Source organism: Gemmobacter caeni (assembly GCF_003054195.1).
Taxonomy (GTDB): Bacteria; Pseudomonadota; Alphaproteobacteria; order Rhodobacterales; family Rhodobacteraceae; genus Gemmobacter; species Gemmobacter caeni.
In genome coordinates, this window is the sequence record NZ_QBKP01000017.1 from 1 (window position 1) to 55,838 (window position 55,838).

53 protein-coding genes, 1 tRNA gene and 3 pseudogenes (1 of these 57 running past the window's edge) are annotated in these 55,838 nt (G+C 64.9%); 33 read left to right on the plus strand and 24 right to left on the minus strand.

The window, feature by feature from the left end; translation table 11 throughout:
- Positions 1 to 51 precede the first annotated feature (51 nt).
- Positions 52 to 1,128: a hypothetical protein gene (locus C8N34_RS20055; RefSeq protein WP_145693655.1), complete on the plus strand. Its 1,077-nt coding sequence runs from the start codon at positions 52 to 54 to the stop codon at positions 1,126 to 1,128.
- A gap of 331 nt (positions 1,129 to 1,459) precedes the next feature.
- Positions 1,460 to 1,549 (plus strand) — tRNA-Ser (locus C8N34_RS20060).
- 124 nt (positions 1,550 to 1,673) lie between these two features.
- On the opposite strand, the gene C8N34_RS20065 is transcribed toward C8N34_RS20060, so the two are convergent.
- From C8N34_RS20065 to C8N34_RS20075, 3 genes are read right to left on the minus strand one after another with little or no spacing between them, the layout of a single operon-like run.
- The gene (locus C8N34_RS20065; RefSeq protein WP_108130258.1) at positions 1,674 to 1,916 is read right to left on the minus strand and encodes a hypothetical protein; all 243 of its coding nucleotides are present in this window, start codon (positions 1,914 to 1,916) and stop codon (positions 1,674 to 1,676) included.
- Positions 1,913 to 2,179: a hypothetical protein gene (locus tag C8N34_RS20070; protein WP_108130259.1), complete on the minus strand. Its 267-nt coding sequence runs from the start codon at positions 2,177 to 2,179 to the stop codon at positions 1,913 to 1,915. The genes C8N34_RS20065 and C8N34_RS20070 overlap by 4 nt, the downstream gene beginning before the upstream one ends.
- Positions 2,176 to 2,439: a hypothetical protein gene (locus C8N34_RS20075; RefSeq protein ID WP_108130260.1), complete on the minus strand. Its 264-nt coding sequence runs from the start codon at positions 2,437 to 2,439 to the stop codon at positions 2,176 to 2,178. The genes C8N34_RS20070 and C8N34_RS20075 overlap by 4 nt, the downstream gene beginning before the upstream one ends.
- An 88-nt stretch (positions 2,440 to 2,527) precedes the next feature.
- On the opposite strand from C8N34_RS20075, the gene C8N34_RS20080 reads away from it, so the two are divergent.
- The 3 genes from C8N34_RS20080 (at position 2,528) to C8N34_RS26460 (ending at position 3,517) form a co-directional block, all read left to right on the plus strand.
- A complete protein-coding gene (locus C8N34_RS20080; protein WP_199750717.1) occupies positions 2,528 to 2,761 on the plus strand; it encodes a helix-turn-helix domain-containing protein in 234 nt (77 codons plus the stop codon).
- On the plus strand, positions 2,762 to 3,028 hold the full coding sequence (locus tag C8N34_RS20085; RefSeq protein ID WP_108130262.1) for a hypothetical protein: 267 nt from the start codon (positions 2,762 to 2,764) through the stop codon (positions 3,026 to 3,028).
- A 339-nt stretch (positions 3,029 to 3,367) separates the two neighbouring features.
- Positions 3,368 to 3,517, plus strand: coding sequence for a hypothetical protein (locus C8N34_RS26460; protein WP_158640748.1), 150 nt, complete (start codon positions 3,368 to 3,370; stop codon positions 3,515 to 3,517).
- 653 nt (positions 3,518 to 4,170) lie between these two features.
- Here C8N34_RS26460 and C8N34_RS20090 read toward each other — a convergent pair.
- The 3 genes and pseudogenes from C8N34_RS20090 to C8N34_RS20100 form a co-directional block, all read right to left on the minus strand.
- Positions 4,171 to 4,515 (minus strand): helix-turn-helix transcriptional regulator, encoded by a 345-nt coding sequence (locus tag C8N34_RS20090; protein ID WP_054303207.1) that lies wholly within the window; start codon positions 4,513 to 4,515, stop codon positions 4,171 to 4,173.
- An 11-nt stretch (positions 4,516 to 4,526) separates the two neighbouring features.
- Entirely contained in the window at positions 4,527 to 4,778 is a 252-nt protein-coding gene (locus C8N34_RS20095) for a type II toxin-antitoxin system RelE family toxin (RefSeq protein ID WP_108130263.1), read from the minus strand.
- A gap of 90 nt (positions 4,779 to 4,868) precedes the next feature.
- Positions 4,869 to 5,099 (minus strand): annotated as a pseudogene (locus C8N34_RS20100) (tyrosine-type recombinase/integrase); the annotation flags it as partial.
- Positions 5,100 to 5,198: 99 nt separating this feature from the next.
- Here C8N34_RS20100 and C8N34_RS26960 point away from each other — a divergent pair.
- Positions 5,199 to 5,702, plus strand: a pseudogene (locus tag C8N34_RS26960) (DUF2793 domain-containing protein); the annotation flags it as partial.
- Here C8N34_RS26960 and drmC read toward each other — a convergent pair.
- The 5 genes and pseudogenes from drmC to fabD all read right to left on the minus strand — a co-directional run bounded on the left by drmC (position 5,647) and on the right by fabD (position 8,976).
- Positions 5,647 to 6,246 (minus strand): DISARM system phospholipase D-like protein DrmC, encoded by a 600-nt coding sequence (drmC, locus tag C8N34_RS20110; RefSeq protein ID WP_108130264.1) that lies wholly within the window; start codon positions 6,244 to 6,246, stop codon positions 5,647 to 5,649. The pseudogene C8N34_RS26960 and the gene drmC sit on opposite strands and share 56 nt — an antisense overlap.
- 56 nt (positions 6,247 to 6,302) lie before the next feature.
- Positions 6,303 to 6,527: pseudogene (locus C8N34_RS20115) on the minus strand (IS3 family transposase); the annotation flags it as partial.
- Between the two features lie 196 nt (positions 6,528 to 6,723).
- Positions 6,724 to 6,957 carry an acyl carrier protein gene (locus C8N34_RS20125; RefSeq protein WP_054303210.1) on the minus strand — a complete coding sequence of 78 codons (234 nt, stop codon included), beginning with the start codon at positions 6,955 to 6,957 and terminating at the stop codon, positions 6,724 to 6,726.
- A 190-nt stretch (positions 6,958 to 7,147) separates the two neighbouring features.
- On the minus strand, positions 7,148 to 7,885 hold the full coding sequence (fabG, locus tag C8N34_RS20130; protein WP_054303211.1) for a 3-oxoacyl-ACP reductase FabG: 738 nt from the start codon (positions 7,883 to 7,885) through the stop codon (positions 7,148 to 7,150).
- Between the two features lie 161 nt (positions 7,886 to 8,046).
- A complete protein-coding gene (gene fabD / locus C8N34_RS20135; RefSeq protein WP_108130265.1) occupies positions 8,047 to 8,976 on the minus strand; it encodes an ACP S-malonyltransferase in 930 nt (309 codons plus the stop codon).
- A gap of 169 nt (positions 8,977 to 9,145) precedes the next feature.
- Between fabD and C8N34_RS20140 the strand changes: the two genes are divergently transcribed.
- Positions 9,146 to 10,336 carry a cytochrome b/b6 domain-containing protein gene (locus tag C8N34_RS20140; protein WP_108130266.1) on the plus strand — a complete coding sequence of 397 codons (1,191 nt, stop codon included), beginning with the start codon at positions 9,146 to 9,148 and terminating at the stop codon, positions 10,334 to 10,336.
- A gap of 155 nt (positions 10,337 to 10,491) precedes the next feature.
- Here the strand turns inward: C8N34_RS20140 and C8N34_RS20145 are convergent, their stop codons facing one another.
- The 3 genes from C8N34_RS20145 to C8N34_RS20155 form a co-directional block, all read right to left on the minus strand.
- Positions 10,492 to 10,911: a bleomycin resistance protein gene (locus C8N34_RS20145; RefSeq protein ID WP_108130267.1), complete on the minus strand. Its 420-nt coding sequence runs from the start codon at positions 10,909 to 10,911 to the stop codon at positions 10,492 to 10,494.
- A gap of 1 nt (position 10,912) precedes the next feature.
- On the minus strand, positions 10,913 to 12,169 hold the full coding sequence (locus C8N34_RS20150; protein ID WP_108130268.1) for a vWA domain-containing protein: 1,257 nt from the start codon (positions 12,167 to 12,169) through the stop codon (positions 10,913 to 10,915).
- A 75-nt stretch (positions 12,170 to 12,244) separates the two neighbouring features.
- A complete protein-coding gene (locus C8N34_RS20155) occupies positions 12,245 to 13,117 on the minus strand; it encodes an AAA family ATPase (protein WP_235451287.1) in 873 nt (290 codons plus the stop codon).
- A 143-nt stretch (positions 13,118 to 13,260) separates the two neighbouring features.
- Here C8N34_RS20155 and C8N34_RS20160 point away from each other — a divergent pair, with 143 nt between their 5' ends.
- Positions 13,261 to 14,295 carry an AbrB family transcriptional regulator gene (locus C8N34_RS20160; RefSeq protein ID WP_054303216.1) on the plus strand — a complete coding sequence of 345 codons (1,035 nt, stop codon included), beginning with the start codon at positions 13,261 to 13,263 and terminating at the stop codon, positions 14,293 to 14,295.
- Here C8N34_RS20160 and C8N34_RS20165 read toward each other — a convergent pair.
- Positions 14,292 to 16,523, minus strand: coding sequence for a glycosyltransferase family 32 protein (locus C8N34_RS20165; RefSeq protein WP_108130269.1), 2,232 nt, complete (start codon positions 16,521 to 16,523; stop codon positions 14,292 to 14,294). The two genes, C8N34_RS20160 and C8N34_RS20165, sit on opposite strands and share 4 nt — an antisense overlap.
- Positions 16,524 to 16,763: 240 nt before the next feature.
- Between C8N34_RS20165 and C8N34_RS20170 the strand changes: the two genes are divergently transcribed.
- From C8N34_RS20170 to C8N34_RS20185, 4 genes are all read left to right on the plus strand, one after another.
- Positions 16,764 to 19,091 carry a glycosyltransferase family 2 protein gene (locus tag C8N34_RS20170; protein WP_108130270.1) on the plus strand — a complete coding sequence of 776 codons (2,328 nt, stop codon included), beginning with the start codon at positions 16,764 to 16,766 and terminating at the stop codon, positions 19,089 to 19,091.
- Positions 19,092 to 19,102: 11 nt separating this feature from the next.
- Positions 19,103 to 20,164, plus strand: coding sequence for a glycosyltransferase family 2 protein (locus C8N34_RS20175; protein ID WP_054303218.1), 1,062 nt, complete (start codon positions 19,103 to 19,105; stop codon positions 20,162 to 20,164).
- Positions 20,164 to 21,228, plus strand: coding sequence for a glycosyltransferase family 2 protein (locus tag C8N34_RS20180; protein WP_108130271.1), 1,065 nt, complete (start codon positions 20,164 to 20,166; stop codon positions 21,226 to 21,228). Before C8N34_RS20175 ends, C8N34_RS20180 begins: the two co-directional genes overlap by 1 nt.
- Before the next feature lie 98 nt (positions 21,229 to 21,326).
- Positions 21,327 to 22,277 carry a phosphoadenosine phosphosulfate reductase gene (locus tag C8N34_RS20185; protein WP_242013857.1) on the plus strand — a complete coding sequence of 317 codons (951 nt, stop codon included), beginning with the start codon at positions 21,327 to 21,329 and terminating at the stop codon, positions 22,275 to 22,277.
- A gap of 15 nt (positions 22,278 to 22,292) precedes the next feature.
- Here C8N34_RS20185 and C8N34_RS20190 read toward each other — a convergent pair whose 3' ends face one another.
- Positions 22,293 to 22,685 (minus strand): lysozyme inhibitor LprI family protein, encoded by a 393-nt coding sequence (locus C8N34_RS20190; RefSeq protein WP_054303220.1) that lies wholly within the window; start codon positions 22,683 to 22,685, stop codon positions 22,293 to 22,295.
- Positions 22,682 to 23,035 (minus strand): GFA family protein, encoded by a 354-nt coding sequence (locus C8N34_RS20195; RefSeq protein ID WP_054303221.1) that lies wholly within the window; start codon positions 23,033 to 23,035, stop codon positions 22,682 to 22,684. Before C8N34_RS20195 ends, C8N34_RS20190 begins: the two co-directional genes overlap by 4 nt.
- Positions 23,036 to 23,128: 93 nt before the next feature.
- Here C8N34_RS20195 and pyrC point away from each other — a divergent pair, with 93 nt between their 5' ends.
- The 13 genes from pyrC (at position 23,129) to C8N34_RS20260 (ending at position 36,193) form a co-directional block, all read left to right on the plus strand.
- Positions 23,129 to 24,169: a dihydroorotase gene (gene pyrC / locus C8N34_RS20200; protein WP_108130273.1), complete on the plus strand. Its 1,041-nt coding sequence runs from the start codon at positions 23,129 to 23,131 to the stop codon at positions 24,167 to 24,169.
- Between the two features lie 133 nt (positions 24,170 to 24,302).
- The gene (locus C8N34_RS20205) at positions 24,303 to 24,980 is read left to right on the plus strand and encodes an orotate phosphoribosyltransferase (protein WP_108130274.1); all 678 of its coding nucleotides are present in this window, start codon (positions 24,303 to 24,305) and stop codon (positions 24,978 to 24,980) included.
- Between the two features lie 300 nt (positions 24,981 to 25,280).
- Positions 25,281 to 26,768, plus strand: a complete 1,488-nt coding sequence (locus C8N34_RS20210; RefSeq protein ID WP_108130275.1) for a replicative DNA helicase — start codon at positions 25,281 to 25,283, stop codon at positions 26,766 to 26,768.
- A gap of 132 nt (positions 26,769 to 26,900) precedes the next feature.
- Entirely contained in the window at positions 26,901 to 27,962 is a 1,062-nt protein-coding gene (gene alr / locus C8N34_RS20215; RefSeq protein WP_054303225.1) for an alanine racemase, read from the plus strand.
- Between the two features lie 5 nt (positions 27,963 to 27,967).
- Positions 27,968 to 28,738 (plus strand): MlaE family ABC transporter permease, encoded by a 771-nt coding sequence (locus tag C8N34_RS20220; protein WP_407645595.1) that lies wholly within the window; start codon positions 27,968 to 27,970, stop codon positions 28,736 to 28,738.
- A complete protein-coding gene (locus C8N34_RS20225; RefSeq protein ID WP_054303227.1) occupies positions 28,735 to 29,481 on the plus strand; it encodes an ABC transporter ATP-binding protein in 747 nt (248 codons plus the stop codon). Before C8N34_RS20220 ends, C8N34_RS20225 begins: the two co-directional genes overlap by 4 nt.
- 174 nt (positions 29,482 to 29,655) lie before the next feature.
- The gene (locus C8N34_RS20230) at positions 29,656 to 30,450 is read left to right on the plus strand and encodes a hypothetical protein (protein WP_054303228.1); all 795 of its coding nucleotides are present in this window, start codon (positions 29,656 to 29,658) and stop codon (positions 30,448 to 30,450) included.
- A 43-nt stretch (positions 30,451 to 30,493) separates the two neighbouring features.
- A complete protein-coding gene (locus C8N34_RS20235) occupies positions 30,494 to 30,910 on the plus strand; it encodes a paraquat-inducible protein A (RefSeq protein ID WP_054303266.1) in 417 nt (138 codons plus the stop codon).
- A complete protein-coding gene (locus tag C8N34_RS20240) occupies positions 30,907 to 31,884 on the plus strand; it encodes an LLM class flavin-dependent oxidoreductase (protein WP_108130277.1) in 978 nt (325 codons plus the stop codon). Before C8N34_RS20235 ends, C8N34_RS20240 begins: the two co-directional genes overlap by 4 nt.
- Positions 31,884 to 33,239, plus strand: coding sequence for a DNA repair protein RadA (radA, locus tag C8N34_RS20245; protein WP_054303230.1), 1,356 nt, complete (start codon positions 31,884 to 31,886; stop codon positions 33,237 to 33,239). The genes C8N34_RS20240 and radA overlap by 1 nt, the downstream gene beginning before the upstream one ends.
- A gap of 19 nt (positions 33,240 to 33,258) precedes the next feature.
- Positions 33,259 to 33,855 (plus strand): CvpA family protein, encoded by a 597-nt coding sequence (locus tag C8N34_RS20250; protein ID WP_054303231.1) that lies wholly within the window; start codon positions 33,259 to 33,261, stop codon positions 33,853 to 33,855.
- Positions 33,856 to 33,933: 78 nt separating this feature from the next.
- Positions 33,934 to 35,409 carry an amidophosphoribosyltransferase gene (gene purF / locus C8N34_RS20255; RefSeq protein WP_054303232.1) on the plus strand — a complete coding sequence of 492 codons (1,476 nt, stop codon included), beginning with the start codon at positions 33,934 to 33,936 and terminating at the stop codon, positions 35,407 to 35,409.
- 124 nt (positions 35,410 to 35,533) lie between these two features.
- Positions 35,534 to 36,193: an SDR family NAD(P)-dependent oxidoreductase gene (locus tag C8N34_RS20260; RefSeq protein WP_054303233.1), complete on the plus strand. Its 660-nt coding sequence runs from the start codon at positions 35,534 to 35,536 to the stop codon at positions 36,191 to 36,193.
- A gap of 90 nt (positions 36,194 to 36,283) precedes the next feature.
- Here C8N34_RS20260 and C8N34_RS20265 read toward each other — a convergent pair whose 3' ends face one another.
- The 5 genes from C8N34_RS20265 to C8N34_RS20285 all read right to left on the minus strand — a co-directional run bounded on the left by C8N34_RS20265 (position 36,284) and on the right by C8N34_RS20285 (position 45,270).
- Positions 36,284 to 37,183: an NAD(P)-dependent oxidoreductase gene (locus C8N34_RS20265; RefSeq protein WP_108130278.1), complete on the minus strand. Its 900-nt coding sequence runs from the start codon at positions 37,181 to 37,183 to the stop codon at positions 36,284 to 36,286.
- Entirely contained in the window at positions 37,183 to 38,616 is a 1,434-nt protein-coding gene (locus C8N34_RS20270; RefSeq protein ID WP_108130279.1) for an aldehyde dehydrogenase family protein, read from the minus strand. Before C8N34_RS20270 ends, C8N34_RS20265 begins: the two co-directional genes overlap by 1 nt.
- 4 nt (positions 38,617 to 38,620) lie before the next feature.
- Positions 38,621 to 40,174 (minus strand): trimethylamine methyltransferase family protein, encoded by a 1,554-nt coding sequence (locus tag C8N34_RS20275; RefSeq protein WP_108130280.1) that lies wholly within the window; start codon positions 40,172 to 40,174, stop codon positions 38,621 to 38,623.
- A 125-nt stretch (positions 40,175 to 40,299) separates the two neighbouring features.
- Positions 40,300 to 42,750 carry a GcvT family protein gene (locus tag C8N34_RS20280; protein ID WP_108130281.1) on the minus strand — a complete coding sequence of 817 codons (2,451 nt, stop codon included), beginning with the start codon at positions 42,748 to 42,750 and terminating at the stop codon, positions 40,300 to 40,302.
- A gap of 78 nt (positions 42,751 to 42,828) precedes the next feature.
- Complete coding sequence (locus C8N34_RS20285; RefSeq protein WP_054303238.1) at positions 42,829 to 45,270, minus strand: GcvT family protein; 2,442 nt, start codon at positions 45,268 to 45,270, stop codon at positions 42,829 to 42,831.
- A 70-nt stretch (positions 45,271 to 45,340) separates the two neighbouring features.
- On the opposite strand from C8N34_RS20285, the gene C8N34_RS20290 reads away from it, so the two are divergent.
- A complete protein-coding gene (locus C8N34_RS20290; protein ID WP_242013858.1) occupies positions 45,341 to 46,258 on the plus strand; it encodes a LysR family transcriptional regulator in 918 nt (305 codons plus the stop codon).
- Positions 46,259 to 46,289: 31 nt separating this feature from the next.
- Positions 46,290 to 46,598, plus strand: a complete 309-nt coding sequence (locus C8N34_RS20295) for a monooxygenase (protein WP_108130282.1) — start codon at positions 46,290 to 46,292, stop codon at positions 46,596 to 46,598.
- A gap of 140 nt (positions 46,599 to 46,738) precedes the next feature.
- Here C8N34_RS20295 and C8N34_RS20300 read toward each other — a convergent pair whose 3' ends face one another.
- Positions 46,739 to 48,088, minus strand: a complete 1,350-nt coding sequence (locus tag C8N34_RS20300) for a formimidoylglutamate deiminase (RefSeq protein WP_108130283.1) — start codon at positions 48,086 to 48,088, stop codon at positions 46,739 to 46,741.
- Between the two features lie 75 nt (positions 48,089 to 48,163).
- Between C8N34_RS20300 and hutI the strand changes: the two genes are divergently transcribed.
- From hutI to C8N34_RS20330, 6 genes are all read left to right on the plus strand, one after another.
- A complete protein-coding gene (gene hutI, locus C8N34_RS20305) occupies positions 48,164 to 49,351 on the plus strand; it encodes an imidazolonepropionase (RefSeq protein WP_242013859.1) in 1,188 nt (395 codons plus the stop codon).
- The gene (gene hutH / locus C8N34_RS20310) at positions 49,341 to 50,873 is read left to right on the plus strand and encodes a histidine ammonia-lyase (RefSeq protein WP_108130285.1); all 1,533 of its coding nucleotides are present in this window, start codon (positions 49,341 to 49,343) and stop codon (positions 50,871 to 50,873) included. The genes hutI and hutH overlap by 11 nt, the downstream gene beginning before the upstream one ends.
- Positions 50,870 to 52,009 (plus strand): CaiB/BaiF CoA transferase family protein, encoded by a 1,140-nt coding sequence (locus C8N34_RS20315; protein WP_108130286.1) that lies wholly within the window; start codon positions 50,870 to 50,872, stop codon positions 52,007 to 52,009. Before hutH ends, C8N34_RS20315 begins: the two co-directional genes overlap by 4 nt.
- On the plus strand, positions 52,002 to 53,141 hold the full coding sequence (locus C8N34_RS20320) for an acyl-CoA dehydrogenase family protein (protein WP_108130320.1): 1,140 nt from the start codon (positions 52,002 to 52,004) through the stop codon (positions 53,139 to 53,141). Before C8N34_RS20315 ends, C8N34_RS20320 begins: the two co-directional genes overlap by 8 nt.
- Positions 53,142 to 53,152: 11 nt before the next feature.
- Positions 53,153 to 54,835: a urocanate hydratase gene (gene hutU, locus C8N34_RS20325; RefSeq protein WP_108130287.1), complete on the plus strand. Its 1,683-nt coding sequence runs from the start codon at positions 53,153 to 53,155 to the stop codon at positions 54,833 to 54,835.
- Positions 54,836 to 54,930: 95 nt separating this feature from the next.
- Positions 54,931 to 55,584 carry a flavin reductase family protein gene (locus C8N34_RS20330; RefSeq protein ID WP_054303246.1) on the plus strand — a complete coding sequence of 218 codons (654 nt, stop codon included), beginning with the start codon at positions 54,931 to 54,933 and terminating at the stop codon, positions 55,582 to 55,584.
- Here the strand turns inward: C8N34_RS20330 and C8N34_RS20335 are convergent, their stop codons facing one another.
- Positions 55,585 to 55,838, minus strand: the 3' end of a protein-coding gene (locus tag C8N34_RS20335) for a gamma carbonic anhydrase family protein (RefSeq protein WP_108130288.1). Its footprint extends 271 nt past the window's final position; the window shows 254 of its 525 coding nt (coding positions 272-525); its start codon lies off the right edge, out of view; its stop codon occupies positions 55,585 to 55,587.

The following is a 55,838-nucleotide window of genomic DNA, read 5'->3' on the forward strand; positions in this document are numbered from 1 at the left end:
TGAAACGCGCCCCTCGCAGCCTTCAACACCATGTTTTATATAGGAAATATAATGGTCAGGACAGCGAAATCAGCGCCTTACTTGGGAAATGTGGGACTAGATGAATGTGCGGAACATTCGAAGCTGCAGAATGTTCTGGTGGGCCTGCATCCACGTGATGACTTCACGGAGGCCGATCTAAATAGATGTGCGGCGCTGCTTGACGAAGAAGGCACACAACCTCGGATGTTCGGACCTATCCTCTGGCAGGACAACTATGCACACCTACCGTCCGAACGATTGTTGGAGCTTGCGAGAAAACTACTAACCAAGGCAAACGGCAGCGACACGCTGCTCGAAGCCTTGAGTATGAAATTGCACGGGAAAGATCCCTTGGAAGATGCTTTGGGACCAGAATTAAGAAAACTTGGTTTGAAAGCGGCGGCTAAATTACTGTTGGGGGATCACGAAGATCCCGGGGGCAGCAAAGACTACAGTATGGAATGTGTAATAAAGTCCGCACTTAGTTTCGATGGCAATGACGCTGAAAAGACTGAGTGGGTGGATGCTATTTTCTCTCACATAGACGAGAAATACGGCTTCATTCATTCATTCGAGGAAGCCATTGAGACGACAGCGGGGCTTATGCCGGAAGCCTTCTTAAATCGTGTCTTTCAGGGGACGGATGATCAGCATCACCGACGCATCTATTTTATTAAAAAAGGAGGAATACGGCGCAGCCCACTCGCTAAGATCAGTGTGGCCAACCTAATTGCGTGGTGCCAGCAGCGAGATCCTCCTGCTATCTGGGGACTGGTTTCTTCTGGCATCGAACTTTGGGAGAAATTTGATGGGAACAGGGGCGGCACATCCATGAGTACGGTCGCTGTTGAGTTTCTTGAAGCAGCGCCTGAGCCTGAGGTCGTCCTTCACGCCTATGCGGATCGTGTTAGCCCGTCTTCGTGGTCCGGGAGTCGTGCAGATGTCATGCAGCCGAGAGCAGATGCCATCGCAGAACTGACCCAGCACAAGCGGGAAGAGATAGCCCGAGCTGCTCGGACAGTATCAGATCGACTGACAAAGGAAATCGAAAGTGAACGGGCGCGTGAGAGACAAGAAGACGAGGAATGGGAACAGCGGTTTGAGTGACTTCCCGCAACGACCCCGGCAGATTTTATGTAAAGCGCGGACTTGAGAGGTTACAATTGGTTCACCTTCATCGAATGGCAGAAATCCACACTGCAGCTGCAGAGTCCGGGCAGCATATCGAGAGACCGTCGATAGGCCATCTTCAACGCCGCGCATAACCTGAGAAAGGGGGCGAATTGAGTGTCGAGATATGCACTTGGAGCATAGCTCTACCTTCAGCTGCTGGCCCCTTAATTTTGTCGTTTTGGCCACTTATTTTTGTCGCGCTACACCTGCAACACCCCGCCAATCACCCTTGGCAAACCCACCACAACCCGCTAGGAAAACACCCGGAACAGTGGCCGAGTGGTCTAAGGCAACCGACTTGAAATCGGTCGGGCCAGAGATGGCCCCGTGGGTTCGAATCCCACCTGTTCCGCCAATTTTCACCCACTAAGCGCATGAAATAAAAGAGAAATTCGGCACATCACGCTGTCTTTTTCCACCATTCCTTCCCCCATTTGGGGCCGGATTGAAACGGAAGATAGCGGAATCAAGCGGCAGGGTCAGCCCTGCGCCGATGCCGCTCTGGGGTCGGGCCAGTCCTGCACCAGCAGGGCTTCAAGCGCATCGCCTATTGCAATGATGGCCTGCCTCTTCTGACTTGCCGCCGTGTTGTCGAGACGTTCGCCAGCGAAGTCAAAGAGAACGGTTTGCAGCGCCAGAACCAGACCTTCGGCCTGTGACAGCTTGTGTTCAAGGCTGATGCGTTCGGCCCAGATTTCTTCGCGTGTGCGCGGCGTAATCATGCTGCATCTCCCTTCCCGTTCAAAGCATCCTCCAGCGCCTCGATGGCAGCGGCGAGGCTGTGGCTTTCGTCGCACAGGTAAGCCAGAAGGCAGGTCAGGCTGTTAGAGGTGCGCGACGGCGGGCGCTCCAAATCGTCAAACAGCACGTCGGCGGCTTCGATCATGCCGTTCAGCATGACGGCGCGGTGCTGGATCTGTGCCGCCTGCTTGGCAAACTGCTGGGCAATGGCGCGGCGCGCACTGGTTTCCTGAAAGACGTTCATTGCACACCCCCTTTCAGGGCCGCGTGGTGGTAGGACATGACAAGGCCGCGCTCACTGCCAAGCCAGAACCAGTCAAGGTTCAGACCGTAGCGGCGGGCATAGGTCAGCAGGTCGCGGGAAAAGGTCACATCCTCGCCCTTGCCCTCGGTGATGCGCTCGGGCGGCGTGGTGCGGGTCCATTCCGAGAACAGCGCGAGGCGTTCAAGCGCACCGCCAGGCACGCCGGTATCGTTCCCCGAAGCGGGGTTGATGGTGGTCATTGCGTTCTCCATTGATCTAAAATCGGAACAAGGTTACGATATGGCAACGCCACCCGATGCGTCAACAGAAATCATAACAGGGTTACGAATGAACTCCACACAATGCCGAATGGCCCGTGCCGCCACAGGTCTGGGCGTCCGCGATCTGGCAAAAGCCGCTGGAGTATCGCCCGACACAGTGGCCCGGCTGGAACGCGGCGAGGATCTGAAGGAAGCAACTGTCGCGGCCATCCGCACGGCGCTGGAAGCTGCCGGGGTGGTGTTCCTGCCCGAGAACGGCAACGGGCCGGGCGTGGCTATGCGGAAGGAAAAGGGAGAATAGATGAAGCCGAATAACTATTCCGGCAGAGGCACCGTGTCATTCTCAAACGGTGAAAGCTACGAAGTTGATGTCCACCTCAGCTTTCATAGTTCAGGTGGATTTGTCAGTGGAGATGGGCGGCTTGAAAGTGATCAGGCGTTCAGCATCGGCATGAATGATAGCGGCGCGACGCTGATCTATGGCGGGCAGAAGATCAAGATCGTGGTCAATAAGACCCATATTGATGAATGCCACTTCTTGACCTCTGGCCCTCCAAGCGCGGCATAGTTTCACCTCCACAGCGCATCGAACCGGCGTGCAGTCAGGCGCCGGGGTCTGCGATATCGTCCGACAGGTAGCTTGCCAGCCGCATAGGCCGCGCGACCAGCGCAAGAGAGACTGCAATACTTGTCGCGGTGGCTTCGGTGCCGGAACACGGTGCCACAGCACTCGCAGGGCTTCATTGCAGCCTCGCGGGCGGCCGCGTTCTTGCAGTCCCGACAACAATGCACCTGTGTTGCCCGTAGCGCCCGGAAAGCAGATCCACAGTGCGGGCAGATTTTGCGCATCGGGCTTTCGTCCAGCGGGCGGCGCAGGTGCCTGAACGCCGTTGGCGGGATGATCACGGTGAACACCATCAACGTTGATCCCTACGGTTCGGAATCCTACGCATTTGCCGTCATGGTCGGGCCAGAACAGGGCGCAACGGCCGACCGCGTCGTGGTCTGCGCCTATGACAAGCGCAAGCAGACCGCCGAAGTCAGCGGCCTTTTCTGAGTGTTAAGGACTGGGCGCTCCCGGCATGCCGACGACAGGCGCGCGTCGTGCCGGGGACGTTTCACGTCAAGGTGATGTTCTATCTCGACGCGCCGAGACTGGCGATGGCTGGCCTTTTGCAATCGGGGGAAGGTATGCCGCAGGCCCACTGATCCAGCGCTGCCATTGCGGTGTCCGGACTGGCACATGCCGATCAATGGAGCCATCAAGCAGGGTCCCGTCTTGCGGCTTTGCAGCACCTTGGTGGCTGTCTATTCCAAGGTCAGAGTCTGTTAGCGCGTCAGGAGACTGCATTCGCGCGCATGTCAACACATCCGCCAGCCAGACCTCAGAATCGGCATTGTTCATCTTCGCTGGGACCAACAGGGAAGATGTCTGAGTTGAGCCAAGAATATCAGTGCCTTCTCGACGAAATGGCATCTTCGTCAAGGGCTCCAGTGGACGATCAGCAGATGGCCTGATGCACCGCACGTGCCACGCATACCTCGTTGCAGTTCCGTATTTGAAAGCAGATCAGCTCACCCCGAATGTCGAGTTTGTTCAAATCAAAACAATGTCGGTCTCATGTTTTGCTGCAGCACATCTCGAAAGGCGGCTTTGGTGAGTGGCGCATTGCAACATCTCGGTCAGCAGAGTGGCAGCTATGGCCGACGTTACTCTGTCAGATCATCCAGACTCACGCCAAGCGCATCGGCCAAGGCGCGCAATGTTGCGACCGAGCCCTGCTTTCGGCCGGTCTCGATCTCGGCCACGGTGACCCGCTTCACGCCCGATTTTTCGGCCAGCGCCGCTTGGGTCAGGCCGCGCAGATCACGGTAGACGCGCAGGGCGCTTTCGCCATTCAGAAGGCGGTTCGCATACTCTGCCGGAATCAATTCGTCCTCTCCCGCCGCGAGACGCGCCCTGGCGCGGTCATAGCTTTGCAGGTCGGCCAGATCCTCCGCAGCGGCCCGCAGGCGGTCATATTCTTCGCGCGGGATCGTCACCATCTCGTTCATGTCAAACCCTTTCAGTCGTAGACGCCGCCCCGCGGCCCGATATCGAGAACGGCCAGAACATTGCCCTGATCATCCATGATCACCCGCCAATCCCCTACCCTCAGCCGGATACCCTCACGGCCTTTCAAGGGCTTCACGTTATTGGCCTGCGCGCTTGGGTCCTGCGCATAGGCTTCGATCTTGGCGCGGATCAGCGCAGCGGTATTCGAGGGCATCCGCCGCAAGGCCTTGATCGCGGCTTTGGTGTAGCTGATCTGCTTCATGATGTAGCTTTAGGCGACATTTCGGCGAAAGTCAAGTGCAATGTCGCCCTGCGCGACATGCCTGGCCGGCAGACGCCGGCCAGGCAAAGGTCAAAGATCAATCCCCTCCGATAGCGTCAGCGCATCCTCCAGATCGACACCCAGATACCGTACCGTGCTGTCCATCTTTGTGTGGCCCAAGAGCAGCTGCACGGCGCGCAGATTTCCGGTCTTCTTGTAGATCTGCGCAACCTTCGTTCGCCGCATCGAATGCGTACCATGGGCACTGGGCTCGAGCCCGATCGAAGGAACCAAGTCGCGCATGATCCGGGCATACACCCGAGCCCCGTACAAACACCAATGAACGCGGGCCTTCCGACCGGACACCGCGGTAGCCGCTAGACCCCGCTTGGAGTCCGGCCCAGCATCCGGAGTCCGGAAACCACCGGCATCACCACCGAAGGCATGCCGATCACCTCGGTCGGCACAGTCTCACACACGACGCTCGCCGCTACGAATCTGGCGGCCTCAATGCGGCGCTGGCGTCTGACGTCGGCCGCAGTGGTGGACTCGGTGGCCGACCAGCGCTCCGCAGGCTGGGCCTGCTGGCGCGGCAATGCGGTGGGCCTCGGCGGCTGGACCTTCGTCACGCGGATTTCGATGACGACATTACAGGCAACCGTAATGGGCTTCTTCGGCCTGTACGGATCGACGGCCGCGCTGGCCACCACCCTGACGCTCGCCGCAGCCATTAACTGCATTGGCATCGGCTTCCAGCGCGGGACATACACCCGTTGGCAACTGGTCGCAAACGACGGCACCGGGACGCCGCCCCTGACCGACATGGGGATGAGTTTCGCCATAGCGACGGGCGGCGTGCTGACCTTGTTCATCGCCGCACCGCCGAACGGATCATCCGTCTGGGTGCGCGTGGTGGACGAGGTTTGGCGCTGATCAAAAAGGCCGAACTGCCGTCGGCAACGGCCACTTTCGCGTGAACCCGTCCTTCGGCGAAGGGTGCCGGCCGGTCGGTCCAGACATACAGCGCTGCCGAGGGAACACAGCGCCGCATCATAGCAATAGGATCGACGGACAGACTCCCGCCGTGGCTCGTAGAGGTTTCCAACAGAATTCGGATGTCGATGCCGCGACTGCATGCAGCATTCAATGCATCGACCACCGAGGAGACGTCGTATGCAACGAAGCTGACGAGAAAGAGGTCGCTTTGCGCGTGACCGATGAGATCCAAGAGTACCTGCTCCGTGCGGCGAGTGGCGACGAATGGTGTCGTCGGGCCCGTCCAAACGAGCTCGACACGGTTTTCGCGCTGCGCTTGTTGGTGGGCGAAGGCTGCACCGACCAAGATCCCGGCCAGCACATCGCCTGATATTTCCGTCTGCTTCCAGGCGGTGATCAAGAGATCGAGCACTGTGCGAGCAGCCGGCGTGTTCACGAGCTGATGCAGGCTTCCTTCTCGTTCGATTGGCATCGAACCGCGAACACGATCTGCGAGTGCTTCGATCCTCGACGGTGACAACAGCGCCACGACCAGCGCGGGTCTGGCCGCAGCAGGACCGGCATTGGCGTTCGGCTGCCTCGCGCCCGCTTGCGACCACGACGGCGGCGCACAGACAGGCCCTCTTCCCGATAGATGCGGTGGAGCTTCTTTTCGTTCATGATCATGCCCTAGCGCCCCAGCGTGCAACCCACGCGCCGGTAGCTGAAGCGACGGCGCTTCTCGGCGATCCTGTGCATCTCCTCACGAACTTCGCTGCTGCCCGCTGCCGCCTTGCGCGGCAAGATCCTGCCGGAACCTGTGCCGGCAGCCGGGTTGCTGATCTTGTGCGACGGCGAACACGGCGAGCCAGAGGCAACCCTTTCGCTACACCGCCCGACCAAATGCAAAAGGGCCCCCGAAGGGAGCCCTTTCGAAAAACCGAGGCCATGGCCTCTGGCAACGCCTGCCTCAGACAGCGCCAGAGATGAACTTCACGGCATCGCCGAAAGTCTGAATCGTTTCGGCGGCGTCATCCGGAATCTCGATGCCGAAGGCCTCTTCGAAGGCCATGACCAGCTCGACGGTGTCGAGGCTGTCCGCGCCCAGATCGTCGATGAACGAGGCGTTCTCGGTCACCTTGTCCTCTTCGACGCCGAGATGCTCGACGACGATCTTCTTCACGCGATCGGCGATATCGCTCATGTCACTTCCTCATCGTTGCGGGGTGGCCCCCGGTCTGGTGTCCCTGCCGCGGGCCAGGCCCTTGGCTGTTTTCCCCGCGTCAGGCAGGGCACCAGAGCCTTCCGGCGCTGGTGGTTCCGTTCGCGGCTATAGCAAGCGCACCGGCACTTGGCAAACGCTTTCCCGCGCGCCCGTGCCGCCGCGCCCCGCGTCAGATCATCGCCATGCCGCCGTTGACATGCAAGGTGGTTCCGGTGACGTAACCCGCTTCCGGGCTCGCCAGATAAAGCACGGCAGCGGCAATCTCGCCCGCTTCGCCCATGCGCCCGGCGGGAACCTGCGTCAGGATGCGCGCCTTCTGCTCATCATTCAGCTTTTCGGTCATCGCGGTGGTGATGAAACCCGGCGCCACACAATTGACGGTGATTCCCCGGCTCGCCACTTCGGCCGCCAGCGATTTGGACATGCCGACCATCCCGGCCTTGGAAGCGGCATAATTGCCCTGCCCCGGATTGCCGGTGGCGCCAACGACCGAACTGATATTCACGATCCGCCCCCAGCGCGCCTTCATCATGCCGCGCAGTACACCCCGGCACAGCCGGAAGGTCGAGGTCAGGTTCACATCCAGCACCGACTGCCATTCGTCATCCGACATCCGCATGAACAGATTGTCACGGGTAATCCCGGCATTGTTCACCAGCACATCGACAGAGCCCATCTTCGCGGCAGCGGCCTTCGGCAGCGCCTCGACACTGGCCGCATCCGAAAGATCACAGGTCTCGACAAAGACCCGCTCCCCCAGTTCCGCCGCCAGCGCCTCCAGCGGCGCGAGGCGCGTCCCCGACAGCGTGACAGTCGCCCCCGCCGCATGCAGTGCGCGGGCAATCTCGCCGCCGATGCCCCCGGAAGCCCCGGTCACCAGCGCATTCTTGCCACCCAGATCGAACATTGTTTCCATCCTTTTCCCGGCCCGGCTTTTACCCTGGGCCAAATATCTTCGGGGGAAGGCCGAAGGCCGCGGGGGCAGACAGCCCCCGTCCACAGCCCCCGCCCCACGAAAACCGCGCCGGTCAGCGCCCAAAATTCTTGTTCAAGAATTTTGGTCCCGGCTCAGCCCTTCGCCGCCAGCACATCCTCGGGCGCACCCACGGCACGGGTTTCCGCGCCCTTGACGATGCGCTTGATCATGCCCGACAGCGCCTTGCCCGCGCCGATTTCCCAGTATTCGGTCACCCCCGCAGCTTCCATCCACAGCACGCTTTCGCGCCAGCGGACAGAGCCCGTCACCTGCGCCACCAGCAGGTCGCGGATGCGGTCGGCCTCCATTACCGCCTCGGCGCGGACGTTCACCACCACCGGCACCACCGGATTGTCTACCACTACGGCTGCCAGCGCCTCGGCCATCACATGTGCAGCGGGCTGCATCAGCGCGCAGTGAAAAGGCGCGCTGACCGGCAGCATCAGCGCCCGCCTGGCACCCCTGGCCTTGGCGATCTCCAGCGCGCGTTCCACCGCCGCCTTGTGGCCCGAAACCACCACCTGCGCCGGATCATTGTCATTGGCGGCCTGACAGATCTCGCCCTGCGCGGCCTCCGCCGCAACCTCGGTCGCCGCCTCGAAATCAAGACCCAGCAGCGCGGCCATCGCGCCCACGCCCACCGGCACCGCCTCCTGCATCGCCTGCCCCCGGATGCGCAGCAGCCGCGCGGTATCCGACAGCGCCAGCGATTTCGCCGCGCAGAGCGCCGAATATTCGCCAAGGCTGTGGCCCGCCACGAAATCCGCCGTCTCGATCCCGATGCCTTCGGTTTCCAGCGCGCGCAGGGCGGCGATCGACGTTGCCATTAGCGCGGGCTGGGCGTTCTGCGTCAGCGTCAGTTCGGCGATATCGCCTTCCCAGATCAGCGTGGACAGCTTTTCGCCCAAAGCCTCGTCCACCTCGTCAAAGACGGCTTTCGCGGCGGGGTAAGCTTCGGCCAAGGCACGGCCCATTCCGATGGTCTGCGCCCCCTGACCGGGGAATACGAATGCGCGGGACATGGTTCCTCCAAGCGTTTTTACCGGCTTACCGCGTGCGGGCGGGCCATGCAATCGCTGCTGCGCACAGCCGCGCAACCCTTCGCGGATGCACAGAGCCTGTGCCCGCCCTCGCATTTCCGCACTGCAGCATGCGTGCTAGACCACAAAAAACCGAAAGACCGGAGAGAGCATGAGCACCCGCAACACCCCGCAAAGCTATGGCAGCGCCGCCCGCCTGCTGCACTGGCTGACCGCCGCGCTGATCCTGACCGCCATCGGCCTTGGCCTTTACGCCGAGGACATGCCCGCCGACACCTCTGCCGCCGTCGCAGCCAAGGCGCTGGTCTATTCGCTGCACAAGACGCTGGGCGTGGCTGCGTTCTTCACCGCGCTGGCCCGCATCCTCTGGGCACTGACCCAGCCGCATCCGGCACCGCTGCACCCCGAGCGGCGGCTGGAAACATGGATCGCCACCCTGATCCACTGGTCGCTTTACGTCGCCATGATCGCCATGCCGCTCAGCGGCTGGGTGCATCACGCGGCGCTGGACGGCTTCGCCCCGATCTTCTGGCCCTTCGGCCAGGGCCTGCCCTTCGTGCCGAAATCGCAGGGCGTGGCCGAGGCGGCGGGGGCGCTGCACGGGCTGTTCTCCAAGCTGCTGATCGGTTCGGTGCTGCTGCATGTTGCAGGCGCGCTGAAACACGCGCTGATCGACCGCGACCATACCCTGTCCCGGATGTTGCGGGGCACGTCGGCAGGCAAGGGAAGCGCCCCGCGCGCGCCCGCATTCGCCGCCGGGCTGGTCTATGCGGCCGTCGGCACGCTTGCCCTGATCTTCGCCACCGGCGGCGATGAACCGGCGCGCGCCGCCATCGCTACCACCCCCGCTGCAACCGCAGGGAACTGGCAGGTCCAAAGCGGGAGCCTTGGCTTCACGGTGCGCCAGATGGGAGCAGAGGTCAGCGGCCAGTTGCCGGACTGGCATGCCACGATCACCTTCGACGAAACCCCGGTCAATGGCGTGAACGGACATGTCACAGTCGCCATAGACCTGACCAAGCTGACGCTCGGTTCGGTCACCGATCAGGCGAAAGGGCCGGAGTTCTTCGATACCGCAACCCACCCGACCGCGACCTTCGACGCCGATATTCTGCCCGCCGATACAGGCTATGAGGCGAAAGGCACCCTGACCCTGCGCGGCGCCACCGTGCCGGTCACCCTGCCCTTCACGCTGACCACAGCGGACAATACCGCCACGATGACCGGCGCCACCACGCTCGACCGCCGCGCCTTTGGCATGGGGGCGAGCTATAGCGACGAGGCCACCGTCGGCTTCGCCGTCGAGGTTACCGCGACCCTCACCGCGCGGCGTCCCGAATAAATCGGCGCAGGGGGCTTTCCGCCCCCTCTTGCCTTCGGCAATTCACCCCCGGAGGATATTTGGACCAAGATGAAACCCCGCACCTTCATCTTGGTAAAAAATATCCTCGGGGGTGAGCCCCGCAGGGGCGAGGGGGCAGACAGCCCCCTGATCCGTCAGCACCGCTTGCGGACACCCAGATCTTCGTGAAACCGCAACAGATAGCCGTCGGGGTCGGCCACAACGAATTGCCGGTTGCCGAGTTCCTCGTCATCCCGGCGATACCAGCGGTCTTCGGGCGGCAGGATCAGCGGGTGGCCCGCCCCTGCCAGCGCATGCAGCAAGGGGGCGATGGCGCTGACCTCGACTTGCAGGTTGACGCCACGGCCCAGCGGGCGCGGGGCTTCACCAAGACCGGGGTCGAAATCACGGCCCAGCCCGATCTGGTCAAGCATGAGCTCCGCCCCCTCGCGCCCGAGGTAGCAAAAACCCTCTTCAGGCCGCTCGTAAAGGACCGAGAAGCCCAGCAACCCGGTATAGAAGGCGCGGGAAGCACGCCAGTCGGTGACCGAAAGCTCGGGGACGATCACCGCCATCTCAGCGCGCCAGCGCGCGCATCAGCCGCGCCTTCTCGCCGGTATCGGCCCTGTCCGATATGGCGGCGGCCAGCGCCTCCAGCGAGGCAATGGAATGCCCGGCGCGGAAGGCATCGACATGGGGCAGCATCGCGCGAATGCCGGTGGCGCGCGGGGCGAAGCCCTCCCAGCGCAGCAGGGGGTTGAGCCAGATCAGCCGCCGCGCGGACAGATGCAGCCGCTGCGTTTCGCGCGCAAGCTGGCCGCTGTCGTCGCGATCCAGCCCGTCGGTGATCAGAAGCACCACCGCCCCCTGCCCCAGAACCCGGCGCGACCAGTCGCGGTTGAAGGTATGGAGACAGGCACCGATGCGGGTGCCCCCTGACCAGTCCTGCGCCTCGCGCCCTGCCGCAGCCAGCGCCGCATCGACATCGCGGGTCGCCAGATGCCGGGTAATATTGGTCAGCCGCGTGCCGAAGGTGAAGCCATGCACCCGCGCCCAGCCCTGACCCTTGCGATTGGCCACCGCATGCAGAAAATGCAGCACCATCCGGCTATATTGCGACATGGAGCCGGAAATGTCGCACAGCACCACCAGATTGGGCCAGCGCAGCGCCGGGTCGCGGCGGGCCAGCCGCGTGATCTCGCCGCCCCGGCGCATCGCCAGCCGCAATGTGGCGCGCGGGTCGATGGCCTGCCCCAGCGGGGCCGCAGTCTGACGACGCGAGGGCAAGGGCTGCACCGGCAGGCTGAGGCGGGCAAGCATGCGCTTTGCCTCGGCAATCTCGGCCACCGACATCTGTTCGAAGTCCAGAGTCTTCAGCCGTTCTTCGCGCGCCATGGTGGCGGAGGCGTCAATTTCCACCTGTTCCTCGCCCTGAGGGCTTTCCGCCTCGGGCAGATCGCGGTTGGCACCGTCCAGCAGCGCCTCGGCCGCACGTTTCTCGGCAGCCTGTGCCAGCCTCTCCTCCTGCACGCCGCGAATGGCGGGCAGCATGAGGGACATCATCTGTTCCATGTAACGCGGGTCGCGCCAGTAGAGCCGGAACACCTGATCGAAGACCGCACGATGTTCGGGGCGGTTGACGAAACAGGCATGCAGCGTCCAGTAGAAATCGCGCCGTTCGGTGAAACCCACGGCCTCGACCGCGCGGATCGCGTCGATCACCCGGCCCGAGCCGATGGGCAGCCCGGCCTTGCGCAGGGCGCGGGCGAACCACAGGATGTTGCGGCTGATCTTGCCGTCTTCCGGCAGGGTGAGTTCAGCGTAGCTGGCCATGCGATGCGCCGGGGGCGCTGCCCCCGGACCCCCGGGATATTTTTGCCAAGATGAAAGCGGGAAATGAGCGGGCCGTCATGCGGGCACCGTTTCCTTGCGGATTTCATCGAGCAGGCGCTTGGCTTCGGAGCCCTGGATTTTCTGGATGTCGTCCTGATATTTCAGGATGGCGCCCAGCGTGTCGGCGATGACCTCGGGGGTCAGGCTGATCACATCCAGCGCCAGCAGGCATTTCGCCCAGTCGATCGTTTCGGCAACGCCGGGTTTCTTGAACAGGTCTTCGGTGCGCAGTCGCTGCACGAAGGCCACGATTTCGCGGCTGAGCGTTTCCTGCGCCTCGGGGCAGCGCGCGGCGAGGATCTGCATTTCACGATCCGCCGTCGGGTAATCGACCCAATGATAAAGGCAGCGGCGTTTCAGCGCGTCATGCACCTCGCGCGTGCGGTTGGAAGTGAGGATGACGATGGGCGGTTCGGGCGCCCGGATGGTGCCGAGCTCGGGGATCGTGACCTGAAAATCCGACAGCGCCTCCAGCAGATAGGCCTCGAAGGGTTCGTCGGTGCGGTCAAGCTCGTCGATCAGCAGCACGGGGGCGCCGCCGGGCTGCGGGCGCATGGCCGCCAGCAGCGGCCGTTCGATCAGATAGTCTTCGGTGAAAAGTTCGGATTTCAGCGCGTCGCGGTCGGCGCCCCCCGCCGCCTCTGCGGTGCGGATGGCGACCATCTGGGCGGCGAAGTTCCATTCGGCCACGGCCGAGGCGGCATCCAGCCCCTCGTAGCATTGCAGCCGGATCAGCCGACGGTCCAGCGCCCTGGCGATGACCTTGGCGATTTCGGTCTTGCCCACCCCGGCCTCGCCTTCCAGAAACAGCGGGCGCCCCAGTTTCAGCGACAGGAAGGTCACCGTCGACAGCGCGCGCGCCGCCACATAGCCCTGGGCGGCGAGCATCTGCTCCACCCCGTCGATCGACGTCGGAATTCCGCTCACAGGCTCCCCCCTCTTTTGCGCCATGCTGGCGGCGTGGCGGCAGAGGGTCAAGGGTGAAGGCGGGTCTTGCGACCTTTGGACAGGGGGCGTAAGCGGGGATCATCATGCGCGCGATGATCACCCGTCCCCGACTTGTCACCCTTGCTGCTGCGGCCCTTGGGGCGGCGGCCTTTGTTCTGCTGTCCCTGCCGCTGCCATTGCTGCTGGGACCGATGCTTGGCTGCCTGCTGGCGGCGCTGGCCGGGGCGCCGTTGCAGGGGATGGGGGTACTGGGCACGGCCCTGCGCACCTGGCTGGGGGTTGCCATCGGATCGACCGTGACGCCCGCCCTGCTGCATGATCTGCCACGCATGGGGGCGACGCTGGCGCTGGTGCCACTGTTCGTCGGGCTGATCGGGCTGGTGGGCTATCCGTTCTTCCGGCGGGTCATGGGCTATGACCATCCGACCGCCTTCTATTCCGCCATGCCCGGTGGCTTGCAGGATATGCTGATCTTCGGCGAGGAGGCCGGCGGCAATGTGCGCAGCATGTCGCTGATCCATGCGACACGGGTTCTGGTGATCGTGACCGCCACACCCTTCCTGCTGGCGCTGCTGTATGATGTGGATCTGTCGCAGGCACCGGGGCGGCCCGCGTCGGAAGTGCCGCTGTCGCAGATTGCGCTGATGGTCTTTTCCGGCATCGCGGGCTGGAAGATCGCCGAGCGCATCGGGATGTTCGGTGCCTCGATCCTTGGGCCCCTGATCCTGACAGCCTGCCTGAGCCTTGCGGGCGTCATCCAGGGCCGCCCGCCGGCCGAGATGATCTGGGCCGCGCAGTTCTTCATCGGCATCGCGGTCGGGTCGAAATACGCGGGCATCACCCCGCGCGAATTGCGTCATGACGTGACGGCGGGCCTTGGCTATGCGCTGTTGCTGGCCATCCTGTCACTGGGCTTCATCGAGGCGGCGGCACTGCTGTCCGGCCGTCCGGCGCTGGAAGTGGCGCTGAGCTTCCTGCCCGGCGGACAGGCGGAAATGGCGGTGATCGCGCTGATGACCGGGGCAGATGTGGCCTTCGTGGTGGCCCATCACCTGACCCGGATCTTCCTTGTGATCACCGCAGCACCGCTGATCGCCCGCTGGATGGCGCGGCGTTAAAGCAACGCCAGTTCCTTTCGGATATAGCGGTTGTCACCCCGCGTCAGCACATAACGGCCAAGCTTGCGCGCAAGATCCTTGCGCCCCTTGCCGACCACCCGCTTGAACAGCTCTTTCTGATAGCGGGTCGAGGCCTTGCGGGCGCGGATCAGCCGGTAGAACTCCAGTTCGGTCAGCGTGCCATTCAGCGCGCCAAGAGTGATCGGCGACAGCACGCCCATCTGTTGCAGGCTGGACCCCAGCCGGTGCCCGAGGAGCGGCGCGCGCAGTTTCAGCACATTGTCATGGGTAAAGCGGTCGACATGACCGGAATCCAGCGGCTCGTAAGGGTCATAGAGGATGAATACCTTACCCGCCGCCTTCGATACCTCTGCCGCATCGCCGTAATGGCCGCTGAAATCGCGGTCCCACGCCGCCTTGTAGCGGGTTTCCCAGGGCACGATGGAACGGTCCAGCGTCGATTGCGGGCTGATCGCCACCACATCGGCGCCCGGACAGGCCGCGACGAAGGCACAGGCGGCATAGCCGCCCATCGAGGCGCCATAGAACACCACGCGCCTGAACCGGTCGAAGAAATCCGAGGTGGCGAGATCGTCGAACTGATCCCAGACCCATGGGTCACGATACCAGGTCCAGCCGTTCGCCATGACGCCCAGCATCGACCAGCCCTGTTTCTCGATGAAGGAAAAGCCCCAGGGCCGCCGGTCCTCGCGCTTTTCCATCGCGATGTCGAGATTGTCGAAGGTCACCACCAGCGTATCGCTGCCGCGCGGGATATAGAGGAAAGAGTGGCTGTCGCTTTCGCGGAAAAAGCCATCCTTGCCCGCCAGATCGCGGGCGATTTCGGACCAGCCCGGTTCGGGCGCCGGGACAGCGGTTGCGAGCTGAAGCGCATCACCTGCGCGGAACAGCACCCGCGCCACCTTCACCCCGTCGCTTTCACGCTCTGACAGCACCTCGTTGGTGCCCATGGGGCGCAGCACGCCAAAGCCGCCGGAGCCGCCGCGAATATCGGTGAACATGCGGGAACCGGGTTTCAGCACGCGCCCGAACACCGGCAGGAAATCCTTCAGCTTGCCGTCTTTTTCAAAGCCCGGAAGATGGGCAATGACATCCGCGGGCTGCACGTCTTCCAGCGTGCAGGCGATGGTCACGCGGTCTTCCGGCATGCCCAGCCCGATCAGATAGTCGCGGTATTCCGCGATGGCCCGGCTTGGCTGGTCGGGGAACTGGCCATGCGCATCGACATCGACGATCTGCACGGCAGCGCCCCAGCGCTTCCAGATCTCATAGGCCAGCGGGCGCGAGCGGCCACCGATATCGGTGAAAGTCTCCACCGTCTCAAGATCGACACTCTCGACCAGTTCGCCATCCAGCAGCCGCCAGCCGCGCGCGCGCAGCGGCGCGTCCTCGGCCCGCAGCCCGTGCTTTTCCATCAGTTCATAAATGAAACTGCCCTTGCTGGGCACGCCATTGTGGCGCAGCGAAAGTTCGCGCTTGTTCGAGGCCCAGAGATGCATGCCGGTGGTATTTTCGGTGATCTTCGGATGCACGCGGCGCGCGGCGCGGATCACGTCCAGCCGTTCGGGAAAGGTCACCGGATAGAAGGCGTCAACAGGCTGGGCCAGATCGGTCAGCCCCAGCTTGCGGGCGAAATAGGACACCATGGTTGGGCCCCAGACCCCCCATTTCTGCTGGCTGACATGCAGCGGCGTGCCTGCGGCGGCCAGCGCCCGGTATTCCGCCTTGACACGGGGTTTCAGGAATTCGGGGATCGCATACTGATCCGAGGTGAAGTCCAGCATCTCGTCCAGCATCGCGCTGTCGGCGGGCAGACCCAGCACGGCATTGTTGATGCGCGGGCTGCCCTGGCTGACCTCGCGCAGCTCCAGCCCGAAGACATAATCGCTGTCATAGTCGAGCGGACGCCAGCAATAGACATCAGTATCGACCCAGATCATGCCCGGACATTTCTTCATCATATGCAGGCGGAACAGGTCGGCGAACAGCGCATAGCTGTCCTTGCCTTCGTATTTGATGAAATTGTCGGTATCAATGATCTCGCGCCCGTCGCGGCGGATCACGCCTTCGGGCACATTCGGGATGTCGTCATAAGAGAAGAGCGTGATCTTCTGGCCCTGATCGACGAAGGATTTCAGGCAAAGCTGCTCCATCCAGCTCAGGCTGCCCCCGATCCACAGCGTTCCGACCTCGCGCACTCGTGCCATGCCCTTACCCTTCGTCACAAAATCCGGCCCGTCTGCAGGATCAAACCGCGATTTTCTTGCTGCCCGCCCCGACACTTCGGGGATTATTGTAGTTTTTTCGTCAACAGTGTGACCAAGTTCCGCTGATTTGCCAATAGAACCCATAAAATTCCCCTGCCGCAGCTTTGCCCGACTGTGGCCATTATGCTAGCCTAACCTGAAGTCGCGACACGACGACGCGAGGCGAAGGACAGGCGGCTTATGCCGAAAGACCAGACAGAACCGCGGCCGCTGCGCCGCAGGCGGGCCAAGGGGCCCGGCGCGGTGGTGCTGCGCCGGCAACTGGCCGCGCATGCGACAGGGCTGGAGGGGTTGCCGCTGGTGCTGGATGCCGTCGATCTGGGCGATCATTTCCGCGTCTTTCTGGGCCATGGCACCGATACCGCGCGCGTCCTGCCTGACGGGGCGGAAGGCTGCGCGCTGCCGCTGGAAATCCGGGCGCTGTCGGGATCGGCGCTGATCGCAGCCCGGCGCGATCCGGCGGGCGGCGCCGATCTGGCGCTGACCGGAGGCGACCGGCTTGCCCTGTCCCCTTCCCCGGCGGAGCATGACCTGTTCCGCGACCTGAACACGATCTTCGGTTTCCGGCTGGAGGAAAGCGCCGCGCAACTGGCCGAGGGGCTGATCTATCATCACCGCCATCACGGGCTGCAAGCCGCGCTGATCGTCAACCGGCTGCCCGACGCCGACCCCGAGGGGTTCGCCACGCAATTGCGTGCCGCGCTGGAGGACGTGCCGGTGACAGTGGTGCTGCTTGACTGCCCGGTGCCGCTGGGCAAGCCCGATCTGGGGCCGGAAAACCATTTGTTCCTCACCCCCGATGCGCCGGGCAAGGACCGGATGGAACAGCCCGCGCCGGACCCCTGGCGCAGCCCGCTGGGCGAGGGCATCCTCTACGAGGCCGTCAAATGGCGGTTTCTGGCGGAGGCGCGGGCGGTGCTGACCCTGGATGTGACCGACATCCTTGCCCCTCCGCCCCCCGGCACGCCAACCGCGTTCGAGCTTTGTACCCGGTCGAAGAACGGGGTGATCCTGCTGATCGGGCACCGTATCTACCCGTGGCGGGTGCGCGCGAACCGCGAGGCGCGCTTTGGCGATCACATCTGCCGTCAGTTCGATCAGCGGCGCGGTCTCGCCCGCTGGGGTGTGGCCCCGGCACAGGCCGGGCTGGAGAACAGCTGGCGCATGGTGCGCGTCAGCTATGCCAAGCCGGAAGAAGGCGGCATCGCGCATTTCTGGCGGGCCATGGCCATCCGCGTGCCGGGCGCGCCGTCTGGTGCGCTGGCCCCCAAGACCTCGCTGATAGAGGATGAGGCTTTGCTGGCGCTGGCCGAAGGCCCGCTGGGTCATGTTCCCGTGCGTGCGCCGGTGTCGAAAGCCCGCCCCGCCCCGGCCCGTGCCGTCGAAGGGGGGCGCACCGCCATCGTCACCACGATGAAGAACGAGGGGCCCTTCATTCTGGAATGGCTGGCTTATCACCGTGCCATCGGGGTGGATGATTTCCTGATCTACACCAATGATTGCACCGACGGTACCGATACGATGCTGGAACTGCTGACCGCCAAGGGCATCGTGCAGCACCGTATCAACCCCTATGTGCCGGGGGGCGAGCTGAAGCCGCAACATGCCGCGCTGCAAGCCGCCGAGAAAGAGCCGGTGATGCAGGATTGCGGCTGGGGCATCTGCATGGATGTCGATGAATTCATCGACATCAAGATCGGTGACGGCACGCTGAAAGCGCTGTATCACGCCATGGGCGAAGCCAACATGATCTCGCTCACATGGCGGCTGTTCGGCAATGCCGAGGTGCATCGCTATGAAGACCGCTTTCTGATCGAGCAGTTCGACCGTTGCGCGCCCGAACTGATCCGCAAACCGCATCAGGCCTGGGGCTTCAAGACCCTGTTCCGCAATATCGACATCTACAAGAAGCTGGGCGTCCACCGTCCCAAGGGGCTGAAACCCGATCTGTGGTCCGAAGTGCGCTGGCTGAACGGCTCGGGTCGGCCCATGCCGCACGAGGCCTACCGCAATGCCTGGCGCTCCACCACCGACACCTATGGCTATGACTGGGTGCAGCTGAACCATTATGCCGTGCGCAGCGCCGAAAGCTTTCTGGTCAAGCGCGACCGGGGCCGGGTGAACCATGTCGACCGCGATCAGGGGCTGAACTACTGGTTCCGCATGAACCACAATCTCGACCGCGACACCTCGATCCAGCGGATGATCCCGGCGGCGCGGGCCGAATATGACCGTCTGCTGTCCGACCCCGAGATCCGCGCCGCGCATGATCATTCCGTCGCCTGCCACCGCGAGAAGATCACCGCCCTGATGCAGACGGAAAACTACCGCGCCTTTTACGCCGAACTGACCGGCCCGCGGATGGAGCGGCTCTGCCGCTTGCAGCATCATTTCGGATCGGCCGTCTTTGCTGCCGGACCGGGCGTCATCCCGCCCGACCTGCACGAACGCGACCTGCCCGCCGACTATTTCTTCACCGTGGAACACCACGGCGAAGCCGAGCATTGACAGGAGAGTATATGGGTAACGATGTCTACACGCTCATCACCACGATGAAGAACGAAGGGGCTTTTCTCGTGGAATGGGTGGCGCATCACAAGGTGCTCGGGTTCGACAATCTGGTGATCTGTCACAACGATTGCGAGGACACGACGGCGCAGATGATCAAGCGCCTGTCGAAAATGGGCCTGTGCCAGGGGCATCCCACACGCTACCGGCCCGGCCAGTCGATCCAGCGCCGTGCCCTGCGTCAGGCGCTGCAATATGATGCGGTGAAGACCGCGGACTGGATCTATGTCTGCGACGCGGACGAGTTTCTGGCCTCGCGTATCGGAGACGGCTCTGCCCGCGATCTGGTGGCAGCGGCGACGCCCGAGGTGGAGGCGATCTGTGTGCCCTGGCGGACCTTTGGCACCGGCGGGCAGAAAGAGTTCAGGCCCGGCCGCATCACCCCGCAATTCACGCAGGCCAATGCGACGACCGGACCGAAGGCCATCGAATACGCTTTCCCGAAAACCCTGTTCCGGGGCGATGTGGTGCAGCACATGCGGCGGCTGGGCGTCCACACGCCGGTGGTGAAACACGATCTGGGCCGCGAACTGCGCCGTGAGGTGCCGGGCGGCATCCCGGTCGAGCAGGGCAAGTCGATCCTGCATGTGCAGGCCGATTACTCCAGGGCGCAGGTGAACCATTACCAGTTGCGCTCGATGGACAGTTTTCTGGTCAAATCGGCGCGCGGCAAGGTGAACCACGTCAATGACAAGATGGAATTCGGCTATTGGGTGCGCAATGACACCAACGAGGAAGCCTGCGACCTGATCCGCCGCTATGACGAGGCGGTGGAGAAGTGGATGGCCGATCTGCTGTCCGACCAGCGGCTCAACACGCTGCACAACCGGGCCGTCCGCTGGCACGAAAACAAGATCGCCGAACTGCACGCCGATCCCGACTTCGGCCAGATGATCGGCCGGATCGAAGGCCACCGCGCCCGCATGGCCGCCGGCGATGCGGCAGAGGTCGAGGGCAAGGCCTATGACGGCGACGCCGATGTCGGCGACGAGGACGAGGCTGACGCCGCCTGATGCGCGCGCTGGCCGTCACCTCGGTGAAGAACGAGGGCGCCTTCCTTCTGGAATGGCTCGCCCATCACCGGGCTGTGGGCTTCACCGACTTTCTGGTGTTTTCCAATGATTGCGAGGACGGCACGGATGCGATGCTCGACCGGCTGCACGCGCTGGGCTGGCTGACCCATGTGCGCAATCCCGGCCCCTGGGAGGAAGGCCCGCAATGGGCGGCGCTGAAAGCGGCGGATCGTCACCCGCTGAAGGCGCAGGCGGATTGGGTGATGTTTCTCGATGTCGATGAATTCGTGAACATCCACACGGGTGACCGCACCCTGTCTGCGCTGCTGGCGGCCCTGCCCGAGGCCACTGCGATCCCGCTCACCTGGCGGATGTTCGGCAATTGCGGCGTGATCGGACCGCTGGAGGGCCGGGTCACGGAAAGCTTTACCCACGCGGCACCTGCGGTGCTGCACTGGCCCTGGCGGGCCGCGATGTTCAAGACGCTGTTTCGCAACGACGGAACCTATCGCAAGATGGGGGTGCATCGCCCGCGCGCGCCGGATCGCGAGCGGCTGGCGTCGGCACGCTGGTTTGATGGCGCGGGACGGCCGCTGCCCCCGGCTTTTGCCACCGGGCGGGTCTTTTCCGACTTCGGACAGGACAATTACACCCTCGCGCAACTGAACCACTATGCCCTTGGAAGCATGGCAGATTATCTGGTGAAATGCGACCGGGGCCGCGCCAACCGCGCGGCAGAGCCGTTTGATATGGGCTACTGGATCGAACGGAATTTCTGCGCGGTCGAAGATCGGTCGATCCTTGCCCTCGACAGCCGGGACCTGCGTGACACACTGCTGGGTGATGCCGTGCTGGCCGGTCTTGATGCGCAGGCGCGCGACTGGCGGCGCGGTCGTTTCATCACACTGATGGAACAGGAGCCGTGGCGGGCGCTGTTCGGACGGTTGCTGCTGGCCCCGCCCAGCCGGGTGCTGAGCCGTGCGGAAGCCATGCAGATCCTGCGCCATGCCCGCGCGGCGCCGGAGGTTGCGGGCGGATCTGAAAAACGGTCTGTTTCCACTTAGAGGCGAGATGTCACTTGGCTGCCCACTTGTCTGCCCGCTTTGGCCACGCGAGATTGGCATAATAAGTGGAATGACCTGAATTCTTGTGATTGGACTCCATGGCTATGACAGTGACCGCGACAGACCGCAGTGCCCGTTACGACGCTTCGGCCGCGACCAGTCACGCCGAATGGATGGCGCGTCTGGAGGAAATCACCGAGGAAGAGGGCTATTTCGAACCGCTGGGCACCCGGCATTTCGCCTTCTTCGCCGATGAGGGGCCGACGCTGCTGGTCACGTTCGAGACGCTCGAATCGATCCGCGCGCGTCCCGAGCAGATGCCAGAGGGCTGTCAGGCGGTGGCGCGCAACGGCTGGTCGCATCTTTGTGTCATCGCCGACGGTGACACCTGGTATCGCGACCCGGCGGTCTGGCGCTATTTCGACCGGCTGGTCGACGACGCCTTCTTCGAAGATTTCGACCGCGTGGTGTTCTATGGCGCCGGGATGGGCGGCTATGCGGCCTGCGCCTTCTCGGTCTGTGCCCCCGGCGCAACCGTGCTGACGATCAACCCGCGCGCCACGCTGGACCCGTCCATCGCGCCCTGGGACCGCCGTGACCTGGCGAAGCGGCGGCTCGATTTCACCTCACGCTATGGCTATGCCCCCGACATGATCGAGGGCACCGGCGAGGTTTTCGTCATCCACGATCCGCACAGCCTTGAGGATTCGATGCATGCGGCGCTGTTCACCAAGCCTTTCGTGCAAAAGCTCCGCACGCCCTGGCTTGGGGATCGGGTGCAGGACAGCCTGATCACCACGGGCATCCTGCCCGGCCTGATCGACGCGGCGGGTGAAGGGCGGCTGACTCCGGCCCTGTTCGCCCGCGAATGGCGCAAGCGCCGCGAACACGGGCCGTATCTGAAGGCCCTGCTGCACCAGACCGAAACCCGTGGCCAGACCCGGCGGTCGCTGGCGATCTGCCGGTCAGTCGCAGAGCGGATGAACGCCCCGCGATTCCGGCGGCATGTCGCCACGCTGGAGGCCCGGCTGGCGGACGGGGCGGACTGACCGCCCCGGCGCGGTTCAGAGCGTTTCGGCCAGCGCCCGCAGATCGGCGCTGCGCTGTTCGGTCAGTCGCGCGCGGCAGGAATAGATGACCATTGGCTCCGCCGAGCCGCCGTGCATCGTATAGCCTTCGGCCGCGCAGGCGGCATCGCGAAACTCGATCCAGGCGCGCTGCGCCTGTTTCAGATATTCGGCCGCCCCGCGCTGATCTGCGGGCAGGCCGGCATCCAGCGCCTGCATCCGGGCGCGCGCCTCTTTATAGGCCGCATTCAACTCGGCATCGGCGCGATTCCAGTCCTGTTCCGCGCAATAGGTCATTTCCATCTGGAAGGTCGGATTGGCACAATCGACTTCCTGCGCACTGGCGGGCACCGCCAGCAGCACCAGTAAAGCAGAAAGTTTCATGCTCATACGGCCTTTCCGTCATAGGCATAGGCACGCGCCGCCAGTTCACGCGGGTCCACCCCGTCCAGGCAATTGACGTTCACCGCCACCATTTCCGCCCCGTCCGGGCCCTTGCCGGTCGAAAAGCTCTGGATGCCGCAGGTCTTGCAGAACAGGTGATGGATGACATGCTTGTTGAACTGGTATTCGGCCAGATTGTCACCACCCCGCTCCAGCACGAAATTCGCCGCCGGGGCAAAGACCAGCACTGAGCCCAGTTTCTGACACCGCGAGCAGTTGCAGGTCACCGGCTGGTCAAGGCTCGCCTCGACATGATACCGCACCGCGCCGCACTGGCAGCCCCCTTCGTAACGCATCGCAATCTCCTCATCCGCTGCTGCCCGACTCTAGGCCCGGCGGCGGCCCCGAATCCACTGGAAAATCGGCGCCGCTTGCGGTAGCGCGAAGACATGACCCAGAGCCTCACCCTCCGCCGCCCCGATGACTGGCACCTGCACCTGCGCGATGGCGCGATGCTGCAAGGCGTGCTGCCCGAAACCGCCCGCCATTTCGGCCGCGCGATCATCATGCCGAACCTTGTACCGCCGGTGGTAACCGGCGCGCAGGCCGCCGCCTACCGCGACCGGATCCTCGCCGCGCTGCCCGAAGGAGCCGCGTTCGAGCCGCTGATGACGCTCTACCTCACGGAAGACACCGAGGCCGCCGACGTGCGTGCGGCAGCGGCAAGCGGGCTGGTGAAGGCGGTGAAGCTCTACCCCGCCGGGGCCACCACCAACAGCCATGGCGGCGTGCGCAACTTTGAGAATGTTCGCGCGGTGCTGGAAACCATGGCCGAGATCGGCCTGCCGCTTTGCGTCCATGGCGAGGTGACGACGGCAGAGGTCGACATCTTCGACCGCGAGGCGGTGTTCATCGACACGGTGCTGGACCCGCTGCGCCGTGCAACACCCGGTCTGCGCGTGGTGATGGAACATATCACCACCGAGGAAGGCGTGGCCTATGCCCGCGCGGGCGGCCCTGATCTGGGCGCGACCATCACCACCCATCACCTGATCATCAACCGCAACCACATCCTCGTGGGCGGGATCAAGCCGCATTACTACTGCCTGCCGGTGGCCAAGCGCGAAAAGCATCGGCTGGCGCTGCGCGCGGCAGCTACCAGTGGCGAGGGCTGCTTCTTCCTTGGCACCGACAGCGCGCCGCATGTCGATGCGCTGAAGGAACATGCCTGTGGCTGCGCCGGATGTTTTACGGCGACCAATACCATGTCGATCCTCGCCCATGTGTTCGAGGAAGAGGGTGCGCTGGACCGGCTGGAGGCTTTCACCTCGCGGAACGGCCCGGCCTTCTACCGCCTGCCGGTCAATCCGGGCACGATCCGGCTGGTGAAGCACGAAACCGCCCATGCCTATCCTTCGAAGATCATCACCGAGGCAGGGCCGGTCACGGTCTTCGATCCGGGCTTCCCGCTGTTCTGGGGTGTCGCCTGACGCAAGCCCGACAGGCGCCGGGCCGGGTTCGGCGCCTGTTTCCTGACGGCGCGCAGACCGACCGGCGGTCTTTTCTTTCGGCGCAGGCTCGGCTAAGCCGCAGCCACCCCGCCCTCCCGCCGAAAGGACCGCCATGATCCCCGCCGCCTTCCCCCCGAAAGAAGAAATCGCCCGCCTCACCGCCCGCGCCTTCCTGGAAATCGGCGCGGTGCATTTCAACGCACGCGAGCCTTTCACGCTGGCCTCCGGCCTGCCTTCGCCCACCTATATCGACTGTCGCAAACTGATCTCCTATCCGCGCATCCGGTCGATGCTGATGGATTTCATGGCCGTCACCGTGATGCGCGACGCCGGGTTCGAGGCTTTCGACAATGTGGCGGGTGGTGAAACCGCTGGCATCCCCTTTGCCGCGCTGGTGGCCGAACGTCTGGCGCTGCCGATGACCTATGTGCGGAAGAAGCCCAAGGGCTATGGCCGCAATGCCCGCATCGAGGGCGCGATGACCGAGGGCCAGCGCGTCCTGCTGGTCGAGGATCTGACCACCGATGGCGGATCGAAACTGTCCTTCGTCGATGCGATCCGCGAAACCGGCGCGACATGCGGCTGGACCTCGGTGATCTTCTACTACGGCATCTTCAGGGAAACCGAGGAGCGGCTGGCCGAACATGGCGTAAGGCTGAGCTATCTCTGCACCTGGTGGGACATGCTGGCCGAGGCGCGTGCGCAGGGCAGTTTCGACGCCGAGACGCTGGCCGGGGTGGAGGAGTTCCTCAACGATCCGCGCGCCTGGCAGGAAGCGCGCAAGGGCTGAGCCGCATCGGCGGAACCACGCCGAGGCGGGACCACCGCCTGTGGGCAGATCGGGGATAAAACCGGCGCCGAATCGCGCGGCTTGCGGTTTTTCCGCCCCTCGCACCGCATCATGTGGTAGGATCAGGCTGGCGCCCCACTAGGGGGCGTCGGCGGGCCGAATCCGTCCACAGGCTTATCCCGCCACTTATGCGCCTTGCCCCACGGCCTTCCGACAGGCTATCGCAGGGGCCGGGCGCGGGGACCGGGGCACGCGCCGCACAGAAGAAACGACAGGCCAGAGGGCCGGGGCACGGGGTTCATGAACGAGATCACGGCAGTCAAATCGGCCGAGACCGAAGACACGCTTCCGCACAACATCGAAGCCGAACAACAGCTTCTGGGCGCGATCCTGACCAACAACGATGTCTATGACCGCATCGCCAGTCTGGTGAAATCGGAACATTTCTATGATCCGGTCCATGCCCGCATCTTTGAAATCGCGGCCGCCCGCATCCAGAAGAATGCGCTGGCCTCGCCGGTGACGCTGAAGGCGTTTCTGGAAGATGACGCGGGTCTGAAGGAGTTGGGTGGCCCCGCCTATCTCGTGCGCCTTGCCGGTGCCGCGATCAGCGCCTTTGCCGCACGCGACTATGCGCAGATGATCTATGACCTTGCGGTGCGGCGCGAACTGATCGGTCTGGGCCGCGACATTTCCGCCAAGGCGGCCAAAGTCGATCTGTCCTCGGAACCGCGCGAACAGATCACCGAAGCGGAACAGCGGCTGTACAAGCTGGGCGAACAGGGTGTGGCCGAACGCGGCTTCCAGTCCTTCCTGAAGGCGGTGACCGAGGCGGTCAACAGCGCCAATGCCGCCTATCAGCGCGGCGGCGGTCTGGCGGGCATTTCCACCGGCCTGATCGACCTCGACAAGAAGCTGGGCGGCCTGCATGAAAGCGACCTGATCATCCTCGCCGGGCGCCCCTCGATGGGGAAAACATCGCTTGCCACCAACATCGCCTTCAACGTGGCCAAAGCCTATCGCCGGGGCCGCAAGACCGATGGCCAGGAAGGCGCGGTCGACGGTGGTGTCGTGGGTTTCTTCAGCCTCGAGATGAGCGCCGAGCAGTTGGCTGCGCGGATTCTCTCGGAAGCCTCGGAAGTGCCGTCGGAAAAGATCCGCCGGGGCGACATGGAGGAATTCGAGTTCCGCAAATTCGTCGACGCCGCGAAAGAGCTGGAAGCCTGCCCGCTTTACATCGACGACACACCCGCCCTGCCGATCAGCCAGGTAGCCGCCCGCGCCCGCCGCCTGAAGCGGACACACGGGCTGGATGTTCTGATGATCGACTACCTTCAGCTTCTGAAAGGCTCGTCCAAAGGCTCCGAGGCGAACCGGGTGCAGGAGGTCAGCGAGATCACGCAAGGTCTGAAGGCCATTGCGAAAGAGCTGAACATCCCGGTGATTGCCCTGTCACAGCTTTCGCGTCAGGTGGAAAGCCGCGAGGACAAGCGCCCGCAATTGAGCGACCTGCGCGAATCCGGCTCCATCGAACAGGATGCCGATGTGGTGATGTTCGTGTTCCGCGAGGAATATTATCGTGAACGCGAGAAGCCCGCAGATCACGAGCTTGAGAAGATGGCCGCCTGGCAGGAAATGATGTCGAAATGTCATGGCAAGGCCGAGGTCATCATCGGCAAGCAGCGTCACGGGCCGATCGGCACGGTGGAACTGAGTTTCGAGGGCCGTTTTACCCGCTTCGGCAATCTGGAGAAGCACTGGGAGCCGCGTGGCGACGAGGGGTTCTGAGGCTCAGGCCCGCCGCCTTGCGCGGCCGCAGATTTCCTCAGGGAAATTTGCAAATCCGCTGGAACGGATCTGGTGCGCCGGGCGGCCGCCATTTCCCCTTGACCTTCCCGCCCGCCCTGTCAAAACCGCTTCATGGCTACCGCGACCCTGACCATTGACCTTGATGCCATCGCCGCCAACTGGCGCGCGCTGGACCGGATGAGTGACCCGACCACCCAGACTGCTGCGGTGGTGAAAGCCGATGCCTATGGGCTTGGCGCCAAACGCGTTGTGCGTGCGCTGGCCGAGGCCGGGGCGCGGCGGTTCTTCGTGGCCGTGGCCGAGGAAGGCGCCGCCGTGCGGCAGGCACTTGGCCCCGGACCGCAAATTTGCGTGCTGTCCGGCCATATGGCGGGCGACACCGAGATGGTGCATGACCTGGACCTGACACCGATGCTCAATTCGGTGGAACAGATCACCCGGCATCTGGAAAGCCTGCCCGGCCATCCGTTCGGGGTGCAGCTCGATACCGGGATGAACCGTCTGGGGCTGGAAGCCCCGGAATGGGAGGCGGTGGCAGCGCTGGTGCTGGAACAGGGCCCGGAACTGGTGATGAGCCATCTGGCCTGCGCCGACGAGCCGGGCCATCCGCTGAACGAGGCGCAACTGGCCGAATTTCACGCCATGACCGACGGGATCGGCGTGCCACGCAGCCTTGCGGCGACCGGCGGCATCCTGCTGGGGCCGGATTACCATTTCGAACTGACCCGCCCCGGAGTGGGTCTGTATGGCGGCCGTCCGTGGGAAAGTGCGCAGCCTGTGGTGGCGCTGGCGCTGCCGGTCATCCAGATCCGCGAAGTCGCGGCGGGCGAGATCGTGGGCTATTCCTGCGGCTATACTGCCGAGGAGCCGCGGCTGATCGCCACCGTTGCCGCTGGCTATGCCGACGGGCTGACCCGGCGCTACTCCAATGCCGCGACGCTGTGGGATGGTGAGGTGCCCTGCCCCATCGTCGGCCGTGTTTCGATGGACCTCATCACCGTCGATGTCAGCCATCTGCGCGACATCCCCCGCACGCTGGACCTGCTGGGGCCAATGCAGGGGGTGGACGATCTGGCCGATATCGCCGGGACCATCGGCTATGAAGTGCTGACATCGCTCGGGCACCGCTATACCCGCCGCTACGCAACGACCACCACGCGGGGGCAGGTGTGAGCCTTCTGTCGCCGGTTGCCGCGCTGGGGCGCGTGACGCTGGGCCTGCTGGCGCATCTGGGCCGGGTGGCGATCTTTGCCGCGCAGGTGGTCAGCCACATCTTCCGCCCGCCATGGTATCCGCGCGAGTTCTTTCATGCGCTGATGCAGATCGGCTGGTTTTCCCTGCCCGTGGTCGGCCTGACCGCCCTTTTCACCGGCGGCGCGCTGGCCTTGCAGATCTATGCCGGGGGCGCGCGCTTCAGCGCCGAGGCGGTGGTGCCCGCCATCGTGGCCATCGGCATGGTGCGCGAGCTGGGGCCGGTGCTGGGCGGTCTGATGGTGGCAGCGCGCGTCGCCTCCTCCATCGCGGCGGAAATCGGCACGATGAAGGTGACCGAACAGATTGACGCGCTGGTCACCCTGTCCACCAACCCGCTGAAATACCTTGCCGTGCCCCGCGTCGTCGCGGCCACGCTGGCGGTGCCGGTGCTGGTGGGCGTGGGCGATGCCATCGGCATCATGGGCGGCTGGCTGGTCGGGGTGAACCGGCTGCATTTCAATTCGGCTGCCTATCTGAAGAACACCATGGATTTCCTTGAGGTCTGGGACGTGTCCTCGGGCCTGATCAAGGGCGCGGCCTTCGGGTTTCTGGTGGCGCTGATGGGCTGCTATCACGGCATGCATTCGGGTCGTGGCGCACAGGGTGTGGGGGCTGCGACCAAGGCCGCCGTGGTGTCTGCCTCGGTGCTGATCTTCGCGGCAAACTACCTGCTGACGGAGCTGTTCTTCTCATGATCGAGCTTTCCGGCGTCCACAAGACCTTCGGCAGCAACAAGGTGTTGCGCGGCGTGGATCTGACCATTGCCAGCGGCACCTCCATGGTCATCATCGGTGGCTCGGGCACCGGCAAGTCGGTGCTGCTGAAATGCATTCTCGGGCTGGTGACGCCGGATGCGGGGCAGATTACGCTGGACGGGCAGGATGTGACGCGCGGCGACCGCGATGCCTTTCTGGCGCGCTTTGGCATGCTGTTTCAGGGTGGCGCGCTGTTCGACAGCATGCGCATCTGGGAAAACGTCGCCTTCCGCCTGCTGCGCGGCACGCTGAAACGCTCCAAGACCGAGGCGCGCGAGATCGCCATTGAAAAGCTGCGCCGCGTCGGGCTTGGTCCGCATGTGGCCGACCTCTACCCCGCCGAGCTTTCGGGCGGCATGCAGAAGCGTGTCAGCCTTGCCCGCGCCATCGCAGCCGAGCCGGAGATCATCTTCTTCGACGAGCCAACCACCGGGCTGGACCCGATCATGTCGGGTGTCATCAATGATCTGATCCGCGAGATCGTGACCGAGATGGGTGCGACCGCCATGACGATCACACACGATATGTCTTCGGTCCGGGCCATCGCCGACAATGTGGCGATGCTGCATGGCGGCAAGGTGCGGTGGACCGGGCCGGTTTCGGAAATGGATGCGACGCCAGACCCTTACGTCCAGCAGTTCATCCATGGTCGCGCCGAAGGCCCCATCGAATCGCTGCGCTGAGCCAGCACTCCTCCGGCAAATTTCCCGCCCAGGTTGCGGCGCACGTTTCCGGCATGGAAACAATACATGCGATCCACTGGATTTTTCAGGCGTTTTCCGCAATCATGGCGAAAATGTGTTGCCTTTGAGGCATTGAGCGGAATTCTGGAACAAATTCGTTAACGGGGGTTTCGCATGTTCGACAGTCACGGTCCTCTGGTCCGGCAGGCCCAGGGCGTTGCGCAATCCCTCGCCTTCGGGGCCATCGTCTCGGTTACCGCTTTCCTCTGCCTCTCAAGCCTGCTGGCGGCGCTTGGACAGATGCCATGGCCGAGCATGACACTGGCATGGGGAGATGTGCCCCTGCCCGATGCCGGCATGTGGGTGCAACTGGCGCTGACCCTACTGATGCTCTGCATCTGCTTCTTCATCCCGGCCAATACCCGGATGCTGCGGCTGGAGAAGAGCCACCGCTCTTTCCAGATCGGGATGGAGGATGTGAAGCGCGCCTACAGCCTTGCCCATGCTGCCGACCGGACGGGCGTGTTCAGCCTGTCGAACGAGTTCGAATCCATGCGACAGCGGATGGAACTGCTGCGCAAGCACCCCGATCTGCGCCATGTTGAACCCGAACTTCTGGAACTGGCGGCGCAGATGTCCTTCCAGTCGCGCGATCTGGCCCGCGCCTATTCCGACGACAAGGTGAACCGTGCCCGCGAATTCCTGAAGGCGCGGCAGTCCGATGCCGACCTGCTGTCCGAACGCATCAAGCTGGCGCGCATGACCTGCGATGAGCTGAAGCGCTGGCTGACCGATGTGGAGGCCGAGGAACGCCGCAACCATACCCAGATTCGCCGGCTGGAGGCCGATCTGCGCGAGGTGCTGCCCTCTCTCGGCTATGATTTCGACGAACCGCGCGAGGCGAATGTGGTGCCGCTGGCGCTGCACAACGGCAAGACCGACGGGCCGAAGAGCGACGGGCTGCACTGACCGCATCTTGCGGCGGGTTGCATTTGCCCCCATGGTCGCGGCCATGTCGCGCGCCCTCAACCTTGCCCTTGCCCTGCTGTTTCCGGTGTCGTGGTTCGCGCCCCTTCTGCGGGCCGGCCTGTTGCCGGTCTTCGGCCTTTCGGAAATCTCGGTCATTTCCGGCCTGCAATCGCTGTGGAAAAGCGATGCGGTTCTGGCACTTGTGGTCACTTTCTGCGCGGTCTTCGCGCCCATGATGAAGGTTCTCGGGCGGGCCCTTCGCGATTTCGGCCTGCTGGACGTGCGCGCCGAACCGGCACTGGCCGTGCTGGGAAAGCTGGCCATGGCCGATGTGTTCCTGATCGCGCTTTATGTCGTGATCGTGAAGGGCGTAGGGCTTGCCACTGTCGAGGTGGCATGGGGACTTTACCTGTTCACCGCCCTCATCCTGATCTCGCTGTTTCTACGGAGCCCGAAATGACCCGTCCCCCGCTGTCGCTGCTTGATCTGACCCGTGTGCGCGAGGATCAGGGGCCTGCACAGGCATTGCGCAATGCGGCGGGAATCGCAGCGCATGTCGAGTCGCTCGGGTTTGATCGTTACTGGGTGGCAGAGCACCACAATATGGTCGGCGTCGCCTCGGCCGCGACGCCCGTGGTTATCGCCCATGTGGGCGCCGCAACCTCGCGCATCCGCATCGGTGCCGGGGGCGTCATGCTGCCCAATCACGCGCCCTATGTGGTGGCCGAACAATTCGGCACGCTGGCGCAGCTGTTCCCCGGCCGGATCGACCTTGGCCTTGGCCGCGCGCCGGGCACCGATGGCGCGACGCTAATCCGCGCGCTGCGCCGCGACCCGCACGGGGCCGATCATTTCCCGCAGGATGTGGTGGAGCTGATGGGCTGGTTCGCCGCCGAAAACAACCTGGGCATCACCGCCGTGCCCGCCGCCGGGACCGAAGTGCAGGCCATCATCCTCGGCTCGTCGCATTTCGGCGCCATGCTGGCCGCCGAACTGGGCCTGCCCTATGCTTTCGCCTCGCATTTCGCCCCTGCGGCATTGCATGAGGCGCTGCATCTTTACCGCGCGCATTTCAAGCCCTCGGACCGGCTGAAGGCGCCGCATGCCATCGTTGCCGCCAATGTGGTCTGCGCCGAAACCGAGGCCGAGGCGCGGCATCTGTTCACCACGATGCAGAAGGGCTTTCTGGGCCTGATCCGCAACAACCGCCGCTATCAGATGCCGCCCGGCGATCTGGACTGGACGCCGCGCGAAGAGGCGCATGTGGCGGCCATGCTCAGCAGCCATGCCGTCGGCACGCCGGATCAGGTGCGCGCGGGGCTGGAGGGGATCGTGGCCGCCACGCAGGCGGATGAGCTGATCCTCGTCACCGACACCTGGGATTTCGAGGCGCGCAAGCGCTCGCTGACCCTGACCGCCGAGGCGTGGTTCTGATGGCGAAGGCAACGGTCAGCTACGTCTGTTCCGCCTGCGGGGCGGCCTATACCAAATGGGCGGGCAAATGCGACGCCTGCGGGGCGTGGAACTCCATCGCCGAGGAAGCGGCCCTCTCCGCCGGGCCAAAGCCCACGGCGCGCGGCCGCACCATCCCCCTGACCGATCTGGCGACCGAGGAAGCCCCGCCGCCCCGCGCCCAAAGCGGCATTGGCGAGCTGGACCGCGTGCTGGGCGGTGGCCTTGTCCCCGCCTCGGCCATTCTGGTCGGTGGCGATCCGGGCATCGGCAAATCGACACTGCTTCTGCAAGCCGCCGCCAGTTTCGCCCGCAAGGGGCTGAAATGCCTGTATATCTCGGGCGAGGAAGCGGCGGCGCAGGTTCGGATGCGAGCGCAACGCCTTGGCCTACAACAGGCGCCTGTCGGCCTTGGAGCCGAAACCAACCTGCGCGACATCCTGACCACGCTGGATACCGAACGCCCTGCGCTGGCGATCATCGATTCGATCCAGACCATGTGGCTCGATAATGTCGAAAGCGCCCCCGGATCTGTCAGCCAGGTCCGTGCCGCCGCGCATGAGTTGGTAAACTTCGCCAAACGTCGCGGCACGGCGGTGGTGATCGTGGGCCATGTGACGAAGGAAGGCGCCATCGCCGGTCCCCGTGTGCTGGAACACATGGTCGACACCGTGCTTTACTTCGAGGGCGAGCGCGGCCACCAGTTCCGCATCCTGCGCGCGGTGAAGAACCGCTTTGGTCCCGCCGATGAAATTGGTGTGTTCGAAATGGCAGGCGACGGGCTGACCGAGGTGCTGAACCCCTCGGCCCTGTTCCTGTCAGACCGCGAGGCCGCCACCCCCGGTTCCGCCGTTTTCGCCGGGATCGAGGGCACACGCCCGGTGCTGACCGAAATTCAGGCACTGGTCGCGCCCTCCAACCTCGGCACGCCGCGCCGCACGGTGGTCGGGCTTGATTCGGGGCGGCTTTCCACGATCCTCGCGGTGCTGGAGGCGCGCTGCGGCATCCCCTTCGCCGGGCTGGATGTGTTTCTCAACGTCGCGGGCGGCATGCGCGTCACAGAACCCGCCGCCGATATGGCCGTGGCCGCAGCGCTTCTGAGCGCGCGCGAGGATGTGGCAATTCCGCCCGACATGGTGCTTTTCGGGGAAATCTCGCTGTCAGGTGCCCTGCGCCCGGTGGGCCAGACCGAAAACAGGTTGAAAGAAGCGGCGAAACTTGGTTTTTCACAGGCGACACTGCCCGCCCGGTCGAAATCCGGGCAGGCCGAGGGAATGCGCCTGCGCGAGATGGCCGATCTGACGGCGCTTGTCGGCGAAATGTTCGGGGCGGGATAAGCCCCGAGGGGAGACGGGAATGGAAGGTTTCACCATCATTGACGGCGTGGTGGCCGGGGTCATCGTGCTGTCGGCGATCCTCGCCTATTCGCGCGGCCTGATCCGCGAGGCCATGGCTATCCTTGGCTGGATCGGCGCGGCGCTGCTGGCCTATCTGTTTGCCGCCGAGGCACAACCGCTGGTCAAGGAACTGCCGGTCGTCGGCCAGATGCTGGCGGACAGCTGCGAACTTTCGGTCATCGCCGCCTTCGCTGCCGTCTTCGCCGTGGGCCTTGTGGTCGCCGCGATCTTCACGCCGCTGCTGTCGGGCTGGGTGAACCAGACCATGCTGGGCGGCCTTGACCAGGGCCTCGGCTTCCTGTTCGGCGTGGTGCGGGGTGTCGTGCTGGTCGCCATCGCCTTCATCGTCTACGACCGCGCGGTGGCCTCCAATTCCATCCCCATGGTCGACAACTCGCGCTCGGCCAAGGTCTTTGCCTCGTTCCAGGGCAATATCGACGATCAGATCCCCTCGGACGCGCCGGGCTGGATCGTCAGCAAATACGAAGGGCTGGTGAGTATCTGTGCGGCACCGGCGGAACCCGCCGCGCCAGAGGCCCCGGCGACGAACAACTGAATGTGTAAGGGGCGTGACACTCACGCCCCTTCGCATTACATGGGGCGCGAAAGCCCCCCTCGGATTCGGAGAGCCACCATGCGCGCCATCCCCGGCACCCCTTTCGACCCCGTCGAGGACGGCGACAAGCTCAAGGAAGAATGCGGCGTCTTCGGTGTGACCGGCGTCAGCGATGCCGCGAATTTCGTGGCGCTCGGCCTGCATGCCCTGCAACATCGCGGGCAGGAGGCCGGTGGCATCGTCACCTATGACCCGGAACAGGGCTTCAACTCGGCCCGTCGCTTCGGCTATGTGCGCGATAACTTCACCCGCGCAGATGTCATGGCCACCCTGCCCGGCGCCATAGGCATCGGCCATGTGCGCTATTCCACCGCCGGGTCGAAAGGCGCGACCGCGATCCGCGATGTGCAGCCCTTCTTTGGCGAATTTTCCATGGGCGGCGCGGCCATCGCGCACAACGGCAACCTGACCAATGCCGCGCAGCTGCGCAAGGAACTGATCGAGCGCGGCTCGATCTTCCAGTCTTCCTCGGACAGCGAATGCATCATTCACCTGATGGCGCGCTCGATCCAGAAGAACATCGCGGAACGCATCAAGGATGCGCTGCGCCGGGTGGAAGGCGCCTTCTCGGTGGTCGCCATGACGCGGACCAAGCTGATCGGGGTGCGCGACCCGCATGGCGTGCGCCCGCTGGTGCTGGGCCGGATCGGCGACAGCGGCTGGGCCCTCTCGTCCGAAACCTGCGCGCTTGACATCATCGGCGCCGAGTTCGTGCGCGAGATCGAGCCGGGTGAGATGGTGGTGATCGAGGGCAACAAGGTCGAAAGCACCCGCCCCTTCAATCAGGCCCCCTCGCGCTTCTGCATCTTCGAACAGGTGTATTTCTCGCGCCCCGATTCGATCCTGCAAGGCCGCTCGGTTTATGAAACCCGCCGCCAGATCGGCGTGGAGCTGGCCAAGGAAGCCCCGGTCGAGGCCGATCTGGTCTGCCCGGTCCCGGACAGCGGCACCCCCGCCGCCATCGGCTATTCGCAGCAATCCGGCATCCCCTACGCCATGGGGATCATCCGCAACCAATATATGGGCCGCACTTTCATCGAACCGACCGACGCGATCCGCAACATGGGTGTGCGGCTGAAGCTGAACGTGAACCGCGCCCTGATCCGGGGCAAGCGGGTGATCCTTGTGGACGATTCGGTGGTGCGCGGCACCACGTCGCGCAAGATCAAGGACATGATCCTCGACGCAGGCGCCGCCGAGGTGCATTTCCGCATCGCCTCGCCGCCGACCGCCTGGCCGTGCTTCTACGGTGTCGACACGCCCGAGCGTTCGAAGCTCCTTGCCGCCACCATGACGGAAGACGAGATGCGCGACTGGATCGGCGTCGACAGCCTGAAGTTCATCTCGCTCGACGGGCTTTATCGCGCGGCGGGCGAGGCCGCGGGCCGCGATCCGAAATCGCCGAAATTCTGTGACGCCTGCTTCTCGGGCGAGTATCCCATAGCCCCTTCGGACAAAATCGCCGAAGGCTTCGAGATGAAGGCCGCCGAATAAGACCTGCGCGGCCGCGTCGCAGCCGCCGCTCTTGTCCTTTCATCTTGGCTCAAATATCCCACGGGGGTCCGGGGGTGTGAAACCCCCGGGGGCAAACGCATTCCCCCGGCTGGAGGTCATCCCGATGAGCCAACGCATCGCAATCGTCACCGGCGCCTCGCGCGGCCTCGGCGCCGCCATCGCCGAGGAACTGGCCTGCCGGGGCTGGCATGTCGTCGCCGTGGCCCGCACCACCGGCGGGCTGGAAGAGGTGGATGACCGGGTGAAAGCCGCCCGCCAGCCCGGCGCGGGCGAGCTGACCCTTGCCCCCATGGACATCACCAATGACGACGCCATGGCCCATCTGTGCCGCGCGGTCTATGACCGCTGGGGCCATGCCGATCTCTGGGTCCATACCGCCATCCATGCGGCCCCGCTGGCCCCGGCGAACTTCCTTGATGTGAAGGACTGGGACAAATCCATCGCCACCAATGTGCGGGCGACCGGCGTTCTGATTCCGATGATGGAGCCGCTGCTGCGCGGCTCCGACCGGGCAACGGCGCTGTTCCTTGACGATCCGCATGGCGGCGAGATGTATTACGGCGCTTATGGTGCCACCAAGGCGGCGCAGATCGCGCTGGCGCGGTCCTGGCAGGCCGAGGCCGCCAAGGTCGGGCCGCGCGTGCTGATCGAAACGCCCGCACCGATGGCCACCGCCACCCGCGCGCGTTTCCACCCCGGCGAGGACCGCAGCCCGCTGGCCGATGTGCGGGCCGAGGCGGCGCGTCTGGTCGCGCTGATCTGACCGTAGTGCCCTCGGAAACTGCAGAGCGGGGGCTGTTTGCCCCCGTCGCCTGCGGCGACTCCCCCGAGGATATTTTCAGACAGAAAATGCCTATTCCAGCCGAGCCGGGAAGCCTTCGGCGCGCAGGTCGGTGCCCAGCAGATCTTCCAGCAGCTTGACGATCTGCGACGATTGCGCGCTGCCGCCATAGGCGGCCTTGCCCTTCAGGAAGGTCTGGTTCACCAGCGAGGCCAGATCCAGCGGCACGCCAAATTCGCGGCCGAAGCCCATGGCAAAGCCCAGATCCTTCAGCGCCAGATCCATGGTGAAGGCGATGTCATAGCTGCCGTTCAGGATCAGCTGGCCCTCGGTTTCATGCACGAAGCTGTTGCCGGATGAGGCCTGGATCGCCTCCCACGCGGTTTTCAGGTCCAGCCCGCCGCGTTTGGCCAGCATCATCGCCTCGCCATCGGCGACCAGATGGATGAAGGCCAGCATGTTGGTGATGACCTTGATCACCGCCGCGCTGCCCAGCGGCCCCATGTGGAAATGCTGCCCGCCGATGGCATCGAGCGCGGGCTTGTGCGTCTCGTAAAGCGCAGGCTCGCCCCCCACCAGAACCGTGATCTGGCCGCGCGCTGCCAGATGCACGCCGCCGGTGACCGGCGCCTCCAGCATGGCGACGCCCTGGTCCGCCGCCAGCTGGCCCAGCCGCAGCACATCGTCGCGGCCGAGCGTGGAATTCTCGATCCAGTGCGCGCCGGGCTTCATCACCGGCAGGATCTGCGCCAGCACGGTCTCGCTGATCTGCGGCGAGGGCAGGCAGGTGAAAACGTGATCCACCTCTGCCGCCAGTTCCGCCGCCGAGGTAGCCACCCGCGCGCCCATCGCGCGGTGGCGTTCTGACAGCGCCGGGTTACGGTCGTAGACCGTCACATCGAAGCCCGCGCCGATCAGGCTGGCCGCAAGATGCCCGCCCAGATTGCCCAGTCCGACATAACCGTAGCGCATCATGCCTCTCCATATCCGACCAGCGCCTTGACCTCGCAGAAGTCATGGATGCCCCAGCCCGCATATTCGCGGCCATTGCCCGATTGCTTGTAGCCGCCGAAGGGGGCGAAGGTGTCCCAGTCGGGGTAATTGAGGCTCACCTGCCCTGCCCGCAGCCGCCGCCCAACGGCGCGCGCCTCGGCCTCGGGCCCCTGCACATAGGCGGCAAGGCCATAGGGCGTGTCATTGGCCATGGCGACGGCCTCATCGACCGTATCATAGGGCAGAATGGCCAGCACCGGGCCAAAGATCTCCTCGCGCGCGATGGTCATGTCATTGGTGACATTGCCAAAGATCGTCGGCCGGGCAAACCAGCCGCGATTGACACCCTCGGGCCGCCCCGGCCCGCCGCAGACCAGCGTGGCACCTTCGGCGATGCCCTTTTCGATCAGCGCCTGCACCTTGTCGAATTGCATGCGGCTGACCAGCGGCCCCATCGTGGTGGCACTGTCGCGCGGGTCGCCGACGACAACGGCCGCCGCCGCCCCCGCCGCGATCTCCAGCGCCGCGTCATGCTGCACGCGCGGCACGAACATCCGGGTCGGTGCGTCGCAGCTTTGTCCGGTATTGCCAAAGCAGCCCTCGACCCCACCGCTGACCGCCGCCGCCAGATCGGCGCCGGGCAGGATGATATTGGCCGATTTGCCGCCGAGTTCCTGCGCCACGCGTTTCACCGTGGGCGCCGCCGCCGCCGCGACAGCCGTGCCCGCGCGCGTGGACCCCGTGAAGCTGACCATATCCACCTCGGGGTGGCTGCTCATCCGCGCACCGACCACCGGGCCGTTGCCGTTCACCATGTTGAACACGCCCTTCGGCACGCCCGCCTCGTGGCAAACCTCGGCAAACAGCGTGCCAGACAGCGGTGCGATTTCCGAGGGTTTCAGCACCATGGTGCAACCGGCGATCAGCGCGGGCGCCACCTTGCAGGCGATCTGGTTCATCGGCCAGTTCCACGGCGTGATCAGCGCGCAGACCCCGATGCCTTCGTAAATGATCCGCGTATTGCCGCGCGAATATTCCCAGACCATTTCCTCGGCGGCGGTGATGGTGCTTTCGATATGCACCTGCCCCGCCCAGGCCTGCGCGCCGCGCGCCCATTCGATCGGCGCGCCCATCTCAAGGCTCATCGCCTGCGCGAAATCCTCGTAACGGCTGTTGTAGACCTCCAGCACGCGGCGAACCAAAGCAATACGATCCGCCAGCGGCGTGGCGGTATAGCTGTCGAAAGCTGCGCGCGCGGCCAGAATGGCACGGTCGGCATCCGCCTCGGAGCCCAGCGCCACCTCGGCCACGATCTCTTCGGTCGCCGGGTTTTCCACCCCGATACGCTCGCCCCCCAGAGGGTCGACCCATGCACCGTCGATATAGAATTTCAGCAGGTTCGCAGGGATCATGGCATCACCGGAAATGGATGTTGAAACGAGCGCGGATGGCGGCATCAACCTCTGGGGCGATCTGGCAACCGGCCTTGGCGAGGATGTCATTCTTGCGCGCAATCGCCCGGTCGAGCAACACCGGCTTGCCTGCCTCGTTCCATTCCTTCGGCGACATGCGGTTGCCGACGACCGGATAGACATATTCTGTCTGCATCAGACTCAGCGTCTGGCCAGAGCCGAGGTAATGCCCCGGCCCGCCCAGACAGGCCTCTTTCATCGCGTCGATCGAGGTGGAATCCTCGGTCACGTCGATGCCGCGCACCAGCCGCATGACCTGCCCCAGAATGTCATCCCCCATGATCAGGCTTTCCAGACAGAAGCCCAGCAGCGAGGCATGCATCCCGACCGATTCGTAGCACATGTTCAGCCCGGACAGGCCCGCCAGCGTATTGGTGATGCCCTGTTCCCATCCCGCCTGCATGTCGGGCAGCTTGCTGTCGGTGATGCCCGAGGCGGCACCGCCGGGAAGGTTGTAGAAGCGGTGCATCTGCGCGCAGCCCGCTGTCAGCAGCGCCTGTTCTGCGCTACCGCCCGACATGGCGCCGGTGCGCAGATCGCTGACAAAGGGCCAGGTGCCGAAGATCGCGGGCGCGCCCTTCTGGATGGCGTTGACATAGACCACCCCGGCCAGACATTCCGCCATGGCCTGCACGATGGCCAGCGCAATGGGGGCGGGCGCTGTCGCCCCGGCCTGCCCGGCAGACAGCAGCAGGACCGGCATCCCCCGCCGCACGCAATCCTCCATCACCATGCAGCTTTCTTCGGCGAATTTCATCGGCGGTACGACAAAGCAATTGGAATTGCTGACAAAAGGCCGCGCGCGCCACGCCTCCTCGCCGCCTGCCACCATATGCAGCAGGTCGAAACAGCCCGCCACATGGCTCGGGTCGCTGAACGAGGTGCCGACATGTTTGCGCGTACCCGCAAGACAGCCATAGAGCGTGTTCACATCCATGTCGAAATTGTCCACCACATCGCGGCAGACCATGGTGCGCTGGTAGAAATGGATGTTGTCGAGGTTCTGTACCAGCCGCGCAGCATCATACAGATCCTGCGCCGTCGACTCGCGATAGTCCAAAGTCACCGGATCGACGATATGCACCGCCGCCCCCGCCGTGCCAAAATGCACGTTGGAGCCCGACAGATGCAGGTCGTATTTCTCATCCCGGCCATACAGCGTCAGGTCGCGCGCCGCGACCGCCAGCATATCCTCGACCAGCGCGCGCGGGAAACGGATGCGCCCGTCCTCTCCCTGCACCGCCCCGGCCCCGGTCAGGATCTCGACCCCGCTGGCGGGCGCATTGGCCAGCCCGATGACCTCCAGCGCTTCCAGCGCCTGTGCATGGATCTTCGCAACCCCTGCCTCGCTCAGCGGCCTGTAACGCCCGCCGGGCATCCCCGCCCGCACCGGCCGCAGCGCCTCGGCCAGCGGCGCCGCCCGCACCGCCACCCGCGCCGCCCGCCCACCTGACCGCCGCGCCCGCGACGGTTCGCAAACTTCGCCCGGTTCACTCATCGCACGCTCCTGCCCTGCCTTCATCTTGGCAAAAATATCCTCGGGGGGTCCGGGGGGCAGACAGCCCCCCGGCTTTTCTTCAGTCCGACGGGGCAGACAGCCCCCCGGATTCGGTTCAGATAGCCCTACATCCGCACCCGCGCGGCCTTCGGATCATACATCGGCACCAGCGAGGCCTCGGCCGCATGTCGCACCCCCGCCACCTCGATCTCGTAGCGCGAGGCCAGAACCTCCGCCTCGCTCTCGCCCGCGCAGGGCACATAGCCCATGCCGATGGCCCCACCGAGCGCATGGCCATAGTTGCCGCTGGTCACCGGCCCGACGATCCGGCCATCCCGCACGATGGCTTCGTTATGGAACAGCAGCGGTTCGGGGTCTTTCAGGCGAAACTGAACCATGCGGCGCGAAAGCCCGGCCTCTTCTTTCCGCAGCACCGCCTCGCGCCCGATGAAACCGGGTTTCGAGGTCCGCACTGCAAAGCCGAGGCCCGCTTCCAGCACATGATCCTCGTCGGTAATGTCATGGCCGAAGTGGCGGAACGCCTTTTCGATGCGGCAACTGTCGAGCGTATGCAGGCCACACAGCTTCATCTCCGGCGCGGCTTCCTCCAGCGCCTCGAAGACATGCGCGGCCTGATCGGTCGGCACATAGATCTCCCAGCCCAGTTCGCCCACATAAGTCACCCGATGCGCGCGGGCGAGGCCCATGCCGATCTCGATTTCGCGCGCAGTGCCGAAGGGATGCGCGGCGTTGGAAAAATCGTTCGGGCTGATCCGTTCCATCACCGCCCGCGCTTGCGGCCCCATCAGGCACAGCACCGCCTCACCCGCCGTCACATCGGTGATGACCGCAAAATCCTCGCCCAGATGCCGCCGCAGCCAGGCCAGATCGCGTTGCAGCGTCGCCCCCGGCACCACCAGCAGGAAGACGGTTTCCGAAAGCCGCGTCACCGTCAGGTCGCTTTCGATGCCGCCGCGTTCATTCAGCATCTGGGTATAGACGATCCGCCCCGGCGCCACGTCGATCTGATTGGCGCAGACCCGGTTGAGGAAAGCCGCCGCATCACGCCCCTCGACCCGGATCTTGCCGAAGCTCGTCATGTCGAAAAGGCCGACGCCGGTCCGCACCGCCATATGTTCGGTGCGCTGATTGTCAAACCAGTTCTGCCGCTTCCACGAATAGCGGTAGTCCCGTTCCTGCCCCTCGGCCGCGAACCAGTTCGCCCGCTCCCATCCCGCGACCTCGCCAAAGACCGCGCCGCGCGCCTTCAGGTGCTCGTGCAGCGGTGATCGCCGCACCCCGCGCGCGGTGGCCATCTGGCGATAGGGGAAATGGTCGGCGTAAAGCAGGCCCAGCGTTTCGCTCACCCGCTCTTTCAGGTAGCGGCGGTTCTTCTGGAACGGCTGGGCGCGGCGGATGTCCACCTCCCACAGGTCAAACGGCGCCTCGCCCTCGGTGATCCAATGCGCCAGCGCCATGCCCGCCCCACCGGAGGAGGCGATGCCGACCGAGTTATAGCCCGCCGCAATCCAGTAACCGCCCAGTTCCGGCGCCTCCCCCAGATAATAGCGGTCATCGGGGGTAAAGCTTTCCGGCCCGTTGAAGAAGGTATGGATGCCCGCCGTTTCAAACAGCGGCATACGATTGGTCGCCATCTCAAGGATCGGCGCGAAATGGTCCCAGTCCTCTGGCAGGGTGTCGAATTCGAAATCCTCGCGGATGCCGCCCATGCCCCAGGGTTTCGCCTTCGGCTCAAACGCACCGACCATCATCTTGCCCGCGTCCGATTTGTAATAGGCGCATTCGTCCGGCACCCGCAGCACCGGCAGATGGCCGAGGCCGTCAATGCCTTCCGTCACCAGATAGAAATGCTCGCAGGCATGCAGGGGCAGCGTGACACCGCTGGAGGCCGCCAGATCACGCCCCCACATGCCGCCGCAGTTGATGACGACATCGGCAGCGATATGACCCTGCGCCTCGCCCCGTTGCCAGGACACGCCGGTCACGCGACGGCGGCCATTCTCGGCCGCCTCGGTCACGCCGGTAACCTTGACGTTCTCGGCAATCGTCGCGCCCTGCATCCGCGCGCCTTTGGCCAGCGCCATGGCAATATTGGCCGGGTCGCATTGCCCGTCCAGCGGCAGATGCACCGCCCCCACCACGCCATCGGTGTTCAGATGCGGATACATGGCCTTGACCTCGGCGGGCGAGATCTCGTGCACCGCCACGTCGAAGATGCGCGCCACCGTGGCCTGACGCAACAGTTCCTCATGCCGTTCCTTCGTCAGCGCGACCGAGATCGAGCCGACCTGCCGCATCCCCGTTTCCACCCCGGTTTCCTGCGCCAGCCGGACGTAAAGATCGGCCGAATATTTCGCCAGCCGCGTCATGTTGGCGGAACCGCGCAACTGCCCGATCAGCCCTGCCGCATGCCATGTGGTGCCTGAAGTCAGCCGCTTGCGCTCCAGCAGCACGATGTCGCGCCACCCGGCCTTCGCCAGATGATAGGCGACCGAACAACCCGAGACCCCGCCCCCGATGATCACCGCCCGCGCCTTTTGCGGAAGTTCCGTCATGTCACCGCTCCTGCGCCCGCCGCCTGCGGGCAAAAGTTTTCCGAAAACTTTTGCAAATTTCTTTGCAAGAAATTTGCGTCACGCCCGGATCCGCGCATTGGCCGGATCCCAGAGCGGTTCATCCTTCTGCACCCGCGCTTTCAGCTTCTCGCCGAAGATTTCCACCTCGACCTCGGTGCCCGGCACCGCCAGATCGGCGCGGATCATGCCCAGCCCGATGCAGGCGCCGACGCGGTGACCCCAGTAGCCACTGGTCAGTTCGCCGACCACCTGACCCTCGTGCCAGATCGTCGACATATAGGGCGGGTCGAAATCGCCGGTCTCGATCACCAGCGTGGCAAAACGCTTGCTGACCCCCGCCTGCTTTTCCGCCTCCAGCGCCGTCTTGCCCCTGAACGCAGGTTTCGACCAGTCGATGAAGCGCTCCAGCCCGCCTTGCAGCAGGGTGTAATCGGTCGAAAGATCGCCTTTCCATGCACGATAGCCCTTTTCCACCCGCAGGCTGTTGAGCGCAAACATGCCAAAGGGTTTCAGCCCATGCCCTTGGCCGGCGGCCATCACTGCCTCCCAGATGCGCGGCGTATCGGCGTTGCGGGAATGGATTTCCCAGCCAAGTTCGCCCGCGAAGCTGACCCGCATCAGCAGGCAATCCGCCCCGGCGATCACCGCCGTCTGCCAGGTCAGCCAGGGGCGGGAAAGATCTGCCTCCGCCACCCCGGCAAGGATGGCGCGCGCATTCGGCCCGGTCAGGATCTGCGTCGCCCAATCGGCGCTTTCATCGGTGAGGCGCAGCCCCGGTTCGAGATGGCGTTCCAGCCATTCGCGGTCATGCGCCTGCGCCGTGGCGGCGGTGATGAGCCAAAGCTCGTCCTCCGCCAGCCGCGCCACCGACATCTCGGTGACGATGCGGCCCTTGTCATCGGCGAAATAGGCCAGCCCCAGCCGCCCGACCGACGGCACCTTGCCGCTGATCTGCCGTGCGAGCCACTCCGCCGCGCCCGGCCCCGTCAGGCGGAAGCGCGAGAAGCCCGGCAGATCCAGAATCCCCGCCGCATCCCGCACCGCCGCGCATTCCTCGGCCACCGCGCCGAACCAGGGACCTTCGCGACGCCAGGTCTGGGTGCCTGCTTCGGATATGTCATCGCCCGGCCGCGCATACCACAGCGCACGTTCCCAGCCGTTATAGGCGCCATACTGCGCGCCCAGCGCCATGGTCTGAGCATGCACCGGGCTGAGGCGGCGGTCGCGCGCCGCAGGCCAGGCATGATGCGGGAAGTGGATGGCATATTCGTGGCCGTAAACCTCCATCCCTTTCTGCACGCAATAGTCGCGATCTTCCCAGCCGGTGAAGCGGCGCGGGTCGCAGGACCACATGTCCCATTCGGTCGCGCCCTCGGTCACCCATTCCGCCAGCACCTTGCCCGCGCCCCCGGCCTGACAGATGCCGAAGGTGAAAACGCAGGCCTCGAAGGCATTGGGCACCCCCGGCATCGGCCCGATCAGCGGATTGCCGTCCGGTGTATAAGGGATCGGCCCGTTGATCACCTTGGTCAGCGCCGCCTTTTCCAGCAGGGGAACCCGCGCCATGGCATCGGCGATATACCATTCCAGCCGCTCCAGATCGTCGGGGAAAAGCTGGAAGCTGAAATCCTCGGGGAAGGGATCGTCCTTCGTCACCCAATGCGCCTTGCAATTGCGCTCATAGGGGCCAAGGTTGAAGCCGTACTTTTCCTGCCGCAGGTAATAGCTGCTGTCCACGTCGCGCAGCAGCGGCAGCTTGTGGCCCACCTCTTTCGACCAGCTTTCGATCTCGGGGATGGTGTCGAACAGCATGTACTGATGGCTCATCACCATCATCGGCACGTCGCGGCCAAACCATTTGCCGACCTCGCGGGCATAGTAACCCGCAGCATTCACCACGAATTCACAGCGGATCTCGCCCTTCGGCGTTGAAACCACCCAGTCGCCGCCCTCGCGCCGCACGCCGGTCGCCGGACAGAAGCGCTCGATCCGCGCGCCCATGGAACGCGCCCCCTTGGCCAAAGCCTGCGTCAGCTGCGCCGGGTCGATGTCGCCGTCATAGGGATCGTAAAGCGCCCCGGTCAGGTCGTGCGTTTCAAGGAAGGGATAGCGCGTGCGGATGTCCTCAGGCGACAGGATATCAAGGTCCATCCCCTGATAGCGCCCCATGCCGACGACACGTTTGAATTCCTGCAAGCGTTCCGCCGTATGCGCCAGCCGGACCGAGCCGGTGACATGGTAGTTCATCGGATAATCGACCTCGGCCCCAAGGCCGCGATAGAGTTGCGCCGAATAGCGCTGCATGTTCATGATCGACCAGCTTGAGGAAAAGGTCGGCACATTGCCTGCCGCATGCCAGGTGGACCCGGCGGTCAGTTCGTTCTTCTCCAGCAGCACGCAATCGCTCCATCCCGCCTTCGCCAGATGGTAAAGCGCCGAGGCCCCGACCGCCCCACCCCCGATGATCACAACCCGCGCCGTCGTCGGAAAATCCGCCATGATCCACTCCCTGTTTGGGCGGAGTATCGGCCCGCATCTTCGCGCTTTCAATTCACCCGGACGCGCCCTATTGATCGGAAAACCCGATCACGGTGCCGCCATGCAGATCGACCTTCTGGACACGTTTCTCGACCTTTGCGAGACGCGCAGCTTCAACCGCACCGCCGAACGGCTGGACGTAACGCAAAGCACCGTCTCGGCCCGGATCGCGGCGCTGGAAGCGGCGTTGGGCACCCGGCTTTTTGCCCGGTCCCGCGCAGGCACCGATCTGACGATGGAAGGGCGGCGCTTCGAATCCCATGCCCGCAGCCTGCGCCATGAGTGGAACGAGGCGCGCCGCCGCATCCGCCTGCCCGATCGCGCGGCACAGCTGATCCGGCTGGGCATCCAGAATGACCTTGCCGCCCAGCATATCGGCGAATGGGTCGCCGATTTCCGCCGCGCCCTGCCGGAAACCGCCTTTTATATCGAGCCCGATTACTCCAATCAGATGTGCGCCGACCTGCTGACCGGGGTGCAGGATTTTGCGGTGATGTTCTCGCCCAAGCCCCACCCCGATCTGCATTTCGAAACCGTGGGCGAAGTGCCCTATGTCATGGTCTCGTCCGAGGCCGAGACGCTGGAACAGGTCAGCCCCGACAGTTTTGTCTTCGCGCATTTCTCGCCCGCATTTGAACGGATGCACCGCGAGGTGACGCCGCAACTCGCAGGCTCCGCCATTTCGGTTGGCCAAAGCGCCACCGTCGCCAGCCTGCTGACCGCGATGGGCGGCGCGGGTTATGTGCTGGAGAAAACCGCGACCGGGCTTGTTGCCAGCGGCCATTTTCGCCGGGTGAGCGATGCGCCGGTGCTGCGCCAGCCGGTCTATGCCGCATTGCACCTGCGGCACCGTATCTCGCCGCTGCACCGCCGCCTCACCCGCATCGTGCGCCGCCGCCTCGCCGCCGCAGGCCCCGAGCCACTGGACAGCCCGCCCCGCGCCGCCTAGCCTCGCCCTGCAACGCATGCAGGAGGCCCCGATGCCCGTCACCCTCGTTCAGGTCGATTTTCCCCATTCCGGCCCCTGGGGTGCCGAAATGGCCTCCGCTTTCGAAGGGCTGGCGCAATCCATCGCAGCCGAGCCGGGCTTCCTGTTCAAATACTGGACCGAGGATCAGGCGCAGGGCATCGCGGGCGGCATCTACGGCTTTGCCAGCCGGGCCGAGGCCGAAGCCTATCTGACCATGCATACCGCCCGGCTTCAGGGCTTCGGCGTCACCGGCATCCGTGGCCTGATCCTTGATGTGAATGAACCGCTGTCCCGCATCGACAAGGCGCCGGTCCTCTGAGACGCGGCTCTTTCACTCTGACAAAATATCCCGGAGGGTGGCCGGAGACCGGGGGCAGCCGCCCTTGTACCGCTTCCCACCCGGAACCCAGACCTGGACCCAGTCGCCCGCGCGCGCCGGACCTTTGAGGCCCGAAGCCGTTACATGACCCCCACAAGCCGCCGCATGACCGCGCGGTAGCGTGCCTCGATACTGTCGCGCGCCACATGGCGTCCGCCCTGCACGACATGACGCCCTGCGGACCACAGATCGGCCACCAGCCGATCATCGCCCGCGAAAATCCAGGCGTCCAGTATTGCATCCTCGCGCCGCCCCTCCAGCATCAGCGCGCCGGTGTCCAGCGCAAGAAGATCGGCCCACAGCCCTGGCGCAATCGCCCCGGCGGCCCGACCGCCCGCCTGCGCCCCACCCCGCGCCGCACTTTCCACCAGCACCCGCCCGTTCGAGGCATCGGCGGTCGCCAGCATCGCCCGGCCCCGATCACGCAGACGCTGCGAATATTCGTAGGACCGCAATTCCTCGGCCTGCGAGATGCGGATATTGCTGTCCGAGCCCACGCCGAACACACCGCCCGCCGCCTGCCAGCGCATTCCGTCAAAGATGCCGTCGCCCAGATTGGCCTCGGTGATCGGGCACAGCCCCGCCACCGCGCCCGTGCGTGCCAGCGCCTCTGTCTCGGCGGGCAGCATCTGCGTCGTATGGATCAGGCACCAGCGCGCATCCACGGGCGCATGCGCCAGCAGCCATTCGGTCGGCCGTGCGCCGTAAGCTGCCTGCACTTCCTCCACCTCGGCCACCTGTTCGGCCAGATGCAGATGCACCGGCCCACCGAAGCCCGGCATCGCGGCCAGGGTTTCCGGGCGCACCGCGCGCAACGAATGCGGCGCCACGCCGATCACGCCGTCCGGTAGCGTCGCGACCGCCTTCGCGGCGGCCTCATGCAGCCGGGCGAAGCGATCAGGCGCATTGCCAAAACGCAACTGCCCCGTGGTCAGCGCCCGCCCGTCACAGCCGCCGCGTTCGTAAGCGACCGGCAAGAGCGTCAGCCCGATGCCGGTCTCTGCCGCCGCCGCGACGATACGCGCCGACATTTCGGCCAGATCGGCATAGGGGGCACCGCCCGGCTGATGATGCAGGTAATGAAACTCGCTGACCCCGGCAAAACCGGCCTCCAGCATCTCCACCTGCACCAGCGCGGCGATGGCCTGCACATCCTCGGGCGTCAGATGGTCGAGGAAGCGATACATCAGGGTCCGCCAGGTCCAGAACGAATCCTGCCCTGCGCCGCGCCGCTCTGTCATCCCCGCCATGGCGCGCTGGAATGCGTGCGAATGCAGGTTCTGCCCGGCGGGCAGCAGGCAGCCGACCCGCTGCCCTTCGGGCGCGGTGCCCGGCGTGACGGACGTAATGCGCCCCTCCGCCATCTCCACGCGTACCGCTTCGGCCCAGCCATTCGGCAGCAATGCCGTCTCCGCCCAGATCACCGTCATCGCATCCTCTTGACAGATGTTATTATGTGCAGAAATAATCACATCAAGCGCAGACAAAATCAAGCGGGGAGCGCGATGATTCTGACCAATGCCACAGTAGCGACGATGACGGGGGGCTATGGCCTGATTCCCGAGGCCGCCATTGTCCTTGAAGGCGACCGCATTGCCTGGGTCGGGCCGATGGGCGACCTGCCTGCCTCGGCCGCACCTGTCACCGATCTGGGCGGACGGCTGGTGACGCCGGGCCTGATCGACTGTCACACCCATCTGGTGTTTGGCGGCAATCGCGCACGGGAATTCGAGATGCGGCTGACCGGCGCCTCTTACGAAGAAATCGCCCGCGCCGGCGGTGGCATTGTCTCGACCGTAAGCGCAACCCGCGCGGCATCAGAGGACAGCCTGCTCGCGCAGGCTCTGCCCCGGCTGGACCAGATGCTGACCGAGGGCGTGACGCGGACCGAGGTCAAATCGGGCTATGGCCTGGACATCGAGACCGAGCTTCGGATGCTGCGCGTGGCGCGGCGGCTGGCCACCCTGCGCCCGGTGCGGATCAGCACCACCTTCCTTGGTGCCCATGCCATTCCGGCCGAATACAAAGGTCGCGCCGATGATTACATCACCGAACAGGTGATCCCCGCCCTGCACCGCGCCCATGCCGAAGGCTTGGTCGATGCGGTGGACGGTTTCTGCGAGGGTATCGCTTTTTCCCCCGACCAGATCGCCCGCGTCTTTGCCGAGGCACGCGCATTGAACCTGCCCGTCAAGCTTCATGCCGAACAATTGTCGAACCTGCATGGCGCGGCGCTGGCGGCGCGGCACGGGGCGCTGAGTGCCGACCATCTGGAGTATCTGGATGCCGAAGGCGCGCAGGCCATGGCAGCGGCGGGTACGGTGGCGGTGATCCTGCCCGGCGCCTTCTACGCCCTGCGCGAAACGCAGCTTCCGCCCGTGGCGGCGCTGCGCGCGGCAGGGGTCGACATGGCAGTCGCGACAGATTGCAACCCCGGCACCGCGCCGATGACCTCGCTCTGCCTTGCCATGAACATGGCCTGCACCCTGTTCCGCCTGACACCGGAAGAGGCGCTGTCCGGCGCCACCCGCATCGCCGCCCGCGCACTGGGTCAGACCGAGGAAGGCCGGATCGCGCCCGGCTTCCGCGCCGATCTGGCGATCTGGCAGGCCCGGCACCCGGCAGAACTCGCCTATCGCATCGGGGCCACGCCCCTTCACGCCCGCATCTTCGGAGGCCAACTTGACGCCTGAAATCCTGATCCCCGGCCAAACCACGCTTGACCAGCTTGAACGGCTGTGGCGCACCGAAGCCCCGGCGCGTCTGGCACCCGAGGCCCGCGCAGGCGTCGAAGCCGCCGCAGCCAGAATCGCCGCCGCCGCCGCGGGCGACGTGCCGGTCTATGGGGTGAACACCGGCTTCGGCAAGCTGGCGAGCCTGAAGATTGCCGCACAAGATACTGCAACGCTTCAGAAAAACCTGATCCTCAGCCATTGCTGCGGCGTGGGCGACCCGATGCCCCGCGCCACCGCGCGGCTGATGATGGCGCTGAAGCTGCTGTCGCTGGGCCGTGGTGCCTCGGGCGTGCGGTGGGAGGTCGTGGCGATGCTGGAGGCGATGCTCGACAAGGGCGTGACCCCGGTGATCCCGGCGCAGGGCTCGGTCGGCGCCTCGGGTGATCTGGCTCCGCTGGCACATATGGCCGCCGCCATGCTGGGCGCTGGCGAGGCAGAGTTCGCAGGCCAGGTAAAACCCGCCGCCGAAGCCCTTGCCGATGCTGGTCTTTCGCCGATCACACTTGGCCCGAAAGAAGGGCTGGCGCTGATCAACGGCACGCAGTTTTCCACCGCCTATGCGCTGGCCGGCCTGTTTGGCGCCTGGCGTGCGGCCACGACCGCGCTGACTGTCTCGGCCCTCTCCACCGATGCGATCATGGGATCGACCGCGCCCCTGCGGCCGGAAATCCATTCGCTGCGCGGTCACGTCGGACAGATCGAAGCCGCCGCCTTCATGCGCGCGCTGCTGGACGGGTCGGAGATCCGCGAAAGCCACCGCGAAGGCGACAGCCGGGTGCAGGACCCTTACTGCATCCGCTGCCAGCCGCAGGTGACCGGCGCCGCGATGGACATTCTGCGCCAGGCCGCCCGCACGCTGGAGATCGAGGCCAATGCCGCCACCGACAATCCGCTTGTGCTCAGCGACGGGGCCATTGTCTCGGGTGGCAACTTCCACGCAGAACCCGTTGGTTTTGCAGCAGATATGATCGCCCTTGCGCTCAGCGAGACCGGCGCCATCGCGCAGCGCCGCGTGGCGCTGATGGTAGACCCGACGCTCAGCTTCGACCTGCCGCCTTTCCTGACGCCGAACCCCGGCCTCAATTCGGGCCTGATGATCGCCGAAGTCACCACCGCGGCGCTGATGAGCGAGAACAAGCATCTGGCCCACCCTTGCGTCACCGACAGCACGCCGACCTCCGCCAATCAGGAGGATCACGTCTCCATGGCTGCGCATGGCGCGCGGCGGCTGGGGCGCATGGTCGACAACCTGAACGTCATTCTGGGGGTCGAGGCGCTGTGTGCCGCGCAGGGCGTGGAATTCCGCGCACCGCTGGCGACCTCTGCACCACTGGCGGGGGTGGTGGCGCGGTTGCGGACGGAGGTTCCGTCGCTGAAAGACGACCGCTACATGGCGCCCGATCTGGCTACCGCTGCGCGTCTGGCCGGCAGCGGCGCACTGGTGGAGGCGGCGGGCATTGCGCCCCCGGCGCTGGCATGAAGCCGCTGGACGGCCTGCGCGTGCTCGATCTGACCCGCGTTCTGGCGGGTCCGTTCTGCACCGCGCTGCTGGCCGATCTGGGCGCTGAAATCATCAAGCTGGAGCCGCCCTCAGGCGATGACTACCGCCATATCGGCCCCTTCGTGCAGGGTGAAAGCGCGCTGTTCACGCTGGTGAACCGGGGGAAGCAATCCATCGTTCTGGATCTGAAATCCCCGGCGGATCAGGCGCTTGCCCGCGACATTGCGCTGCAGTGCGATGTGGTGGTGGAAAACTTCCGCCCCGGCGTCGCTTCACGTCTGGGGCTGGGCGCCGAGGATCTGCGCGGGGCGAAACCGGGGCTGATCTATGCCTCGATCTCCGGCTTCGGCCAGTCTGGCCCGGCAGCACACCTTCCGGCCTATGATCTTGTGGCGCAGGCCATGTCCGGCCTGATGGCCGCAACGGGCGAGGAAGGCGGCGCGGCCCTGAAGGTGGGCGAAAGCTACGGCGATCTGATGGCCGGTCTTTACGCAAGCTGGGCCATCCTCGCCGCGCTGCACCAGCGTGACCGCACTGGAGAAGGCGCCATGATCGACGTGGCAATGTTTGACGCGCTGTTCTCCCTGCTGCCCACCAGCCATGCACTGCATTTCTACGCCGGGAAGGCGCCCGCGCGCACCGGCAACCGTCACCCGTTGTCCACCCCCTTCGGATGCTTCGCCTGCGCCGACGGGCAGGCGGTGATCGCGGTGCTGGGCGATGGTCAGTGGCAGCGGCTTTGCGCCCTGATCGGCGTGACGCCCGCACCGCATCTGGCAACGGATGAGGCCCGCACCGCGCATGAACCCGAGGTCCGCGCGATGATCGAAGCCTGGACCAGCCCGCGCCCAATGGCCGAAGTGGTCGTCGCCCTTGCTGGCGCGGGCATCCCCACAGCCGAGGTGCAAACGCTGGCGCAGGCGGCGGAAAGCCCCCATGCGCAGGCGCGCGGGCTGGTCAGCGACCTGCCGCATCCGGTGCTGGGGCATGCCAGGACCATCGGGCAACCCGTTCGCTTCAATGGCGAAAAGCCGATCTCCTCCACCTCCGCGCCGCAGCTTGGCGCCGACCGCGCCGCGATCCTGCACCGCCTTGGACTTGCCGACCATGACTGACCTTTTCCATATGCTCAGCGACGAGGAACGCGCCTTCCTCGACATACTCGCCCGCTTCTGCGCGCAGGAACTGGCGCCGAAAGCCGCCGCGACAGATGAAAGCGGCGCCTTCGTCCATGACCAGCTCGCGGCGCTGGCCGCGACCGGCATGATGGGTGCCAACCTGCCAGAGCCCTGGGGCGCGGGGATCAGCGCGCAGGCGCTGCTCAGGGCGGTCGAACTTGTGGCGGGCGGCTGCGGGTCCACCGTCTCGGCGCTGACCGCGCATTACCTTGCTACCGATTCCATCCTGATCGGCGGCACCGGAGCTCAGCGCGATCACTGGCTGCCCATGGCCGCCGAAGGCACCACGCTGGGGGCCTTTGCGCTGACCGAACGCAACGCCGGGTCCGACCCCGCCGATATGCGCACCCGTGCCAGCCGCACCGCGACCGGCTGGCACCTCAAGGGCGCCAAATGCTTCATCTCCAACGGCGGCGTGGCCGATTTCGTCATCGTCTACGCCGTCACTGATCCGGCCAAAGCCCACAGGGGCATCAGCGCCTTCCTCGTGCCGAAAGGCACTCCCGGCCTGACGCCCGGCCGCGCCGAACGCACCATGGGTCTGCGCGGCGGCCATGTGTGGGAACTGGATCTGGATTGCCACCTGCCGCCAGAGGCGTTGCTGGGTGACGAAGGCACCGGCTTCCGCACCGCGATGAAGGTGCTGGACAATGGCCGGGTCGAGGTCGCCGCCATGTGCATCGGCATCGCACAGGCAGCGCTGGACGCCGCCGTGGAGTGGAGCAAGACCCGCATCATCGGCGGCGAGCCGCTGGCCAATCGTCAGGGCATCCGCTGGCAACTGGCCGACATGGCGCTGGACCTGCGTTCTGCCCGCCTTCTGGCGCTGGAGGCCGCGCGCCAACGCGCCCTCGGCCTGCGCTTCAGCGAGGCCGCCAGCATGGCCAAACTCGCTGCCTCCGAAATGGCCGGGCGCGTCACCGATGGCGCGCTGCAACTGCATGGCGGCTATGGCTACACCGCCGATTTCCCGCTTGAACGCCACGCCCGCGATGTCCGCATCATGCGGATCTACGAAGGCTCTTCCGAAATCCAGCGCGGCATCATCGCCGCCCATCTGCTCGCCTGAGGATCTCTTCCATGAACAGCCGTCACAACACCCGCGACATCTATCCGCCCACCGGCACCACGCTGAATGCAAAGAACTGGCAGGCCGAAGCGGCGCTGCGCATGCTGATGAACAACCTCCACCCCGATGTGGCGGAAAACCCGCATGAGCTGGTGGTCTATGGCGGCATCGGCCGCGCCGCCCGGACGTGGGAGGATTTCGACCGCATCTGCGCCGCGCTGAAGGATCTGGAGGCCGATGAAACCCTGCTGGTGCAATCGGGCAAACCCGTCGCCATCGTGCGCACCCATGCCGATGCCCCCCGCGTGCTGATCGCCAATTCGAACCTTGTGCCGCATTGGGCGACATGGGAACATTTCAACGAATTGGATCGCAAGGGCCTGATGATGTACGGCCAGATGACCGCCGGGTCGTGGATCTACATCGGCACCCAAGGCATTGTGCAGGGCACCTACGAGACCTTCGCCGAGGCCGGACGCCAGCATTACGCAGGCGATCTGACCGGCAAATGGGTGCTGACCGGCGGTCTTGGCGGCATGGGCGGCGCGCAGCCGCTGGCCGCCGTGATGGCCGGGGCCTGCTGCCTCGCGGTCGAGGTGGACGAGACCCGCATCGACTTCCGCCTGCGCACCCGCTACGTTGATGCCAAGGCGAAAACGCTGGATGAGGCGCTGGCGCTGATCGCCGACTGGACGGCGAAGGGCGAAGCCAAATCGGTGGGCCTGCTGGGCAACGCCGCCGAGGTATTCCCCGAACTCCTGAAGCGCATGAAGGAGGGCGGCCCCCGTCCCGACATCGTGACCGACCAGACCTCCGCCCATGACCCGCTGCATGGTTACTGCCCGGCGGGGTGGAGCGTGGGCGACTGGCGCGCCAAACAGGAAACCGCGCCTGTCGAAGTCGAACGCGCCGCCCGCGCCTCGATGAAACAGCATGTCGCGGCCATGGTGGGCTTCCATGAGGCCGGTGTGCCCACCCTCGATTACGGCAACAACATCCGCCAGGTGGCCAGGGACGAGGGGCTGGAAAACGCCTTCGCCTTCCCCGGCTTCGTCCCCGCCTATATCCGCCCGCTGTTCTGCAAGGGCATCGGCCCGTTCCGCTGGGCCGCGCTCTCCGGCGACCCCGAGGACATTGCGAAAACCGATGCCGCGATGAAGAAACTCTTCCCGGAAAACAAACACCTGCACCGCTGGCTTGACATGGCGGGCGAACGCATCGCCTTCCAGGGCCTGCCCGCGCGCATCTGCTGGATCGGCCTTGGCGACCGCCACCGCGCCGGGTTGATGTTCAACGAGATGGTTGCCAGCGGCGAACTCAAGGCCCCCGTGGTCATCGGCCGCGACCACCTCGACTCGGGCTCCGTCGCCTCGCCCAACCGCGAGACCGAAGCCATGCGTGACGGCTCGGATGCTGTGTCGGACTGGCCGCTCCTGAACGCGCTGACCAACACCGCCTCGGGCGCCACCTGGGTCAGCCTGCATCACGGCGGCGGCGTCGGCATGGGCTTCTCGCAGCATTCGGGTGTGGTGATCGTGGCCGACGGCACGCCCGAGGCCGCGAAACGCCTCGAACGCGTGCTGTGGAACGATCCGGCCTCTGGCGTCATGCGCCATGCCGATGCGGGCTATGACATCGCACTCGATTGCGCGCGCGATCACGGGCTGCGCCTGCCCGGCATCCTCGGCAATTGAGCTTCCTGCTTCTTGCCGAAATACTCCACGGGGGTCCGGGGGTGTGAAACCCCCGGTCCGCACCGGAAAACCCGCGCCAACGGAAGGAACCTTACATGCATTACGCTCCGGGGTCCGAACCCTGCCCGCTGCCCTATTCCCCGTTCAAGGCCTGCACCGTGCCGCGTCCGATCGGCTGGCTGTCCACCATCTCGAAAGCCGGGGTCGCCAATCTCGCGCCCTACAGCCAGTGGCAGAACCTGACCTTCGATCCGCCGATGGTGATGTTCGCCGCCAATCAGTATTCCGACGGCCGCCGCAAACATACCGTGATCAATGCCGAGGAAACCGGCTGGTTCGTCTGGAACATGTGCACCTATGACCTGCGCGAGGCAATGAACCAGAGCGCGGTGGAATGGCCCGAGGGTGACGATGAATTCCTGCGCGCGGGCGTCACCGCCGCACCCTGCATCGACGCGCCGGGGCCGCGCGTGGCCGAAAGCCCGGCGCATTTCGAATGCCGTTACCTCTCCACCCACCGCCTGCGCGGCAATTCAGGGCACGGCTGGGTCGATGTGGTGTTCGGCGAGGTCGTGCGCATCCATGTCGCCGATCATGTGCTGACACCGGATGGCAAGCTGGATTACGCGAAAATCCGGCCGCTCGCCCGCGTCGGCTATCACGATTACACCAGCTTCGCGGAGACCTTCACCATGCCCATCCCCGGCGCGACCGGCGCCGCAGCGGCGGGGCTGGAAGGCAAAGCCTGATCAGCCCGCGACCGGCTTCATCCCGGCCCGGAACCGCGCCGCATTGGCGCGGTAGCCTTCCGCAGATTTCAAGAGCCGCGCCCGCGCGGCCTCGTCCAGCACCCGCACCACCTTGCCCGGCGCGCCCATGACCAGACTGCCATCGGGGATTTCCTTCCCCTCGGTGATCAGCGCCCCGGCGCCGATCAGGCAACCCTTGCCGATCTTCGCGCCATTCAGCACGGTGGCCCCCATCCCGATCAGGCTGCCGTCGC

Excerpts from the sequence above, each read along its gene's own strand:
- C8N34_RS20055 (WP_145693655.1), top strand. The coding sequence starts at position 52 with ATGGTCAGGACAGCGAAATCAGCGCCTTACTTGGGAAATGTGGGACTA.
- C8N34_RS20065 (WP_108130258.1), bottom strand. The coding sequence starts at position 1,916 with ATGATTACGCCGCGCACACGCGAAGAAATCTGGGCCGAACGCATCAGC.
- C8N34_RS20070 (WP_108130259.1), bottom strand. The coding sequence starts at position 2,179 with ATGAACGTCTTTCAGGAAACCAGTGCGCGCCGCGCCATTGCCCAGCAG.
- C8N34_RS20075 (WP_108130260.1), bottom strand. The coding sequence starts at position 2,439 with ATGACCACCATCAACCCCGCTTCGGGGAACGATACCGGCGTGCCTGGC.
- C8N34_RS20080 (WP_199750717.1), top strand. The coding sequence starts at position 2,528 with ATGAACTCCACACAATGCCGAATGGCCCGTGCCGCCACAGGTCTGGGC.
- C8N34_RS20085 (WP_108130262.1), top strand. The coding sequence starts at position 2,762 with ATGAAGCCGAATAACTATTCCGGCAGAGGCACCGTGTCATTCTCAAAC.
- C8N34_RS20090 (WP_054303207.1), bottom strand. The coding sequence starts at position 4,515 with ATGAACGAGATGGTGACGATCCCGCGCGAAGAATATGACCGCCTGCGG.
- C8N34_RS20095 (WP_108130263.1), bottom strand. The coding sequence starts at position 4,778 with ATGAAGCAGATCAGCTACACCAAAGCCGCGATCAAGGCCTTGCGGCGG.
- drmC (WP_108130264.1), bottom strand. The coding sequence starts at position 6,246 with ATGCCAATCGAACGAGAAGGAAGCCTGCATCAGCTCGTGAACACGCCG.
- C8N34_RS20125 (WP_054303210.1), bottom strand. The coding sequence starts at position 6,957 with ATGAGCGATATCGCCGATCGCGTGAAGAAGATCGTCGTCGAGCATCTC.
- fabG (WP_054303211.1), bottom strand. The coding sequence starts at position 7,885 with ATGTTCGATCTGGGTGGCAAGAATGCGCTGGTGACCGGGGCTTCCGGG.
- fabD (WP_108130265.1), bottom strand. The coding sequence starts at position 8,976 with ATGTCCCGCGCATTCGTATTCCCCGGTCAGGGGGCGCAGACCATCGGA.
- C8N34_RS20140 (WP_108130266.1), top strand. The coding sequence starts at position 9,146 with ATGAGCACCCGCAACACCCCGCAAAGCTATGGCAGCGCCGCCCGCCTG.
- C8N34_RS20145 (WP_108130267.1), bottom strand. The coding sequence starts at position 10,911 with ATGGCGGTGATCGTCCCCGAGCTTTCGGTCACCGACTGGCGTGCTTCC.
- C8N34_RS20150 (WP_108130268.1), bottom strand. The coding sequence starts at position 12,169 with ATGGCCAGCTACGCTGAACTCACCCTGCCGGAAGACGGCAAGATCAGC.
- C8N34_RS20155 (WP_235451287.1), bottom strand. The coding sequence starts at position 13,117 with ATGCTCGCCGCCCAGGGCTATGTGGCGGCGCGCGCGCTGTCGACGGTG.
- C8N34_RS20160 (WP_054303216.1), top strand. The coding sequence starts at position 13,261 with ATGCGCGCGATGATCACCCGTCCCCGACTTGTCACCCTTGCTGCTGCG.
- C8N34_RS20165 (WP_108130269.1), bottom strand. The coding sequence starts at position 16,523 with ATGGCACGAGTGCGCGAGGTCGGAACGCTGTGGATCGGGGGCAGCCTG.
- C8N34_RS20170 (WP_108130270.1), top strand. The coding sequence starts at position 16,764 with ATGCCGAAAGACCAGACAGAACCGCGGCCGCTGCGCCGCAGGCGGGCC.
- C8N34_RS20175 (WP_054303218.1), top strand. The coding sequence starts at position 19,103 with ATGGGTAACGATGTCTACACGCTCATCACCACGATGAAGAACGAAGGG.
- C8N34_RS20180 (WP_108130271.1), top strand. The coding sequence starts at position 20,164 with ATGCGCGCGCTGGCCGTCACCTCGGTGAAGAACGAGGGCGCCTTCCTT.
- C8N34_RS20185 (WP_242013857.1), top strand. The coding sequence starts at position 21,327 with ATGGCTATGACAGTGACCGCGACAGACCGCAGTGCCCGTTACGACGCT.
- C8N34_RS20190 (WP_054303220.1), bottom strand. The coding sequence starts at position 22,685 with ATGAGCATGAAACTTTCTGCTTTACTGGTGCTGCTGGCGGTGCCCGCC.
- C8N34_RS20195 (WP_054303221.1), bottom strand. The coding sequence starts at position 23,035 with ATGCGTTACGAAGGGGGCTGCCAGTGCGGCGCGGTGCGGTATCATGTC.
- pyrC (WP_108130273.1), top strand. The coding sequence starts at position 23,129 with ATGACCCAGAGCCTCACCCTCCGCCGCCCCGATGACTGGCACCTGCAC.
- C8N34_RS20205 (WP_108130274.1), top strand. The coding sequence starts at position 24,303 with ATGATCCCCGCCGCCTTCCCCCCGAAAGAAGAAATCGCCCGCCTCACC.
- C8N34_RS20210 (WP_108130275.1), top strand. The coding sequence starts at position 25,281 with ATGAACGAGATCACGGCAGTCAAATCGGCCGAGACCGAAGACACGCTT.
- alr (WP_054303225.1), top strand. The coding sequence starts at position 26,901 with ATGGCTACCGCGACCCTGACCATTGACCTTGATGCCATCGCCGCCAAC.
- C8N34_RS20225 (WP_054303227.1), top strand. The coding sequence starts at position 28,735 with ATGATCGAGCTTTCCGGCGTCCACAAGACCTTCGGCAGCAACAAGGTG.
- C8N34_RS20230 (WP_054303228.1), top strand. The coding sequence starts at position 29,656 with ATGTTCGACAGTCACGGTCCTCTGGTCCGGCAGGCCCAGGGCGTTGCG.
- C8N34_RS20235 (WP_054303266.1), top strand. The coding sequence starts at position 30,494 with ATGTCGCGCGCCCTCAACCTTGCCCTTGCCCTGCTGTTTCCGGTGTCG.
- C8N34_RS20240 (WP_108130277.1), top strand. The coding sequence starts at position 30,907 with ATGACCCGTCCCCCGCTGTCGCTGCTTGATCTGACCCGTGTGCGCGAG.
- radA (WP_054303230.1), top strand. The coding sequence starts at position 31,884 with ATGGCGAAGGCAACGGTCAGCTACGTCTGTTCCGCCTGCGGGGCGGCC.
- C8N34_RS20250 (WP_054303231.1), top strand. The coding sequence starts at position 33,259 with ATGGAAGGTTTCACCATCATTGACGGCGTGGTGGCCGGGGTCATCGTG.
- purF (WP_054303232.1), top strand. The coding sequence starts at position 33,934 with ATGCGCGCCATCCCCGGCACCCCTTTCGACCCCGTCGAGGACGGCGAC.
- C8N34_RS20260 (WP_054303233.1), top strand. The coding sequence starts at position 35,534 with ATGAGCCAACGCATCGCAATCGTCACCGGCGCCTCGCGCGGCCTCGGC.
- C8N34_RS20265 (WP_108130278.1), bottom strand. The coding sequence starts at position 37,183 with ATGCGCTACGGTTATGTCGGACTGGGCAATCTGGGCGGGCATCTTGCG.
- C8N34_RS20270 (WP_108130279.1), bottom strand. The coding sequence starts at position 38,616 with ATGATCCCTGCGAACCTGCTGAAATTCTATATCGACGGTGCATGGGTC.
- C8N34_RS20275 (WP_108130280.1), bottom strand. The coding sequence starts at position 40,174 with ATGAGTGAACCGGGCGAAGTTTGCGAACCGTCGCGGGCGCGGCGGTCA.
- C8N34_RS20280 (WP_108130281.1), bottom strand. The coding sequence starts at position 42,750 with ATGACGGAACTTCCGCAAAAGGCGCGGGCGGTGATCATCGGGGGCGGG.
- C8N34_RS20285 (WP_054303238.1), bottom strand. The coding sequence starts at position 45,270 with ATGGCGGATTTTCCGACGACGGCGCGGGTTGTGATCATCGGGGGTGGG.
- C8N34_RS20295 (WP_108130282.1), top strand. The coding sequence starts at position 46,290 with ATGCCCGTCACCCTCGTTCAGGTCGATTTTCCCCATTCCGGCCCCTGG.
- C8N34_RS20300 (WP_108130283.1), bottom strand. The coding sequence starts at position 48,088 with ATGACGGTGATCTGGGCGGAGACGGCATTGCTGCCGAATGGCTGGGCC.
- hutI (WP_242013859.1), top strand. The coding sequence starts at position 48,164 with ATGATTCTGACCAATGCCACAGTAGCGACGATGACGGGGGGCTATGGC.
- C8N34_RS20315 (WP_108130286.1), top strand. The coding sequence starts at position 50,870 with ATGAAGCCGCTGGACGGCCTGCGCGTGCTCGATCTGACCCGCGTTCTG.
- C8N34_RS20320 (WP_108130320.1), top strand. The coding sequence starts at position 52,002 with ATGACTGACCTTTTCCATATGCTCAGCGACGAGGAACGCGCCTTCCTC.
- hutU (WP_108130287.1), top strand. The coding sequence starts at position 53,153 with ATGAACAGCCGTCACAACACCCGCGACATCTATCCGCCCACCGGCACC.
- C8N34_RS20330 (WP_054303246.1), top strand. The coding sequence starts at position 54,931 with ATGCATTACGCTCCGGGGTCCGAACCCTGCCCGCTGCCCTATTCCCCG.